Genomic DNA, 57,671 nt, shown 5'->3' on the forward strand with positions numbered 1-57,671 from the left:
AAGTTCTCGGAGGCGATCATCTCCAGGGTCGACTGCTGGCGGTGCAGCTCGGCGTCCACCGCGGCGGCGACCTCGGGGTCGAGGCTGTGCAGGGATTCGTTCAACAGGCTCATGGCGTGGCTTCCTCCGGTCAGGCGGGGCGGGGAAGGGCGACGACGGCGGGCGTGAGAGTACGGCGCAGGCGGCCGAAGGCCTTGGCCTGATCGACCGCCAGTACGGCGACGGGACGGCCCTCGCGCCGGTACACGGCCGCGAAGCGGCGGCCGGCCGGCTCGCCCTCGACGACCTGCGGCACGTCGCCGGGCCGGACGTGGCCGGCGAACTGGATGCGGGAGCCGTACTGGTCGGACCAGAAGTACGGCGCGCTGGCGGGGGCCGGCGCCGAGACGCCGGTCAGCAGGGTGCGGGCGGCGGTGCGGGGCTGCTCGGTGGCGCTGGTCCAGTGCTCGACGCGGGTGTGGCCGCCGGTGAACAGGTCCAGGCAGCGGGCGACGTCGCCCACGGCGACCACACCGGGGACCTCCGTGGCGCAGCCCGCGTCGCAGACGACGCCGTCCTCGACGCGCAGCCCGGAGCCGTCGAGCCAGTCGGTCGCGGGGCGGGCCCCGACGCCGACCAGGACGACGTCGGCGGGGACGAGCCGCCCGTCCGCCAGCCGCACGCCGGTGACCCGGCCGGCGCCCTTCGGCCCCGCGCCCTCCAGCCCTGCGACACCGACCCCGCTCAGCAACCGGACGCCGTGCTCGGCGTGGAACGAGGCGCAGACCCGGCCCATCTCCGGCCCGAGGACGCGCTCCAGCGGCACCTCGGCGGCCTCGATCACGGTGACGTCCAGCCCCATCGCCCGTGCGGTGGAGGCCACCTCCGCGCCGATGAAACCGGCGCCGACGACGGCGACCGCGGGCCGGCCGGTGGTGAGCCCGGCGCGCAGCGCCTCGGCGTCCTCCAGCGTGCGCAGGGTGTGCACGCCGGCGAGCTCCCGGACACCCGGCAGGGTGCGCGCGGCGGCCCCGGTCGCGATGACGACCGCGTCCGTGCGCAGCTCGTGGCCGTCGGACGTGGTGACCGTGCGCGCCCCCGGATCGAGCCGCACGGCGCGTGCGCCGAGCAGCCAGTCGGCGTCGAGGTCCTGGTACTCCTGCGCGTCGCCGAGCGCGAGGTCGTGCGCGTCGAGCTCCCCGGCCAGGAACTGCTTGGACAACGGCGGGCGGTCGTAGGGCAGTCGGCGCTCCTCCCCCACGACCGTGATCGCCCCTTCGAAACCCTCCTCGCGCAGCGCGCGGACGGTGCCGAGACCCGCCAGCGAGGCCCCGACGACCAGGACGCTCCTCACGCGGGTTCCCCCACGGTGTCGGTGGCGGTCACCTGGAGCAGCACCAGGCCGTCCACGACGTCGACCCGGTGGGTGCGCAGAGCGGCCTTCGCGGGCGGACAGGTGGGGCGACCGGTGCGCAGGTCGAAGGAGCTCGCGTGCAGCGGGCACTCGACCAGACAGCCCTCGAGCCAGCCGTCCGCCAGGGACGCGTCCTGGTGCGTGCAGGTGTCGTCGACGGCGTAGAGAACACCGTCGGCGTTGAAGACGGCGATGGGAACGGGGACGCCCTGCGTCACACGGAGCGCCTCACCGGGGGGCAGGTCGTCGATCCGGCAGACCGTGATCACTCGGAACCTCCAGAGTGTCGCGTATCACGCAACAGGATTCGGTATGCGCAACATGGTTTCCCTGACCTGAAGTACTGTCAAGAGGGTCCGCAGGCCGCTCGCGCAGGCATACTGTTGCGCCATGAGCAACGGTGTGCAGCCCGGCGAGTCCCCCGTGCAGTCGGTGGACCGCGCCGTCACGATCCTCGAACTCCTGGCCGCGCGCGGCGAAGCGGGCGTCACGGAGATCGCCGCCGAGCTCGGCGTGCACAAGTCCACGGCGTTCCGGCTGGTCGCGGCGCTGGAGCTGCGCGGTCTCGTCGAGCAGCCGGGCGAGCGCGGCAAGTACCGCCTCGGCCTGGGCCTGGTCCGCCTCGCGGGCGCGGCGACGGTGCGGCTGGACCTGTCGCAGCAGAGCCGGCCGGTCTGCGAGCGGCTCGCGGTCGAGGTCGCGGAGACCATCAACGTGGCGATCCTCGACGTCGACGCCGCGGTCAACATCGAGCAGGTGCTGGGTCCTTCGGCGATCACGACACACAACTGGGTCGGTCAGCGCACGCCGCTGCACGCCACCTCCAGCGGCAAGGTGCTGCTCGCACACCTGCCGGAGCAGGCGCTGGCCGCACGGCTCGCGGACCCGCTGGAACGCTTCACCACGCAGACCGTCACCGATCCGGCCCGCCTGCGGCGCCAGCTCGAGACCGCCCGCAAGGACGGCTACGCCTGCACGGTCGAGGAGCTGGAGACCGGCCTCAACGCCGTCGCCGCACCGGTCTTCGCCCACAACGGCCAGGTCGTGGCGGCGATCAGCGCCTCCGGCCCGTCCTTCCGCCTGGCCGAGCCGCGCCTCGCCGAGGTGGCGCAGGCGGTGCGGGAGGCGGCGGAGCAGGTCTCGACCCGCCTGGGGTACGTACGCACCCGCTGAAGGAAAACCGCTGAAGGAAAACCCCTTGGCTCGGCGCCCCTCCCGTTCCCAGGGTGGGAGCACCACGGAGGGGTGGCCGAGTGGTAAGGCAGCGGCTTGCTAAGCCGTCGTCAGGGGCGACCCTGCGCGCGTTCGATCCGCGCTCCCTCCGCTTGCCCGCGCGCGTCAGCGACGCCCTCGGCCTCCTCGTCCGAGGGCGTCGCCGGCGCGTGGGCGGTCAGGTCTCCGGGACCAGCTCCAGGGGCGCGGCAGACGCGGCTACGCCGCGGCGGTAGCGCAGGTAGAGACCCAGGCCCACCGCGGTGATGACCGCGGTGAAGACGATCGCCCCCCACTGGTAGTACCAGTGGTCGCTGCCGTACACCGCCGCGCGGGGCCACGCCAGGTTGACCGTCATGGCCGCGCCGTACAGGACTGCGAAGGCGTTCACGGGAGTGCCCCACCGGCCGAGGTTGAAGTAGGGGCCGTGGTCCGGGCGCGGCCACTCGCCGCGCAGGCGGCGCACCAGCATCGGGCCGGTGACCATCAGGTAGGGGATGTAGAAGAGGATGATCGCGACCGAGGTGAGGATGTAGAAGACCCGCTGGTTGCCGATGTTGACCAGCAGCAGCGCGATCGTCAGCACGCCCGTGATGAGCGCCGGCGCCACCGGCGTCTTGGAGCGCGGCGAGACCTTGGCGATGGCCTTGCCGAACGGCAGCCGCCCGTCCCGCGCCATGGCGAACAGAAGCCGGATCGCGGCCGTCTGGACGGCCAGGCAGCAGACCGTGATGGCGATCGCCGAGCAGACCAGGAAGGCGTCGCCGAGGCCCGTGCCCAGCGTCGACTTGATGAGGTACGGCATGCCGAGCGTGCCCAGCTCCTGGGCGTTGATGTTGCCGACGGCCATCATGCCGATCAGCATGAGCAGTCCGCCCGCAAGGAACGCGGCCGAGATCGCCCGGATGATGGCGCGCGGGGCGTGCCGACGCGGCTCCTTGGTCTCCTCCGCCAACGCGCCGGCCGTGTCGAAGCCGTAGAAGACGTAGGCGCTCATGATCGAGGCGACCAGGAACGCGCCGAGATAGCCCCAGGAGTGGCCGGTGCCGGTACCGGCCGTCTTCAGGACAACCTGCGGACCCCGGTGGATGTGGACCGCGAGCATGACGATCAGCAGGGTGACGCCGGTGAGTTCGACCGCGACGCCAAAGTTGTTGATCTTCGCCATCAGTCGCACGCCGACGAGGTTGACGATCGTGGTGAACACCACCAGGCCGAGCGCCAGCAGGATCGCGTTCCTGGCGCCGTTCGGCGTCGCGGTCTGCCCCGCGTCGGAGGCTCCGCCCACGATCTCGAAGGCGAGCGAGACCTGGGGCAGGATCACCTGGTAGGCGACGGCCACGGCTGCCGCGGTGACCACCGCGCCGATCGCCATGATCCAGCCGGACATCCACGAGGTGACCGGGCGGGCGATCTGCTTGGACCACTGGTAGACGCCGCCGGCCAGCGGGAACTGGCCGGCCATCTCCGCGAAGCAGAGCGCGACGGCGAGCTGGCCGAGGAAGACCAGCGGCCAGGACCAGATGAACGCCGGGCCGCCCGCGCCGAAGCCGAAGCCGAAGAGCTGGAAGACGCCGGTCATGATGGAGATGTAGCTGAATCCGGCGGCGAAGCTGGAGAAGGAGCCGAGCGAGCGCTCCAGCTCCTGCCGGTAACCGAAACGGGCCAGATCATGGGTGTCGTGGCCCGGTTCTCTGGGTGCGGCGGTCGTTTCCGATGTGCTCATGGGCGCTCCCGGTGCCGTGCGGCGAGTGCGAGTGGGTCAGTCGGCGAACCAGTACTGCGGTGCGGGGTCGATCGTGCGCCAGATGTGCTTGGCTTCCTGGTACTCGCGCAGGCCGGAGGGGCCGAGTTCACGGCCGGTGCCGGACTGCTTGAAACCGCCCCACTCGGCCTGCGGCACATAGGGGTGGTAGTCGTTGATCCACACGGTGCCGAGACGCAGGCGCTGTGCGACGCGTTCGGCCCGTCCGGCGTCCTTGGTCCACACGGCGCCGGCCAGACCGTAGGGGGTGTCGTTGGCCAGGGCGACGACCTCGTCCTCCGCGTCGAAGAGCTCGACGGTCAGCACCGGGCCGAAGACCTCCTCGCGGACCACCGCCATGCCGGGGTGGCAGCCGGAGAGGACGGTGGGGCGCAGGAAGTACCCTTGCTGGAGCTCCGGTTCGGTGGGGCGGGCGCCGCCCGCGCGCAGGACGGCGCCCTCGGCCAGGGCGCCCGCGAGATGGCGCTCCACCTTGGCGCGGTGCTCGGCGGAGACGAGCGGGCCGCACTCGGTGCCCTTGGCGAGGCCGTCGCCCAGCCGGATCCTCTCCGCGCGGCGGGCCAGCTCGGTGATGAACTCCTCGTGCTGCCCGCGTTGCAGCAGCAGCCGGGACCCCGCGGAGCAGACCTGGCCGGAGTGGAGGAAGGCGGCGGTGAGCGCGTAGTCGACGGCCGTGGTCAGGTCGGCGTCGGCGAAGACGATGTTGGGGTTCTTCCCGCCGAGTTCGAGGGCGACCTTCTTGACCGTCTCGGCGGCCGCGCGCATGACGGACCGTCCCGTGGCGAGACCGCCGGTGAAGGAGACCAGGTCCACCAGGGGATGCTCGGCCAGCGCCGCGCCGACCGCGCCGCCGCCGAGCACGAGGTTGGCCGTCCCGGCCGGTGCGCCGGCCTCGTCCAGCCGCTCCTGGAGCAGCTCGAAGAGGCGGACCGTGGTGAGCGGGGTGACCTCGCTGGGCTTGGCGACGACGGCGTTGCCCGCCGCGAGCGCCGGGGCCAGCTTCCAGGTGATCTGCAACAGCGGATAGTTCCACGGCGTGATCAACGCGCAGACGCCGACCGGCTCGTGGACGACGCGGCTGACCGCGTCCGCCCGGCCGGTGTCGACGGTTCGGCCGGCCTCGGTGGTGACCAGCGCGGCGTAGTAGCGCAGCACGGCGGTGGAGTCGTCGACGTCGTAGCGGCTCTCGGCGAGCGTCTTGCCCGTGTCGAGGGTCTCCAGCCGGGCCAGCTCCGCGCGGTGCTCCTGGAGCGCGTCGGCCGTAGCCGTCAGGACGGCGGCGCGGCGCGCGGCGGGCGCGTGGGCCCAGCCGCCCGCGTCGAACGCGGCGCGGGCGGCGCGCACCGCGCGGTCCACGTCGGCGGTCGACGCCTCCGCCACGGTGGCCAGTTCGGTCGCGTCATAGGGGTTGGTGACGATCCGTTCGCCGCCGCCCTCGGCAGCGGTCCAGGAGCCGTCGATGAACAGGGAGTTGGTGCGGACCTCGGGCCGCATGAGCAGCCGCCTCCTCGCATGTTGCGTGATGAGAAACATTGACCTTCATTCGCAACGTGTCGCCGAGTATGGAAGTGGCGCAAAGAGGGTGTCAAGGGGGCTGACGAGGGGCCGGCCACCGCCCGAAGTCTTGACAGGCACGCTCCGGGAACTGAGTCTGTTTCACATCACGCAATTCATTGCGCTATAGGCAACAGTCACAGTGGATCACCCAACTCCCCGAGGGGATGGATCACTTGACCGCTCATCCGAAAGTCGTGATCGTCGGCGCCGGGATCGTGGGCTGCGCACTGGCCGAGGAGCTCACGGCGCGCGGCTGGACCGACGTCACCGTGCTCGACCAGGGTCCCCTCTTCGCCACCGGCGGCTCCAGCTCCCACGCTCCCGGTCTCGTCTTCCAGACCAACGCGTCAAAGGCGATGGCAGAGTTCGCCCGCTACACCGTCGAGAAGTACACGGCGCTGACGCTCGACGGAGCGTGGTGCTTCCGCCAGGTCGGCGGCCTGGAGGTGGCGACCACACCGGAACGCGTCGAGGAACTGCGGCGCCGGCACGGCTACGCCGCCTCGTGGGGCATCCGCGCCGAACTGGTCGACGCCGACCGGTGCGTGGAGCTGCACCCGCTGCTGGACCGCGGGCAGGTGCTGGCCGGCCTGCACACCCCCGACGACGGACTGGCCAAGGCGCTGCGCGCGGCCGAGGCCCAGGCCCGTCTGGCGATCGGGCGCGGCGCGCGCTTCCTCGGGCACCACGCGGTGACCGGGGTCGAGTCGAGCGGCGGGCGGGTCACGGCCGTCACCACCGAACACGGATCCTTCCCCGCCGACGTGGTGGTCTCCTGCGCCGGGTTCTGGGGACCGAAGCTCGGCGCGATGGCCGGGCTCACCGTCCCGCTGGTGCCGCTGGCGCACCAGTACGCGCGGACCACTCCCCTCGCGGCGCTCGCCGGGCACAACTCCGAGCTCCTGGAAGCCTCCAGGCCGATCCTGCGGCACCAGGACCGCGACCTCTACTTCCGCGAGCACGTGGACCGCATCGGCATCGGCTCCTACGCACACCGCCCGCTGCCGGTCCCGCTCACGGACGTCGCGGCTCCCGGTGGCCCGGTGATGCCCTCGATGCTGCCCTTCACCGAGGAGGACTTCGAGCCGTCCTGGCTCGACGCCCGCACGCTGCTGCCCGCACTCGCCGCGACCAAGGTCGAGGAGGGCTTCAACGGCATCTTCTCCTTCACGCCCGACGGCTTCCCGCTCATGGGCGAGGCGCCCGAGCTGCGCGGTTTCTGGGTCGCGGAGGCCGTCTGGGTGACCCACTCCGCGGGCGTGGCCCGGGCGATGGCGCAGTGGCTGGTGGACGGCCGGTCGCAGACCGACCTGCACGAGTGCGACCTGAACCGCTTCGAGCAGGTGCAGCTGGCACCGGCGTACGTGCACCAGCGCAGTTGCCAGAACTTCGTCGAGGTCTACGACATCCTCCACCCGCTCCAGCCGATGGAGCAGCCCCGCCCGCTGCGGGTCAGCCCCTTCCACGCCCGGCAGCGGGAGTTGGGAGCGGTGTTCCTGGAGGGCGCCGGCTGGGAGCGGCCGCACTGGTTCGAGGCCAACGCCTCACTGCCGGAGGTGGCGCAGATCCCCGGGCGAGGCGCGTGGGCGTCGCGGTACTGGTCGCCGATCGCCGGAGCCGAGGCACTGGCGACCCGTTCCCGCGTCGCGCTCTTCGACATGACGCCGCTCAAGCGGCTGGAGGTCTCCGGCCCCGGAGCGCTGGAGCTCCTCCAGTACCTGACCACCAACCAGCTGGACAAGCCGGTCGGCGCGGTCACCTACACCCTGCTGCTCGACGAGTCGGGCGGCGTGCGCAGCGACCTGACGGTGGCGCGCCTCGGCCCGGAGCGCTTCCAGGTCGGCGCGAACGGCCCGCTCGACCTGGACTGGCTCACCCGCCACCGCCCGGACGGCTCCCCCGTCCAGATCCGGGACATCACCGGCGGCACCTGCTGCGTCGGCGTCTGGGGGCCGCTCGCCCGCGAGCTGGTCCAGCCGCTGACCGACGCGGACTTCTCGCACCGCGGCTTCGGCTACTTCAAGGCGAGGCAGGCCTGCGTCGGCGAGGTGCCGGTCACGGCCATGCGGCTGTCGTACGTCGGCGAGCTGGGCTGGGAGCTGTACACCACGGCCGACGCCGGACAGCGGCTGTGGGACACGCTGTGGCAGGCCGGACAGCGGCTGGGCGTCGTGGCGGCAGGACGCAGCGCGTTCAACAGCCTCCGGCTGGAGAAGGGCTACCGCTCCTGGGGCACCGACCTGACCGCGGAGCACACCCCCTACGAGGCGGGGCTGGGTTTCGCGGTCCGGATGGACAAGGGCGACTTCCTCGGCCGGGAGGCACTGGTCGGCCTCGGCGAGGAGACGGCGAAGCGGCGGTTGACGCCACTGTTGCTGGAGGACCCGCACGCCGTGGTCATGGGCAGGGAGCCGGTCCGCGCCGCGGACGGCGCGCCGGTCGGCTACGTCACGAGCGCGGCGTACGGGTACACGATCGGGAGGTCGATCGCGTACGCGTGGCTGCCCGTCTCGCTGGCCGCGCCCGGCACGCGGCTGGACGTCGAGTACTTCGGCGAGCTGCTGGCGGCGGTCGTCGCCGAGGAACCGCTGTTCGATCCAGGGATGGCCCGCATTCGTGTGTAGCCACTGACGCGGCACGGCCCTCGCTCAGCAGGGCCATCCGCTTCCGTGGTTTCCCGCGCAGGTCCTCGCGCCCCTGAGTGTCCTCCCACCGTTGAAAGGTGTCCCGACGTGACCGCGACCGAGCTGCCCGCCAGCCTCATCCCGACCCTGCCCGGCTCCGCGTACACCGACCCGCAGGTCTTCGCCCAGGAGCAGGAGAAGATCTTCGAGCGGATGTGGTTCTGCGCCGTCCGCGCCTCCGAGCTGGACGCGCCGGGGAAGTTCCGCACCGTGCAGGTCGGGCGGGAGAGCGTGCTGGTGACCCGGACCCGGGAGGGCGCGGTGAAGGCCTTCCTCAACATCTGCCGCCACCGCGGCGCCCGCCTGTGCACGCAGGAGGAGGGCGAGGTGAAGCGCGCCTTCCAGTGTCCGTACCACGCCTGGACCTACGGGCTGGACGGCAGGCTCGTCGCCGCGCCCAACCTCACCAGCATGCCGGACGTGGACCGGACCACCTACGGACTGGTCAACGTGCACGTGCGCGAGTGGCTCGGATACGTCTGGGTCTGCCTGGCCGAGGAACCGCCGTCCTTCGAGGAGGACGTGATGGGCGCCGCCACCGAGCGGCTGGGTGACCCGAAGGCGATCGACCACTACCAGACCGACGAACTCGCCGTGGGCCGGCGCGTCCGCTACGACGTGCGCGCCAACTGGAAGCTCATCGTCGAGAACTTCATGGAGTGCTACCACTGCGCCACCATCCACCCCGAACTCACCGACATGCTGCCGGAGTTCAAGGGCGGCTTCGCTGCGCAGTACTACGTGGGCCACGGCGCCGAGTTCGCCGAGGAGGCGGAGGGCTTCACCGTGGACGGCAGCGCCGGTGTCGCGAGGATCCCGGGCGTCACCGAGGAACAGGACCGCCGCTACTACGCGATCACGATCAAGCCCCAGGTGTTCGTCAACCTCGTGCCGGACCACGTGATCGTGCTGCGGATGATCCCGCTCGCCGCGGACCACACGGTCGTCGAGTGCGACTGGCTCTTCCTGAAGGACGTGGTGGACGCGGGAGTCGACCTGGACCGTTCCGTGGAGCTGTTCCACCGGGTGAACGTCCAGGACTTCGAGGCGTGCGAACGCTGCCAGCCGGCCATGGACTCGCGCGCCTACGCCCGTGGTGGTGTGTTGGTGCCCAGTGAGCACCACATCGGGGCCTTCCATGATTGGGTGGCGGGGAAGCTCAGCAACTGACCCCTCCTGTCCTCCCCGCAACGCTTCCCTCCACAACGCAGTACGAAAGGTGTCCCGTCATGCCGCAGCAGGTCCGAGGAGTCGTCGCGCCCGGCAAGGGCGAGCCGGTGCGCGTCGAGACGATCGTCGTGCCGGATCCCGGCCCCGGCGAGGCGGTGGTGGCCGTGCAGGCCTGCGGCGTCTGCCACACCGACCTGCACTACCGCGAGGGCGGCATCAACGACGACTTCCCGTTCCTGCTGGGCCACGAGGCCGCCGGGATCGTGGAGTCCGTCGGCGAGGGCGTGACCGAGGTCGCGCCCGGCGACTTCGTCATCCTGAACTGGCGCGCGGTGTGCGGCCAGTGCCGGGCCTGTCTGCGCGGCCGGCCCTGGTACTGCTTCAACACCCACAACGCGAAGCAGAAGATGACCCTCGCCGCCACCGGCCAGGAGCTCTCTCCCGCCCTCGGGATCGGCGCCTTCGCCGAGAAGACGCTGGTCGCCGCCGGGCAGTGCACCAAGGTCGACCCGGCGGCCTCCCCGGCCGTGGCCGGACTGCTCGGGTGCGGGGTGATGGCGGGGCTCGGCGCGGCGATCAACACGGGCAACGTCGGCCGGGGCGACACGGTCGCCGTGATCGGCTGCGGCGGCGTCGGCGGCGCGGCGATCATGGGCTCCCGGCTGGCCGGGGCCTCGAAGATCATCGCAGTCGACGTGGACGAGCGGAAGCTGGCGGCCGCCGAACGGCTCGGCGCCACGCACACCGTGCTCTCCGGGCCGGGCCAGGACGACGTGGTCGAGGCGATCCGGGAGCTGACCGGCGGCTTCGGGGCGGACGTCGTGGTCGAGGCCGTCGGCCGCCCGGAGACGTACCGGCAGGCCTTCCACGCCCGCGACCTGGCCGGCACCGTCGTGCTGGTGGGCGTGCCCACGCCCGAGATGCGGCTGGAACTGCCGCTGCTGGACGTGTTCGGCCGCGGCGGCGCGCTGAAGTCCTCCTGGTACGGCGACTGCCTGCCCTCGCGCGACTTCCCGATGCTGATCGACCTCTACCTCCAGGGCCGGCTGGACCTGGACGCGTTCGTCACCGAGACCATCGCGCTCGACCAGGTCGAGCAGGCCTTCACCCGGATGCACGACGGCGACGTGCTGCGCTCGGTGGTGGTCCTCTGATGGCGGCCCGCGTCGAGCACCTGGAGACCTCCGGCGTCTTCACCCTGGACGGCGGCAGCTGGGCGGTGGACAACAACGTGTGGCTGGTCGGGGACGACCACGCCGTCGTGGTCGTCGACCCGGCCCACGACGCCGAGGCGATCCTTCGCGCCGTGGGCGGCCGCGAGGTCACCGCGATCGTGTGCACGCACGCCCACAACGACCACGTGAACGCGGCCCCCGAGCTCGCCGACCGCACCGGCGCGCCGATCCTGCTCCACCCGGACGACCTGCCGCTGTGGCAGCAGACGCACCCGGAGCGGAAGCCCGACGGGGAGCTGGCGGACGGTGGGGTGCTCACCGTCGCGGGAACGGAGCTCCACGTCCTTCACACGCCGGGTCACGCGCCCGGCGCCATCTGCCTCCACGTGCCGGCGCTCACCACCGTGTTCACCGGGGACACGCTCTTCGCGGGTGGACCGGGAGCGACGGGGCGGTCGTTCTCCGACTTCCCCACCATCGTGCGCTCGATCGCCGACCGGCTGCTGACCCTTCCGCCGGAGACGGTGGTCCGCACCGGCCACGGCGGCACCACCACGATCGGCGCCGAGGCGCCGCACCTGGAGGAGTGGATCGCCCGAGGGCACTGACGCACCGTCGGCGGGGCCGCCCCTCGTGGCGGCCCCGCCGGTCTGCGCCCTACTCGGCCTCCACTCCCGCCACAGCCTCGGCCGCCGGCTGCCGGGCCGCCGGGAAGCGCGCCGACGCGTACTCCGGCCGGCGCTCGCGGTGGTCGCGGGCGAGGTGGTGCTGGAGACGGGCGTGGCGGAACTGGTAGACGGCGCCGCTCTGGCGCAGCACACCCCGGCGGTAGGCGTCGTCGAGGAAGCCCGCGGGATCGGCCGGGAGCCGCCCGGTCAGCGGGAGCCAGATCCGGCCGAGCACCAGCCACTGGCCCCAGGCCGTGAAGGCGAGCGCGTACGCGGGCGCTCCCCCGAGGCCGCCGACCGCGCCCAGGTACAGCCCGTCGGCGAGGTCCCAGGACATCGGGCCGAAGAGCGGGGAGAGCAGGTCGGCGACGAGGAAGCCGCCGAAGGCGATGGTGAGGGTGAGCAGCGGCGCCAGGATGGCGAGTTGGCGCACCACCGTCGCCCGGTTGGCCGCCAGCAGGGCCGCGGGGGTGGCGGCGGCCGCCGTGTCCAGCGGGGATTCCAGCGCCGCCATGAGGACGAGCCCGAGCCCGGTGGCGGAACCGAAGATCAGGCCGAAGGCGAGCATGTTGATCGCCGTGCCCTCCAGCACCTGCGGATCCGTCAGCGGCACGCCGTCGAACAGGGCGCGTTCCAGCGCGGTGGCGACCGCCACCCCGCCACCCAGCACGAACCCTCCGGCCAGGACCGCGCCGAGGCGCCTCATGGTCATCCGCCTCGCCGCGCGCCCGGCCCGCGCCACGAGCCCCGCCGACTCCGCGGGCCGCACCGGCTCTGCGGGCCGCACCGGCTCCGCGGGCCCCGGGCGGCCGACCCGTCCGGTCCGGACGGTCCGGTCGGTCCGGTCGCTGAGCCGCAGGCGCGGCAGCCGCAGGCCGACGCGCGCCGGGGCGATCGTCCGGCCGTGGATCCCGATCACCACCGCGTACATCGCGGCGAACCCGGCCCCGGTGACCGGCCCGATCAGGATGCCGTCGAGGAGGGCCTGTGCCAGGGTGCCGTCGGCGGCCACCACGTCGACCAGCCAGTCCGCGCAGGTGACCACGGCGGCGCAGACGACCGCGACGGCGAGGACGCGGGTGGCGGGCCGGGCGGTCGCGGCCAGCCGCCACCAGGCCAGGTCCTGCTGGTCGCGCTCGGCCACGACGAGGTGGTGGGCGAGGTGGCCGAGCCACCGCTCGGCACGGTCGGCGGCCCAGCGGTTCGCGGAGCCACGGCGGTTCGCGGAGCCACGGCGGCTCGCGGGGCTCCGGTCGTCAGCGGAGGAGCGTTCGGGCGCGCGTTCGCGGTAGAGCGAGGGCACGAACCCGGCCAGCAGGTGTTCCTCGATGGCGTGCCGGGTCGGGAAGCGGGTCGCGTCCAGCAGTTCGGTGGGCGCACGGTCGGTGGAGTCGCTGTAGATCGTGCGGGCGAGTGCCACCATCAACGGACTGGCGAGTACGGCCGCGAGGTTGCGGGCGGGCCCGTCGCCGCCACCGGCCTCGGCGCTGTCCTCGGCGTCGTCCAGCCTGTCCAGCACCCGCTGCCACGGCGATGGGCCGTCGACCGTGGAGCGGGCCGTCCGGGGCAGGTAGTGCCGTACGTCGGCGAGGCTCAGCTCGCACAGTTCGATCGTAGCCGCCCAGAGCAGCGGGGACCGCACCGCCTCAGCGGCCTCGGCGAACTCGTCGTGGCGGCTGGTCAGGACGAGCGGCTGCAACGCCTCGTTCAGCTCCGCCAGCGCCCGGCCGCGCAGCCGCTCCGCGATCTCGTCGAAGCCGTCCAGGATCGGCAGGACGGCGCGTCCGTGGACCAATTCGGCCGCCGCCGTGGAGCCGTTGCCGGCCCGCCGTGCCAGGTGCGGATGGTCCCGCTCCAGCAGGTCGGCCATCCAGTCGCGCAACGTGGTGGACTCCGGGTTCCAGGAGCCGAGGCTGAACACCACCGGCACCGGATCCGCAGGTGTCTGACGCTCCAACAGATCCAGGGCGAGCCGGATCGCGAGCACCGACTTGCCCGAACCTCCGGTACCCAGGACCACCAGGCGGCCCGACGACACCTTCCGGTAGACGTCGGCGACGGCGCGCAGGTCGCCCGTCAGGTCCAACTCCGGCACCTCGGCCCCGGGTGCGACGCGCTGGATGTTCTCCCGGTGGTCGCTCGGCACGCCGGACGCCGCCCGCCAGCGCACCGGCAGGGCGAACGGGTCGTGCACACGCCGGTGTTCCTCCTCGCGGCGCAGCCGACGGCGCACCTCGCGGGCCAACTCCTCGGCGGCGTCCGCGAGTGCCGCTCCCAGCCGGGAGGGTGCCGACCCCGGATCGGGCCCACGCGCCGGCACCGGCCGCGGCGTCGCGACGGGTTCGGGTTCCGCCTCGCCCCGCATGCCGGCGAGCGCGTCCGCCAGGACGCGGCGGTCCTCGGCGTTCGCATCCAGGGCGTCGGCAAGTTGGCCGACCGTGCGCATCCTCAGGTCGGCGGCCCGGCCGGTCTCGATCCTGCGGATGGTGCTGACGCTCACCCCGGACAGCTCCGCCAACTGCTCCTGCGTCAGCCGGGCGTCCTTGCGCATCCGACGCAGGAGCGGGCCGAGTTGATCCATCACTGCCGCGACTCCGACGGAACGGACGATTGACTGAGCACGGCTCACCATAGTTGAGCATGCCTCAGCAATCCAGGTCGCTCTGGCCGATCGACACGCGGGCCCGATCGACACGCGGGGCCGATCGAAACGGCGGGCGAAAAACGCGGGGCGGAGGCCCCGGCCGAGCACGACGGCCGGGGCGGCCCCCACCCACAGGACGCGGACGGGCGTTCCGGTGTCATCATTCCGGATCCGGGCGGCGGTCCGGTACCACCGCCTGGAGGGTGAGACACCTACGGTCGTCGGATTGAACGCGGCCGCCTCCTACGCCGCGCGCGCCGCCGTCTCGCGACCCTGCGGGAGGCCGTTGGCCAGGTCCTCCAGCAGCAGACGCTTGGCGATCACGTCGACCGCGGCCCGCAGCTCAGCGCCGCCCGGGCGGCCGATGTCCTCGGCGAGCCGGTCGCGCAGCCACTCGGACCAGGCGGTGGTGAGGACCTGCACCTGGCCGGTGCCGGCCGGGGTGTGGTCGAGGAAGTCGTGGCTGCGGGTGAGGTAGCCCTCGGCGACCATGCGGTCGAAGACGGGGTCGAGCACCTCGGGCGGGACGCGCTTGCGGGCCGCGATCAGGCCGACCCTGGCGTGGCCCACGCTGCGGGTGAAGCCCTCGACCTCCATCAGCGCCCAGGCGCCCGCGATGTCGACCTCGGCCCCGGAGCCGCGCACGACCTGGCGGGCGGTGTCCAGGTGGACTCTGGAGATGATCTTCCCCACCGCGTACTCCAGCTGCCGGCTCGAGTCCGCGCCGGTCGGCTGCGCGAAGCCCTCCCCGACGTCGGTCGAGTTCGACCGGGCGGTGTCGCGCAGCTTGACCTGTTTGAGGAAGAGCGAGACCACGAATCCCAGCAGCGCGACCGGCACCGTCCACAGGAACACCGTGTGCATACCGAGCACGATCGTGCCGAAGACGATGTTGCGCTGCCGTACGTCGAGCACGGGCGGGGCGGCAGCCTGCGGCGGATCGGCGACGGTGCTCATAGGCGGAGTCTCACACCGGGCTCAGGGGGCCGCGAGTGGGGTGGCCCGGAGTGGTGACGGGTGGTCGGCGGGGCTGAGTGTGAGCGCTCACAGTCGTTCCGGCGCGGCCCGGACGGACGGCAGTGGGCCGTCCACGCGGTAACGTTCCGCAGCGGAGCCGCACGCGGGGCGCGGCGGCCTGGCGAGGAGGACCCAGATGACGGCGCAGACCACGGCGGGCGGCGGACGCAAGCCGGTCATGTCCGACGTGGCGCGCCTGGCCGGGGTGTCGCACCAGACGGTCTCCCGGGTGCTCAACGACAGCCCCCACGTGAAGGAGGCGACGCGCGAGCGGGTGCTGACGGCCATCCGCGAGCTCGACTACCGGCCGAACTCGGCAGCCCGCGCGCTGGTCACCAACCGCACCCGGACCGTCGGCGTGGTCAGCTTCGACACCACCCTCTACGGCCCCGCCTCGATGCTGCACGGCATCGAGCAGGCGGCCCGCGGCCACGACTACTTCGTCAGCATCGTCAGTGTGCGGACGCTGGACTCCCGGTCCGTCCAGGACGCCGTGGACCGGCTGCACGGTCAGGCCGTCGAGGGCGTGCTGGTGATAGCGCCGCAGACCTCCGCGGCGGGCGCGCTCGCCGCGCTGGGCGCGGACCTGCCGATCGTCGCCGTCGGCAGCGGGCCGCGGGCCAAGGTGCCGGCCGTGGCCGTCGACAACGAGTCGGGCGCGCGGGCGGTCACCCGCCATCTGCTGGACCTCGGCCACCGGACGGTCCACCACCTCGCCGGCCCGGCGAACTGGCTCGACGCCAAGGCCCGCGTCGCCGGCTGGCGCGCCGCGCTCGCGGACGCGGGGGCGTCCGCACCGGAACCCCTGACGGGCGACTGGAGCGCCCGCTCGGGCTACGAGCTGGGCCTGCGGCTCGCCACGGACCGCTCGGTGACGGCGGTCTTCTGCGCGAACGACCACATGGCCCTGGGGCTGCTGCGCGCGCTGAGCGAGGCGGGGATCGCGGTTCCGGGCGACATCAGCGTGGCGGGGTTCGACGACATCCCGGAGGCCTCGTTCTTCACCCCGCCGCTGACGACGGTGCGTCAGGACTTCGGTGAGCTGGGCCGCCGGGGCCTGGAACTCCTCCTCGACCGCATCGAGTCCGGCCCCACCGACGGCAGGCCGCCGCGCGTGCTGGTGGCCCCGGAGCCGGTGGTGCGGAGCAGCACGGCCGCGCCGGGGCGCCGACCGGCCGGCTAGGACTCGTCCCCGGCCGGCTCGGCCCCGCACCGGTACTCCCGGCCGACGCCGCGCTGACGCGTTCGGCTGCGCGATGTCTTGACGCCAGCTCATTGTTAGCGCTAACAATGAGCCACGCACCCCGCCCCACCTTCCCGGAGCTCCCGCCGTCCGCCGAGAAATGTGAGCGCTCACATGACTGCAAGACCGCCGTGCGGCACCGTCGGCGTCGACTTCGGCACGCTGTCCGGACGCGCGGTCGTCGTCTCCGTCGAGGACGGCACGCTGCTCGGCGGGGCTGTGCACGCCTACCGGCACGGCGGACACGCGCCCCGAGGAGATCTACCGGGCGCTGCTGGAGGCGACCGCCTTCGGCACCCGCGTCATCGTCGAGGCCTTCGAGGCGGCCGGCGTCCCGGTGACCGAGTTCACCGTGGCGGGCGGGCTGGCCAAGAACCGGTTCCTGATGCAGCTCTACAGCGACGTGCTGCGCCGCCCGGTCAACCTGGTCGGCTCCGGGCAGGGCCCGGCCCTCGGCTCGGCGATCCACGCGGCCGTCGCCGCCGGGGCCCACCCCGACATCCGCGCCGCGTCCGCCGCCATGGGCCGCATCGAGCGCGCCGTCTTCACCCCCGAGGCCGCCCGCGCCGACACCTACGACCCGCTCTTCGCGGAGTACCGCGAGCTGCACGACCACTTCGGCCGGGGCGGGAGCGACACACTGCACCGCCTGCGCGCACGGCGCGACGCGGCGCGGGCCACCAGCCACACCGAGGAGGACCACGCGTGAGGGACATCGACACGATCAGGGCGGAGGTCTGCGCCCTGCACGCGGAACTTCTGCGCTGGGGGCTGGTCACCTGGACCAGCGGCAACGTCAGCGCCCGCGTCCCCGGTGCGGAGCTGCTGGTGATCAAACCCAGCGGTGTCTCCTACGACGAGCTCACGCCGGAGACGATGATCGTGACGGACCTGGACGGCAGGGTCGTCGCCGGTGACCACTCCCCCTCGTCCGACACCGCCGCGCACGCCTACGTCTACCGGGCGATGCCCGAGGTCGGCGGGGTCGTGCACACGCACTCCCCCTACGCCACCGCCTGGGCGGCGCGCGGGGAGGCGATCCCGTGCGCGATCACCGCGATGGGCGACGAGTTCGGTGACGACATCCCGGTCGGTCCGTTCGCGCTGATCGGGGACGACTCGATCGGGCAGGGCATCGTGGCGACGCTGCGCGGCCACCGCTCCCCGGCCGTGCTGATGCGGCAGCACGGCGTCTTCGCCATCGGCGGCAGCGCCAAGGACGCCGTGAAGGCCGCAGTGATGTGCGAGGACGTGGCCCGCACGATGCACCTGGCCCGGCAGCTCGGGCCCGTCGACCGTCTGCCGCAGCCGGACATCGACCGGCTCCACGACCGCTACCAGCACGTGTACGGGCAGCATCCCGCCGCCGACAGCCCCGAGGGAGCCAAAGGATGACCGACCCAGCCGCCCGTGAGGTCTGGTTCCTCACCGGAACCCAGGATCTGTACGGCGAGGAGACGCTGCGTCAGGTCGCCGCGCAGTCACGAGCCGTCGCGGCCGAGTTGGGCGCGCGGCTCGGCGCGCCCGTCGCGCTGGTGTGGAAGCCGCTGCTGCGGGACGCCGCCGCGATCCGCCGGGCGATGCTGGACGCGAACGGCGACGACGCGTGCGTCGGGGTGATCGCGTGGATGCACACCTTCTCCCCCGCCAAGATGTGGATCGCCGGCCTGGACGCGCTGCGCAAGCCGCTGCTGCACCTGCACACCCAGAGCCAGGTCGAACTGCCCTGGGCCACCATCGACATGGACTTCATGAACCTCAACCAGGCCGCCCACGGCGACCGCGAGTTCGGCTTCGTGCAGACCCGGCTCGGGGTGGCGCGCAAGACCGTGGCCGGGCATGTGAGCGCGCCGGCGGTGGCGGCCCGCGTCGACAGCTGGGCCCGCGCGGCGCTCGGGAAGGCGGAGCTGACCGAGCTCAGAGTGGTCCGGTTCGGCGACAACATGCGCGACGTGGCCGTGACCGAGGGAGACAAGGTCGAGGCACAGCTGCGATTCGGTGTCTCGGTCAACACCCACGGCGTGAACGACCTGGTCGCCGCCGTCGACGCCGCCTCGGACGCGGAGGTCGGCGCGCTGGTCAAGGAGTACCAGGAGCGCTACGAGGTCGCCGCGGAACTGCGCCAGGGCGGCGAGCGGCACGACGCGCTGCGCTACGGCGCCCGGATCGAGCTGGGCCTGCGCCACCTCCTGGAGAGCGGCGGCTACGGCGCCTTCACCACCAACTTCGAGGACCTGGGCGGCCTGCGCCAACTACCGGGCCTGGCTGTGCAGCGCCTGATGGGCGACGGCTACGGGTTCGGCGGCGAGGGCGACTGGAAGACCGCCGTCCTGGTGCGCACGCTGAAGACGATGGCGTCCGGCCTGCCCGGGGGCACCTCGTTCATGGAGGACTACACCTACGACCTCACCCCCGGCAGCGAACTGGTGCTCGGCGCGCACATGCTGGAGGTCTGCCCGTCGATCGCGGCCGGCACCCCGCGCCTGGAGATCCACCCGCTCGGCATCGGCGGCCGGGAGGACCCGGTACGCCTGGTCTTCGACGCCGCCCCGGGCGCGGCCATGGTGCTCGGCATGGCCGATCTCGGCGACCGCTTCCGCCTGGTCGCCAACGAGATCGACACCGTCGTCCCGCCGCAGCCGCTGCCCGCGCTGCCCGTCGCCCGCGCCGTCTGGCGGCCGCGACCTGATCTGGCCTCCTCCGCCGAGGCGTGGATCACCGCGGGCGGGCCGCACCACACCGTGTACTCCAGCGCGCTCCGGGCGGAACACCTCGACGACCTCGCCGAGATGACCCGCACCGAGCTGGTCCTCATCGACGCCGCCACGACCCCCCGGGGCCTCGCCCGCGAGCTTCGCTGGAACCAGGCCTACCACCGTCTGGCCCTGGGGTTCTGATCCGGGCGACGCGACGGGAGGACACCGGGAGCGCGAGCGGACCGGCCCCGCCCGCCGAGGCCGTCCCGCGCGTCGCGAGTTCGGCTCTGGCGCGGGAGTCCGACCCGAAGAGAAGTTCCGCAACGGCCGGATCGACGACCGGCTTCCCGCCCACCCGTAATGCCATGACCTCGACAAATGATCGCGAGAGCTTCATCTGTCTGTCCAATGACATTTCTTGACCGTTCGTCGGCGCTCGACCGATCGAACCGGCGTAGGGTTGTTCCCGGGGATGCACGACCCACCGCCGGACTCGGCGGTGGAGACGGGGACGGGGGACTCCGCAATGGAACGACGACGGGCCATATGGCCATCGGACGACGCGAAGGCGGCGCCGTCGGCCTCGCTCGACCTGGACCGGCCGCACCCGGCCCGGATCTACAACTACCTGATCGGCGGCAAGGACCACTTCGCCGCCGACCGCGAGGCCGCGCACACCCTTCAGCGGCTCATCCCGGAGAGCCGGGACGCGATGCGGCTCAACCGCGCCTTCCTGACCCGCGCCGTCCGCCGGGCCGCCGAGGCCGGGGTCTCCCGTTTCCTCGACATCGGCACCGGCATCCCGGCGCCCGGCAACACCCACGAGATCGCCGTGCAGAGCCGTCCGGACGCCCGGGTCGTGTACGTCGACCGCGATCCGCTGGTGGTCACCCACGCCCGGGCGCTGGTCGCGCACCCCGGCATGCCGGCCACCGCCGTGCTCCAGGCCGACCTGCGCGACCCGGAGGCCCTGCTCGCCGCGGCACCGGTCGCGAACCTGCTGGGCGACGGCGAGCCGGTGGCCCTGGTGCTCGGCGCGGTCCTGCACTTCGTCGACGACGCCGACGAGCCGCACGCCGCCGTCCGCCGGCTGCTGGAACCGCTCGCGCCCGGCAGCATGCTGATCGTCAGTCATGTCTGCCACATCTCCCAGTGGGTGGACACCGCCGACCAGGCCCGCGCGGACCAGGTCACGGCGTTGTACCGGGAGACGGTGGACCGCCTGACCCCCCGCCGCGCCGAGCGGATCGAGGCCTTCTTCGCCGGCCTGGACCTCCTCCCGCCCGGGCTGGTGCCCTGCGCCGCGTGGGACGCGGAGGCGACGGTCAGCGAACTGCGTGCCACGCGCGGCTTCCTGGGCGGCGTCGGGGTCAAACGCTGACCGTCACCAGCAGCACCGCTCCCAACAGGGCGACGTAGGCGACGGAATGGACCCGGTCGGGCACACGCCCGGCGATCCGCCGGACCAGTGCGATCGTCGGCAGCGAGCCGAGGAGCAGAGCGCCGCAGGCCGTCAGGTCGATGTAACCCAACTGTCCAGGGTGCGCGGGCAGTTGGGCCGCCGAGGCGGCGGGCGCGAGCGCGTAGACGAGGCTCGCGGCGAGGGCGACGGGCACGCTGAGCGGGTTGGCCATGGCCGTCGCCTCCGCCATCGGCAGACCCCGGCGGCGCAGCAGCGGCACGGTCATCACGCTGCCGCCCACGCCCAGCCCCGCGGCCACCAGGCCGATCCCGGTACCACCGAAGGTCGCCGTGCCGCGCCCGAGCGGCCGGGGCGGCTGCCCGTCGGCGACCCGGAGGAAGCCCTTGCGCAGCAGCGTGTCGGCGATCGTCACCAACAGGTAGAGCGCGAACAGCAACCGCAGCTCGGTCCCGCCGACCAAGGTGGCCGCGAACGACCCGACGGCCGCGCCGACCGCGATCCAGCCCGCCAGCGGCCACAGGTACGCCCGACGCAGGCGGTCCTGCCGCCACTGCCCGAGCGCCGCCGTCGCCGCGTTCACCACCATCACCGCCGCCGAGGTCGCCACGGCCACGTGCATCGCGTCCGCGCCACCGGGCGCGGCGAGGGTGAGGTACGCGTAGACCACCGGGACGGTGACGAAGCCGCCGCCGAAGCCGAACAGCACGGTCAGCACGCCCGTCAGGCAGCCGAAGAGAAGGAGGGTGGAGAAGGAGGTCAGCACGGCGTCGACGCTACGGAGCCGCGCCGGTGTCGGGCAATCGACAGATGGCCAAATTCCTACGTGGATCGGACAGGCCCTAGGCTCAGCCCGTGCACAACATCCCGATCACGCGGGTGGAGGACCTCGACCGGGCCGTCGTGGCGATCGGCACCGACTACCCCGACGACCACCTGCTCCCCTGGCACGAACACCGCCGCGCCCAGGTCCTGTACGCCGCCACCGGCCTCATGCACGTCGAGACCGCGGACGGCAGTTGGACGGTACCGACGGCGCGTGCCGTGCTGATCCCGCCCACGGTCCGCCACCAGGTGGCGATGCGCGGCGTCAGCACCCGCAGCCTGTACCTGGAACCGGCAGCGGTGCCATGGTTTCCCGCGCGCTGCCAGGTCGTCGACGTCTCCGGCCTGCTGCGCGCGCTGATCCTGGCCGCCGTGGAGATGGAACCGCGCTACCCCGAGCACAGCCGTGACGAGGCCGTCGCCGCACTGCTGCTGCACGAGCTGCGCAGCCTCACTCCCCTGCCACTCGACGTGCCGCTGCCGCGGGAGCCGCGCCTGCGGGACCTGTGCGAGGCGTTCCTGCGCCGCCCCGACGTGCACGACCCGCCCGCGCGCTGGTGCGGGGAGCTCAGTGTCAGCGAGCGCACCCTGGCCCGCCTCTTCCGGCGCGACACCGGACTGTCCTTCTCCCAGTGGCGGCAGCGGGCCTGCATCCTGCACGCGCTGCCGCTGCTGGCGGCGGACGTCCCGGTCACCCGGATCGCGGCCGGCCTCGGCTACGACAACCCCGCGGCGTTCACGGCCGCGTTCGGCCGCCTCCTCGGCAGGCCGCCGTCGGCGTTCCGGGGCTCGCTCGGCCGAGGCGTCAGCTGAGACGGAGCCGGGTCTCGAACTCGTGCTCTCCGGAGACCCACCCCAGGTCCTCGACCGTGAAAACGCCGGCGAGGGCCTGACGGGCCTGCTGGACCGCGTCGGACGGCCCGAGGATGTCCACGTCGACGGAGTGGGCGAGGTGGGGTGCGGTCACGGCGGCGCCCATCGGCGTCGACTCCGGATCCATGAGGAACGACCGCGCCCTGCACATCGCGGGCCCGATGGCCCCGGCGGGTGCGGTGGCCGCCGGCATCGGCGGGATGTCACCTGTGGCCTGGAACATCTGCGCGAGCACGGCGAGCACGGTGTCGCCGTCGTGCGCGTCGTTCTCGACGACTTCGACAGTGATCTCTGCGGTGGTGGACATGAGGCCTCCTCGTCCCTGCCGCCCGCCCGGGAGGCACGCCGGGCGGCCAGGCTCACCACCAGTGAACTCCCGTTTCCGCCACCCCGCCTCCCGGCTCGGGCGGAGGCGGGAGGCGGGAGGCGAGAGGCGAGAGGCGGGGCGACGGCCGGGACCCCACGGGCGGCGGAGGCGTGGCAGGCCGACCGGCCCGAGCCCGGCGCCCCCCGGCGTCAGCGCTCCGGCTCCGCCGGCGGCCGGGCCCCGGGCTGCCCGGGAGGCGGCGCGAACTCCGTCGGACGGTACGACTCCGCCTCCTGCGCCGACATCGGCCCCTGCCCCCACCCCGCCTGCGGCACCGCACCCGCCTGCGGCGCGTAACCACCCTGCGGGGTCTGGCCCTGCGGCGGCGGACCCTGCGGCGGCTGGCCCTGCGGCACCGGCGGCTGCCCCGGACCCGCCTGCGGCGCGTAACCACCCTGCGGGGTCTGGCCCTGCGGCGGCTGGCCCTGCGGCACCGCACCCGCCTGCGGCGCGTAACCACCCTGCGGCGGCTGGCCCTGCGGCGGCTGGCCCTGCGGCACCGGCGGCTGTCCCGGACCCGCCTGCGGCGCGTAACCACCCTGCGGCGGCTGGCCCTGCGGCACCGGACCCGCCTGCGGCGCGTAACCACCCTGCGGCGGCTGGCCCTGCGGCGGCTGGCCCTGCGGCACCGGCGGCTGTCCCGGACCCGCCTGCGGCGCATAGCCGCCCTGCGGCGACTGGCCCTGCGGCACCGGACCCGCCTGCGGCGCGTAACCACCCTGCGGGGTCTGGCCCTGCGGCGCCGGCGGCTGTCCCGGACCCGCCTGCGGCGCATAGCCGCCCTGGGGCGACTGGCCCTGCGGCGGCACGGGACCCTGCGGCGTGTAGCCGCCCTGGGGCTGGGCGCCCGGCTGACCGGGCGGGGCTGCGAATTCCGTGGGACGGTAGGAGGCCGCCTCCTGCGGCGGCATCGGCGGCTGCCCCCAGGCGGCCTGCGGCTGCGGCGCGTAGCCGCCCTGCGGGGGCTGGGGCTGGGGCGGGAAGCCACCGACGTGGGGCTGACCCTGCGGCGGGTAACCGCCCTGCGGGAGCGGGCCCGCGGCCGGGAGGCCGGCCGGGGACGGCTGGAGAGCCGGGCCCGCGCTCTTCCGGGAGGCGGCGGCCGACACGAGCACCGCCACGAGCGTGGCCACGGCGACCAGTACCTCGATGATGACGATCGAGTCGTACCAGATGTACTGCCCGTGCCCGAAGCCGGAACGTCCGGAGGACGTCCGCAGGGTGTCCAGCAGCATGGTGCCGTCGGGGTAGGCGATCAGCACCATCGCCGCCAGGACCGCCGAGCGGCCCCAGTCGCGGCCGCCCAGGCAGCCGAGCGCGCCCGCCGCCAGCACGACGCACAGGGCGACGTCCCAGCTGCTGAACCAGAACGGGTCGGTGGGCGACACGTCGCCCAGACCGAACAGGCTGGCCAGGAAGGAGCCGACGCTGTGCGATACCAGCACCTGGGCCAGCAGCAGCGCGAGTTCCAGCAGCAGCGCCACCACGCCGCCGACCCCCGCGACGACGCTCGCCCGCTCGCTGCGCCGTGGCGGACCGCCCGCCGGTCCGGTCGGGTTGAACGACATCTGTGGCCTCCCCCGTCTCCGCGCGCGACCGCCCGCGTGCGTCACCGCACGAGGGTAGCGGTGCGGCACCCGGCTGTCTCAGCTCCGGGGCGACGCGGCCTGCCACGCCTCGGCCAGCACGCCGCGCAGCATCGCCGGGGTCAACCGCCCTGTGAAGGTGTTCTGCTGGCTCACGTGGTAGCAACCGAACAACGTCAACGGGCTGCCGTCACCCGCTGGTTCGAGCACCACCCGGGCCCCGTGCCCGAAGGCCGGGCGCGGGCGTGGGACCGTCCAGCCCGCCGCCGCGAGGGCCGGGAACAGCGCCTGCCAGCCGAAGGCCCCGAGGGCGACGACAGCACGCAACGTCGGTCGGAGCAACTGGAGTTCCCGCACGAGCCAGGGGCGGCAGGTGTCGCGCTCGGCCGGGGTCGGGCGGTTGTCCGGCGGGGCGCAGTGCACCGGGGCGGTGAAACGGACGCCGTGCAGCCGCAGCCCGTCGTCGAGGCGCTCCGAGGTGGGCTGCGACGCGAGGCCGACCGCGTGGAGCGCCGCGACCAGGACATCGCCGGAGCGGTCGCCGGTGAACATCCGGCCGGTCCGGTTGCCGCCGTGCGCGGCCGGCGCCAGACCCACCAACAGCAGTGACGCGTCGTCAGGCCCGAAGCCGGGCACGGGACGCGCCCAGTACTCCTCGTCGGCGAAGGAGCGCCGCCGGGTCCGGCCGGCCTCCTCCCGCCAGGCGACCAGCCGCGGGCAGGCGTGGCAGCGGCTCACCGCGGCGTCGAGCCCCGCGAGGTGCGCCGCTTCCGGCGCCGCCTCGTGGGGCTCGGTCACCCGTCCCGCCGGGGTCAACTCTCTCCGTTGTCGGCCGCCGCACCCTCGGGCTTCTTCACCCGGCAGACCAGGGCGTCGCCCAGCACGTCCGCCACGATCGTGTCGCCCGGCGAGACCTCGCCGCCCAGCAGCAGCGAGGCGATCCGGTTGTCCAGCTCGGTCTGGATCGTCCGGCGCAACGGGCGCGCCCCGAACTCGGGCTGGTGGCCGTGGGCGACGAGCAGGTCCCGGGCGGCCTGGGTGACCTCCAGCTCCATGCCCTGCGACTTCACCCGCCGCTCGCTGCCCTTGAGCAGCAGGTCGACAATCCGGTTGAGGTCCTCCTTGGTGAGCGCGTGGAAGATGATCGTGGCGTCGATCCGGTTCAGGAACTCGGGCGGGAAGTGGCCCTGCAGGTCGCCCATCAGCTGCTCGCGGATGCTGTCGGTGTCGCCCGCGTTGGCCAGGATCCGGTGGGCGCCGATGTTGCTGGTCAGGATCACCACGGTGTGCCGGAAGTCGACGGTGCGACCCTGCGCGTCGGTCAGCCGGCCGTCGTCGAGCACCTGGAGCAGCGCGTTGAAGACGTCGGGGTGGGCCTTCTCGACCTCGTCGAAGAGCAGCACGCTGTAGGGCTTGCGGCGGACCTTCTCGGTCAGCTGCCCCGCCTCCTCGTAGCCGACGTAGCCGGGAGGCGCGCCGACCAGCCGGGAGACCGTGTGCTTCTCCTGGAACTCGCTCATGTCGAACCGGATCAGCCGGTCCTCGTCCCCGAACAGCAGCTCGGCCAGGGCCTTGGCCAGTTCCGTCTTGCCGACGCCCGTGGGCCCGAGGAAGAGGAACGAGCCGACGGGACGGTTCGGGTCGCCCATCCCGGCGCGGTTGCGACGCACCGCCTCGGAGATGGCGACGACCGCCTCGTCCTGGCCGACCACGCGCGCGTGCAGCTCCTGCTCCAGCTGGAGCAGCTTCGCTTTCTCGTCCTGGGTCAGCTGGGCGACGGGGATGCCGGTGCGGCGGGCGACGACGTCGGCGATGTCGTCCACGGTCACCGCCATCACGCCCTCGCGGCGCTCGGCGATACCGGCCAACTCGCCCTCGGCCTCCGCGATCTGCTCCTTCAGACGCTTGGCCGCCTCGAAGTCCTCAGCGGCGACGGCCTGGTCCTTCTCCCGGTTCAGCTTGGCGAGGCGGTCCTCGCGTTCGGTCGCCTCGCTGGACTTGCCCAGCGACTTGAGCCGCACCCGGGCACCGGCCTGGTCCATCAGGTCGATCGCCTTGTCCGGCAGGAACCGGTCGGAGATGTAGCGGTCGGACAGCTCGGCCGCCGCCCGCAGCGCCTCGTCGGAGAACCGCACCTGGTGGTGGGCCTCGTAGGCGTCGCGCAGGCCCTCCAGGATCTGGACGGTCTCCTCGACGTTCGGCTCGGGGATCAGCACCGGCTGGAACCGCCGCTCCAGCGCGGCGTCCTTCTCGATGTACTTGCGGTACTCGTCGATCGTGGTGGCGCCGATGACGTGCAGCTCGCCGCGCGAGAGCGCCGGCTTCAGCATGTTGCCCGCGTCCATGGCCCCCTCACCGCCCGCTCCCGCGCCGACGACGGTGTGCAGCTCGTCGATGAACAGCACGAGGGAGTCGGTGGACTCCTGCACCTCGTTGATGACGTTCTTCAGCCGCTCCTCGAACTCGCCGCGGTACTTGGCCCCGGCCACCATGCCCGCCAGGTCGAGCGAGACGACGCGCTTGCCGCGCAGGGTCTCCGGCACCTCGTCCGCGACGATCCGCTGGGCCAGGCCCTCCACGATCGCGGTCTTGCCGACGCCCGGCTCGCCGATCAGCACCGGGTTGTTCTTCGAGCGGCGCGAGAGGATCTCGATGGTCTGCTCGATCTCCTCGCCGCGCCCGACGACCGGGTCGAGCTTGCCCGCCTTCGCGTCCGCGGTGAGGTCGCGCCCGTACTCGTCGAGCGTCGGGGTGCCGCTCGCCGGCTTCGACGCCGCGTTCTCCGCGCCGCCCGCCGCGGCCCGCTCGGAGTCGCCGCGCAGCCGCTCCACGTCCACGCCGCCGGACCCGAGCACCCGGCCCGCGCCGGAGTCCGGGTCGTCGAGCAGCGCGCCGAGGATGTGCTCGGGCCCGATGTACGAGCGGCCGCTCGCCTGCGAGCGCGCGTGCGCGTTGGTGAGCACACGCTTGGCGGCGGGCGTGAGGCTCGGCTCGGCGGAAGGCGTGCCGGCGACGCCCGGCAGCATCTTCTCGATCGCCTGCGCGAGGGTGTCGGGATCGACGCCGGCCTGGGCCAGCAGCGAGCGCGAAGGGTCGACGAGAGCGGCGGCCCAGAGCAGGTGCTCGGTGTCGAGGTCCTCGCTGCCGTCCTGCGCGGCCTTCTGCTGGGCGCGGCCGATGAGCTCCCGCGCGGACTCGGTCAGCAGCTTGCCGATGGGCACGCGCTGGACGGCCGGCGGGGAGGAGGCCGGGGACATCCCGAAGAAGCGGTTGAGCAGGTCGGAGAACGGGTCTTGACCACCGTAGGAACCGAAGGTGGACATCGACATGGAAGAACAGCCTCCTCACCCCCGAGTCGGCATGAACAGTCCCCATTCAACTCCGGACTGCCGCGGGACACACGCCCGGTTGCACCTTCCAGGCGGCGCGGCCGCCAGGGGCGCGAGGAACTGCGCGGGCGACCACCCTGGGCGGGATGCCCCTGTGCGTTCGGTGCCTGACTGCCCAGGGTGGCTTGTCGCGCAGTCCTCGCGCCCCTGGAGGGCTCAGGTCAGCAGCGCGTTCAGCGCGCTCCAGTCCAGGTCGGACACCAGCTCCCGTGCCGTTCCCGTGGCCAGCAGCTCCCGTGCCGACCGCGCGGCGAGCGCGTACGCCGCCTCGGCGATCGAGGCGCCCGCGCTGACGCGGGACGCGCCCGCCGCGGCCAGCTCGGGCACGGGGAGGGTCCCGGGGCCGACCGCCACGTTGAGCGGGAGGGTGATCTCCGCGGCCAGGGCCGCCAGCTCCTGCGCGTCCAGCTCGTCCAGGACGAAGACGCCGCTCGCACCCGCCGCGGCGTACGCGGCCGCGCGGGTGACGGTCTCCTCGTGGCGGCGGCCGCGCTCCGCCGCGGGGAGGCGGTGGGTGTCGATGCGGGCGTTGATGTACAGCGGGACGCCCAGCGACTCCGCCGCCTCCCGCGCGGCGGCGATCCGGGCCGCGTTCTCGGGGACGGGCCCGAGCGCGTCCTCCAGGTTGACGCCGACCGCACCGGCGGCGATCACGCCGCGGATGGTCTCGGCGACCCCGGCCGGGTCCTCGGCGTAGCCGCGCTCGATGTCGGCCGTGACCGGGACGGACACGGCGCGGACGATCCGGGCGACGGCCGCGAGGCCAGCCTGGCGGGTCAGCCGGCCGCCGTCCGCGTAGCCGAGCGACCAGGCGACGCCGGCACTGGTCGTCGCGACCGCGAGCGCGCCGGCCGCCTCGACGACGCGTGCGGAGGCGACGTCCCAGGCGTTGGGCAGCACCAGGGGCTTGCCGGGGCGGTGGAGGGAGTGGAAGTACCGGGCCTTCTCCACGAGTTCGGCACCGGGTTCGGCATGCGGTTCGAGGTCAGCGGTGGTCATGCGGCCATCCCACCACACGGCACCGACAAGGGGCGGAAAACCGTACCGGCCCGGCCGCGCGGGGCGCGGTCGGGCCGGCAGGCAGGTCACGCGGCCCCCGGACGAATCCGGAGCCGTCGCGGGTCAGTTGTGGCCGTAGCGCTTCTCCTTCTTGCGCGGGGCGCGCATCGCCGTCTCACCGGAGGCCGCCATCGGCTCCATGCCCGGCGTGTGCTGACCGGCCTTCATCTCCGCGAGCATCGCCTTGTCGTGCGCCTGCGCACGGGTCGGCGTGCGATCCGCCGACTGCTTCTGCTTGCGGGGCTGGTTCTTGACCTTCGTCATGGTGTTCTCTCCCGAAGGGGGTGAGGCGCCGTGCCCGGGGAACCGGGCAAGAATTCTCGGCGCACGCCCTCACCCTGACAGCGCCCGTCCACGATCGCATCTCGAACGGTCACGGACCGTGACCGCAGCCGTCGGGAGGCCCGCTGCCGGGAGGTTCACCGACCGCTGAGAGCCGAGTGCGACTCCGCGCCGCGGTGACGGTGGCCCGGGACGAGGTCGTGGGCGGCGGCCATCCGCGAACCGGACCACTGTCCGCGCGGGTCGCCCCCGGAGTGGTGGGCGAAGGCGGCGCTCATCGGGCCGTTGGAGGTGGTGCCGGGGCCGCCCGGCATCGACATGGGCATCCACTGGGCGCCCTCGGCGGGCGACTTGGCCATTCCGGTGCGGCGCAGCAGGTCCTCCGCACTCCGGCGCAGCTTCTTGGACTGGTGAGCGGCCATCGCGGCGCTCCTCTCCGCGCGTCTGCCGCGCGTGTCGTGCTGGTCCTCGCGGTGCCGCGACGCCGGCCTGCGGTGACGGAGGCCGGCTGGTCTGCCGGGACTCGGGCGGGGTATCTGCCCAAGTGTAGTGACGTATGTGCCGTTTCGTCCCCGCGAATCCGCGGCTCCCCGGGCGCGGCCACCCGCCATACTCGGCAGGGACGCGACACGACGAAGGGGGAGCACGTGCGGGGGCAGCGGGTTGCGGTCGTCGGGGGGAGCATCGCGGGCTGCGCGGCGGCACGGGCGTTGCACCGGGCCGGGGCGGGCGAGGTCGTCGTCCTGGAGCGGGCACGCGGACGCCTCGAGGACCGCGGTGTCGGGCTCGGTCTCCAGAAGGAGCGCTACGCGGAGCTGGAGGCGGCCGGCTACCTGGACGCCGGGATGCCGTGGATCGATCTCGCCCGGCGCCCGTGGGTGGTCCGCGACGGGGACCGCCGCGAGGGCCGGACGATCGCGACCATGCCGTTCCCCTACCGGTCCTACAGCTGGGGCTCGCTCTGGCAGGAGCTGCGCCGCCGCGTCCCGGACGCGGTGGACTACCGCGGCGGCGCCGCCGTCACCGCCGTCGCGGACGGCCCCGACGGCGCGCTGCTGACCCTCACGGACGGGACGCAGGAGCGGTTCGACCTGGTCGTGGGCGCCGACGGCCACCGCTCGCTGGTGCGGGCCGCGGTCCTGCCGCCGGGCCGTTCGGCGGCGGCCTGGAGCGGTTACCTGGCCTGGCGCGGCACGCTCGCGGCCGAGGCGCTGCCGGAGCCGGAGCACGCCTTCCCCGCGGACTCGGCGACGACGGTGGCCTTCCCCGGCGGCCACCTGATCGCCTACCGGATCCCCGGCTCCCCGGGCGGGCCGGGCGGAACCGGCGCGACGGAGGTCAACTGGGTCTTCTACGCGACCCCGCCCGCGCACCTCGCGGACCTGCTCGCCGACCCGGACGCGGAGCCGTCCGCCGCGCTGACCGCCGAGTTGACGGAGTTCCAGCACGACCTGGCGGCCCGCCGGCTGCCGGGCTTCTGGCAGGACGTGGTGCACGGCACGCCCAAGGAACGCCGCCTGCTCCAGCCGATCCACGACATCGCGGCGCCGCACTACACCCGCGGCCGCCTGGTCCTGGTGGGCGACGCGGCGGCGATCGCCCGTCCCCACACAGGCAGCGGCGCACTCAAGGCGCTGCAGGACGCGACCGTGCTCGGCCGCGCGCTCGCCGGGTCGGCGTCCGTCCCGGCCGCGCTCGCCGCCTACGACGCGGAACGCGCGCCGGTGGGCCGGGCCATCCTGGACCTCGGCCGCGCCGTCGGCCACGCCCACGTCCAGCACACGCCCGACTGGGCCGCCATGGACCAACCCGCCTTCGACGCCTGGTGGCACGCCAACAGCGGCGCCGGCGTCGGCGGCCGGCCGCTGGGCCGCGGCTGAGGGTCCCCGGACCGGCCGGTCCCTCTCCCCTGCGCGAGCAGCGCCTCCCCGTCCCGGGGTGGGCCCGTGCGGGGGACGGGCCCACCCCGCAGGCCGCGCGGCGGCCCCGCGTCCTGTTGAATCGGGCCATGATCTACCACGTCGTGCCGCTCGCCGAGTGGGCCGCCGCTCCCGAGCTCCCCTATGCGCCCGCCTCGCTCGATGCCGAGGGCTTCGTCCACTGCTCCCCCGACGAGGCGACGACGCTCGCCGTCGTCAACGCCTTCTACCGGGACGCACCGCGTCCGCTGCTGGCCCTGCTGATCGACGAGCGGCGGCTCAGCGCGGAGTGCGTCTTCGAGGAGGCCCTCCCGGCACCGCCGCCGGGGGTCGCCGCCGAGGTCCGCTTCCCGCACGTATTCGGCCCGTTGAACCGCGACGCGGTCACCGAGGTGCTGCGGGTCGCCTGGGACGCCGAGGGCCGGGCCACCGGCCTGACCGAGGGCGACTGAAAGGCTTATCACACCTGCCGGTTCGAGCGAGCGTCGTCCGGGACAGCCGATCTGACGGAGTATCGTCTCCCCCATGCCTCAGCTGATCAGGATCGTGACGCGCTCCTCCCCCATGGCCCTCGCCCAGGTGGAGCGGGTCCGCGCGCTGCTCGCCGCAGCGCATCCGCGGGTGGTCACCGAGGTCGTGCCGGTCACCACCTCCGGCGACCGCTGGCTCGGCGCACTCTCCGCGCTCGGCGGCAAGGGTGCGTTCACCAAGGAGGTCGACGCCGCGCTGCTCGCGGGCGAGGCGCACCTGGCCGTCCACTGCCTCAAGGACATGCCCGGCGACCGCCCGCTGCCGGAGGGCACGGCGGTGGCCGCCTACCTGCCGCGTGACGACATCCGCGACGCGGTGGTGCAGCCGGCCGGGCTGCGGCTGGACCAGCTGCCCGCCGGCTCCAGGATCGGCACCAGCTCGGTCCGCCGGGTGGCCCAACTCGCGGCCTCCTACCCCGAGCTGGAGTGCGTGCCGATCCGCGGCAACGCCAACTCGCGTCTGGCCAGGCTCGACGCCGGCGAGTACGACGCGCTGCTGCTGGCCGTCTCCGGCCTGGAGCGGATCGGGCACCAGGAGCGGATCACCGAGGTGCTCGACGCCGACGCGATGTGCCCGCCGATCGGCGCCGGAATCCTGGCCCTGCAGTGCCGCGCGGACGACGCTGCGACCGTCGACGCGGTCACGGCGCTCAACCACGCCGCGACCTGGCGTGAGGCGGCGGCGGAGCGGATGATGCTGCACGCACTCCAGGGCCACTGCAACTCCCCGATCGCGGGCTACGCCCAGGCCGAGGAGGACGGTCGGCTCTCGCTGCGGGCCCGCGTCTTCACCCCGGACGGCAAGCGGGTTCTCGACGCCCACGAGTGGGCGGGCGCGCTCTCCCCGGAGGAGCTCGGCATGGCGACGGCGCTGGCGCTGCTGCGCCAGGGCGCGCGCGAGCTGATCGACGCCATCGAGCACTGAGGCCGGGCGCTCCCCGCGCTCCTCTCGTTCCTCCCGCTCAGGCGGACGCCACCTCGTGCTCGTGCTGGTGCACGTGCGCGCCACGGACCACGAGCGAGTCCAGCAGCGCCTCGGTGGCCTCGGCGATCGCGTCGACCGCCGCGTCGAAGGCCTCCCGGTTGTGGGCGGCGGGAGCGCGGAACCCGGACACCTTGCGGACGTACTGGAGCGCGGCCGCCCGGATGTCGGCCTCCTGCGGGTCGGGCGTGACCGGGGCCCGGAGCGTCTTGATCGATCGGCACATGGAACCAGCGTAGGCCGACGTGGCGCGGTGCGGCCGGGGATCGGCGGGTCTACAGTGCAGGGAAGAGCAGAAGTGTTCGTTCTGGGCAGGAGGTACCAGATGTCACAGTCCGAGGCCGACGACGAGCGACCCACGCCGGACCGGCTGCTGCACACCGGAGCCGAGCACCCGGTCGACCCCGAGGACCTGGTGATGGCCAGCGGGCGGGAACCGACCCCCGAGCTGATCGAGAAGGCCCGCCAGGCACTGGAGAAGGAAGGCGCCGCCGCCGTCGAGCGCCTGCTGCCCTGAGACTGCCCCGATCGCGCAAGCCCGGTCCGACCGCCCCCCGAGGCCGTCGGGCCGGGCTTGCGCGCGTGCGGCACCTCTGCCGCGTCAGACGCCGAAGGTGCCGAGGTCCGCGATGTGCCGGCTGCCCTGCTGGTGGCCCGCGTCGACGGCGACACCGTCGCAAGGCGACCCAGTCCTGCTACACCCTCCTCGGCGACCTCGACCAGCCCCACCCCACCCCGCAGTACTGACGCCCCGTCCGCCTCACCAGGTCCTGCCGGCCTGTTCGCGGATCGTGTGGTTGATCCGGTTGAAGAAGTTGGCCATGGCGACCTCCAGGATGATCGCGTTCAACTGCTCCCCGGTGAAGTGGGCGGCGGCGGCCTGCCAGATCTCGTCGGTCACACCGCAGGCGCCGTCCTGGATGCGGGTGGCGGCCTCGGCCAGCGCGAGGGCCGCCCGCTCCTCGTCGGTGAAGAACGGCGTCTCGCGCCACGCGACCACGTGGTGCAGTCGCTCGTCCGTCTCGCCGGCCTTCCTCGCACCCGAGACCGTGGCGAAGACGCACGGCGCACAGCCGTTGATCTGGCTGGCGCGCAGGTGGACCAGCGACAGCAGGCGCCGGTCGACACCTCCGGCGGCTATCGACTTGTTGAGGTGCTGGATCGCGGTCATCAGATCGGGGCTCATCGCACCCTTGAGGCGTGGTTCCATCGTTTCGGCTCCTCCAGCGGTTACCCGGACCCGTGCGGGCCCGTCATCACCCATGACGGAGCGGATTCGGGAGAGGTAACACCATGTTCGAGACCGGTTCGACGAACCCGATGGCCGAGGCGTTCGAGTCCCAGCGCGGCCGGCTGCGCGCTGTCGCCTACCGCGTGCTCGGCTCGCACGCCGACGCCGAGGACGTGGTCCAGGAGGCCTGGCTGCGGCTCTGCCGCCAGGAGGCCGCAGCCATCGAGAACCTCCCCGGCTGGCTGACCACCGTGGTCGGCCGGATCAGCCTCGATGTCCTGCGCTCACGCCGGAGTCGCCCCCAGGAGTCCTATGACGACCGGCTGCCCGAGCTCGTGGTGACGCTCGACGACGCTCCCGCCCCGGACGACGACGCGGTGCTCGCCGACTCGGTCGGGCTCGCGCTCCTCGTCGTCCTTGATTCGCTCCGGCCCAGCGAGCGGCTGGCGTTCGTGCTGCACGACCTGTTCGGGGTGCCGTTCGACGAGATCGGTCGCATCGTCGGCAAGTCCACGGACGCCACCAAGATGCTCGCCAGCCGCGCCCGCAGGAAGGTGCAGGCGACCCAGCGGCCGACCCGCGCCGGCCGGGAACAGCGCGAGGTGGTCGACGCCTTCCTCGCGGCGGCCCGTGGTGGCGACTTCGAGGGACTGCTGCGCGTGCTCGACCCCGAGGTGAGGCTCACCGTCGACACCCCCGGCGGCGTGGTCGTCACCCTCGGCGCCACCAAGGTCGCGGCCGGCGCGCAACTGGCCGCCGGCGCGGCCACCCTGGGCCGGGCGGCGCTCGTGGGCGGCCTCCCCGGAGTCGTCTCCTGGCGCGAGGACGGCACTCCGCTCTCGGTCCTCGCGTTCACCGTCACCGACGGCCGGATCACCGCCATCACCGCCGTGGTCGACCCGGCCGGACTCGCACGGATGAACCTGCCCGCCCCTGCGTGAACGGCCCCGTCGCGCCCGCTTCGTGACCGCCCGCGAGGGTGGCCGCTCGGCGTCGGCGCTCAGTGCCGCGCGCAGGTGGGGCAGAGGCCGCGGTAGGTGACCTCGACGCCCGAGACGGTGAAGCCGAAGCGTTCGGATGCGGAGAGGCCGGACATGAGGTCACCGGAGGGGTGGACGTCGCGGATGGTGCCGCAGGAGTCGCAGACGAGGTGCTGGTGGGCGTCGTGGGTGTTGGGGTCGTAGCGCTTGGCGCGGCCGTCGGTGCTGACCTCCAGCACCTCACCCAGGGTGACCAGCTCGCCGAGCGTGTTGTAGACGGTGGCCCGGCTGATCTCGGGCAGGAGCGCCGCGGCGCGGGCGTGGATCTCGTCGGCCGTGTAGTGGACGTGGTCGCCGTCCAGGACCTGGGCGACGACGCGGCGCTGCGCAGTGAGGCGCCAGCCGCGCTCTCTCAGTCGTGCCAGCAGGTCGCTCATGACAGGAGCGTAGCAGCCAGACCGGACCAAGTTCGAGATTGGTTCATCTGTTGAATTGGACTCTGTCTAAGGTAGGGTCGGGTCCGGTGCTGAACCCTCACTCCCCTACTCGCAAGGATTGTCATGTCTGAGAACCTTGACGCCCATGTCGACGGCAGTGCGCAGGGGGCGGGTGGCTGCCCCGTCGCGCACGGCCGGGCGCCCCACCCGACGCAGGGCGGTGGCAACCGCCAGTGGTGGCCGAACCAGCTGAACCTGAAGATCCTCGCGAAGAACCCGGCCGTGGCGAACCCGCTGGGCGAGGACTTCGACTACGCGGCCGCCTTCTCCGCGCTTGACCTGGACGCCGTCAAGGCGGACATCGCCGAGGTGCTCACCTCCTCCCAGGAGTGGTGGCCGGCGGACTTCGGTCACTACGGCCCGTTCATGATCCGTATGGCCTGGCACAGCGCCGGTACCTACCGCATCAGCGACGGCCGCGGCGGCGCCGGGGCCGGCCAGCAGCGCTTCGCGCCGCTCAACTCCTGGCCGGACAACGGCAACCTGGACAAGGCCCGCCGTCTGCTGTGGCCGGTGAAGAAGAAGTACGGCAAGGCGCTGTCCTGGGCCGACCTCATGATCCTCACCGGCAACGTGGCCCTGGAGAACATGGGCTTCGACACCTTCGGCTTCGCCGGCGGCCGCGCCGACGTGTGGGAGCCGGACGAGGACGTGTACTGGGGCCCGGAGACCACCTGGCTGGGCGACGAGCGCTACACCGGCGACCGTGAGCTCGAGGACCCGCTCGGCGCGGTCCAGATGGGCCTCATCTACGTCAACCCCGAGGGCCCCAACGGCAACCCGGACCCGATCGCCGCCGCCCGCGACATCCGCGAGACCTTCCGTCGCATGGCGATGAACGACGAGGAGACCGTCGCGCTGATCGCCGGTGGTCACACCTTCGGCAAGACCCACGGCGCCGGCCCGGCGGAGAACGTCGGCGCGGACCCCGAGGGCGCGCCGATCGAGGAGCAGGGCCTCGGCTGGAAGAACAGCTTCGGCACCGGCAAGGGCGGCGACACCATCACCTCCGGACTGGAGGGCATCTGGACCAACACGCCCACCACCTGGGACAACAGCTTCTTCGAGATCCTCTTCGGCTACGACTGGGAGCTGTTCAAGAGCCCCGCCGGTGCCAACCAGTGGCGGCCCAAGGACGGCGCGGGCGCCGACACCGTGCCCGACGCCCACGTCGCGGGCAAGCGCGTCGCGCCGACGATGCTCACGACCGACCTGTCGCTGCGCTTCGACCCGGCCTACGAGGAGATCTCGCGCCGTTTCCTGGCCGACCCGGCCGCCTTCGCGGACGCGTTCGCCCGTGCCTGGTTCAAGCTGACCCACCGCGACATGGGCCCCATCGCCCGCTACCTCGGCACCGAGGTGCCTGCCGAGCAGCTGCTGTGGCAGGACCCGATCCCGGCCGGCAGCCGCTCGCAGATCGACGCCTCCGACGTCACCAAGCTCAAGGCGGCCATCGCCGAGACGGGCCTGACCGTCTCGCAGCTGGTCTCCACCGCCTGGGCCTCGGCCGCCTCGTTCCGCGGCAGCGACAAGCGCGGCGGCGCCAACGGCGCCCGCCTGCGCCTCCAGCCGCAGGCCGGCTGGGAGGTCAACGAGCCCGACCAGCTCGCCCAGGTGCTGCGCACCCTGGAGGGTGTCGCCGACGCGTTCAACGCGGCCGCCCAGGGCGGCAAGAAGGTCTCCGTCGCCGACGTGGTCGTCCTCGCGGGCGGCGTCGGCGTCGAGCAGGCCGCGCAGGCGGCCGGCCACAGCGTCGAGGTGCCGTTCACCCCGGGCCGCGGCGACGCGACCCAGGAGCAGACCGACGTCGAGTCCTTCGCGCCGCTGGAGCCGACCGCGGACGGCTTCCGCAACTACCTCGGCAAGGGCAACCGCCTCCCCGCCGAGTACCTGCTGCTGGACAAGGCCAACCTGCTGACGCTCTCCGCGCCGGAGCTGACCGTCCTGGTCGGCGGCCTGCGCGTGCTGGGCGCCAACCACCAGCAGTCCACGGTCGGTGTGCTGACCGACCGCCCCGGCACGCTGAGCAACGACTTCTACGTCAACCTGCTGGAGCTCGGCACCACCTGGACCCCGACCTCCGCCGACGCGACCACCTTCGAGGGCCGCGACGAGTCCGGCGCGGTCAAGTGGACCGGCAGCCGCGTCGACCTGGTCTTCGGCTCCAACTCCGAGCTGCGCGCCGTCGCCGAGGTCTACGCGGCCGACGACGCCAAGGAGAAGTTCGTCCACGACTTCGTCGCCGCCTGGGCCAAGGTCATGGACCTCGACCGCTACGACGTCGCCTGATCCCACCCGGGACACGCGTGAGGGCCGGCCCACCAGGGCCGGCCCTCACGGCGTTTCCGTTCGGACGCGTTTCCGTTCGGACCGCGTTCCCGTTCGGACCGCGTTCCCGCCGCGCCCGCTCAGTCGACGCGGGCCACCGCCGCCAGCGGCGTGCCCAGACCGCCCGCCTCGGGCTCGTCGGCGCGCCACTTGAAGTAGGTCACCAGGCCCGGCTCCAGCAGGCTGTAGGGGGTCAGCCAGTCGGCGACCGACGCGGGCGTGTGCATCACCAGCGGCGAGGAGGCGTTGGCGTAGACGGCCTCGGCCCGGTCGATCTCCTCCTGCTGCATGTCACCGCTGCTGGCGATCGACAGCGCCAGGTGGCTGCCCGGGGCCAGGCGCTCGGTGTAGGCGCGGATGACGGCCGCCGGGTCCTCCTCGCGGCGCACGAAGTGCATCACCGAGATCAGCAGCAGCCCGACCGGCTGGGAGAAGTCGATGGCCCCGCTCGCCTCGACCCGGTCCAGCACCTCCTTGGGGCGGCGCAGGTCGCCCTCCAGGGCGGTCACACCGGTCTCGGCGCGCAGGGCGCGGGTGTGCGCGAGCACGACGGGGTCGTTGTCGACGTAGACGATCCGGGCGTCCGGCTGGTGGCCGCGCACGATCTCGTGCACGTTCGGGCTGGTCGGGATGCCGGCACCGACGTCGACGAACTGGCGGATCCCACTCTCGGCCAGCAGCGAGACGGCACGGACCAGAAAACGCCGGTTGGCCTGGGCGATGTCCCTGGTCATCGGCTGCACCTTGAGCAGCCCCTCCGCCGCGACCCGGTCGGCGGCGAAGTTGTCCTTGCCCCCGAGGAGGTAGTCGTAGACCCGCGCGGTGCTCGGGACGTTGGGATCGAATCCCATGCTGCCACCCTCGCCGACGCTCTCCTCGGACATGCCTTGCCGCCCCTCGTCATGACAGTGGATCAATTCCGCTGCGCAGTCTAGAGGACGGGGGCGGCGACGAGACGATCAGGTGAGCCGGTCAGGAGCAGGGGCGCTTGCCGTGGTTCGCGCCCTTCCTGCGGGCCTTCTTCTTCCGACGACGCCTGGACGACATGGCGGCTCCTCTCGCTGGGACGGCCCCTGTTCCACGCTCGCACAGGACCTGGTCCGCGGCATCTCGGGCCGGTCCACAGGACTGGACCACCACGGCGGGGCGAACAGACGCGGAAGTCGGCGCTCCGCTCGGCCAACTGACCGGCGCCTCCGGTTCACCTGCGTCCCCCGCCCACGCTCCGCTCAGGCACCACCAGGCCCCCTGCGCCCGCCATGCACCGATCAAACCGAGACAATTCCGGACGCACCCACCAACTCCTGTACCGAGCAGCCCCGTTCCGCACATTCGTGCCCGCTCCCCCTGACGTTCTCATCCGCTTCGCCTGGCCCCGGCACAGTCCCAACAGGTCACCGGTCACAAGGAGCCAGGTCATGCGGATTCGCACCATGAGCCGACGGGCAGTGGTCCTCACCTCCACCGCGACCGTGCTCGCGCTGGGCGCGGGGGCGACGTTCGCCGTCGGCGGCTTCGGCAACACCCCCCTGGGCACCAAGCGGGTCGGGCGCCAGGCCGACGGGTCGTACCTGACCCAGACCGGCCAGTTCGTCACGCCCGTCGGCGACGTCATCAAGGAGAACGGCCGCCCCTTCGGCCTGGCGCTGCGCCCCGACGGGAAGACGGCGGCGGCCCTGGACTCCGGCGGCCTCACCCCGAGCCTCGTGACGGTCTTCGACCTGGTCCACCACAAGGTCCTGCAGCAGGCCGGCTACGGCCTGATCTCCGACGGCGGCATCGCGTACTCCCCCGACGGAAAGCACCTGTGGGCGGCCCAGCCGGGCAACCTGCTGCGCTGGTCCGTCAACGCCAACGGCACGCTCGCCCCCCATCCGCTGCGGGTGCCGATGCCGGGCTCGGGCGGGCGCCAGGCCGTCCCCGCCGGCCTGGCCTGGGCGCCGGACGGCAGCCTGCTGGTGACGCTGAGCGGCGACAACACCCTCGCCGTGGTGGACCCCGTCCACGCCCGGGTGCTGCGGCAGATCCGCGTCGGCAACGACCCGAACAGCGTCGTGGTGGCCGGCGGCAAGGCCTACGTGAGCAACCAGGGCGGACGCCCCGCGCGTCCCGGGGACAGCACGGACACCTCGTACGGAACCGCGATCGTCACCGACGGCAACGCCGCGCCCGGCACCGGAACGGTCTCCGAGGTCGACCTGCACGCCGGGCGCGAGGTGCGGACCTTCGCCGTGGGTCTGGAGCCGAGCGCGCTGCTGACCGTCGGGGCGGACGTGGTCGTGGCCGACACCGACGACGACAGCGTGACCACCATCGACACCGCCGCGCAGCGGCTCGGCCGCACCTTCAGCGCCGACCCGGCACCCGGGGCGCCCTACGGGGCGCAGCCCAACGGCCTGGCCATGCTGGACGCGACGCATCTCGCGGTCAGCCTGGGCAGGGACAACGCGGTGGCCGTCTACACCTACCACGACGCCTACACGCAGCCCGCCTTCGAGGGGCTCATCCCGACCGGCTCGTTCCCCACCGGGATCGCCGAGGACCGGCAGCTGGGGCGGCTGGTCGTGGCGAGCGAGCAGGGCCTGGGCTCGGTCGGGCCGAGCAGCACGGTCCTCGAGGGCCCCGGCACCAAGCCGGCGACGGGACAGCTGGGTTACAACTTCGTCGGCACGGTGCAGAGCGTCGCGACTCCGACGGCCCGTCAGATGGCCACCTACACGCAGCAGGTGTTCAAGAACAACCAGTGGAACGGCCTCCAGCAGCGCAACCAGCCCGGGGACGGCAGCGCCGCCCCGGTCGCCGTGCCCCTGCGGGTCGGTGACCCGTCGACGATCAAGCACGTCTTCTTCATCGTCAGGGAGAACCGCACCTACGACCAGGAGCTGGGCGACGTCAAGCGCGGCAACGGCGATCCGGCGCTGGCGCAGTTCGGCCGCCAGGTCACACCCAACGCCCACGCGCTGGTGGCCCGGTTCCCGCTGATCGACAACCTCTACTCGGACGGCACCGACTCCGCCGAGGGCCACCACTGGCTGGACCAGGCGTTCGTCAACAACTACCTGCAGCAGATGTACGGCAACTACACCCGCTCCTACCAGACCGTCGACCCGCTCAGCGACGTGAAGACCGGCTGGATCTGGGACGACGCACTGGCGCACGGCAAGTCGGTGGTCAACTGGGGCGAGCAGATGGACAGTTACGTCGACGCCGCCGGAAAGCTCACTCCGTCCGGGAGTTGGCCCTCCTGGTACCACGACGCGCAGGTGCTGGAGGGCAAGGCCGCCGGTCCGCTGGACCACCCGCTGGGCAGCTACACCGTCAAAACGGACATCCCCTCGCTGGCGCGGATCACCCGGCCCGACTTCCCCAACTTCGACCTGAACATCCCCGACCAGTACCGGGCCGACCTGTTCCAGCAGGACTTCGCCCAGTACGTGAAGAACGGCGACCTGCCGGACCTGAACATGATGTGGCTGATGAACGACCACACGGAGGGCACCAACCCCGGCGGCCTGACGCCGCGCGCACACGTGGCCGACAACGACCTGGCGCTGGGCCGGATCGTGGACACGATCTCGCACAGCCCGTACTGGAAGGACTCGGCGATCTTCGTGATCGAGGACGACTCCCAGTTCGGCGTGGACCACGTGGACGGCCACCGCAACATCGCCATGGTCATCAGCCCCTACGCCAAGCCCGGCGCGGTCGTCGACGACTACTACAGCCAGCTGAACTTCATGCGCACGATCGAGCAGATCCTCGGCCTGCCGCCGATGAACCAGGAGGACCTCACGGCGGAGCCGATGTTCGACGCGTTCACGAACACGCCCGACCTCACGCCCTACACCCACCTGCCCAACGCCGTTCCGCTCACCGAGAAGAACCCCAGGCCCGCGGCCGCGGGCAACGCCGCGGCGCAGGCCTGGGCCCAGTGGTCGGCGAAGCAGGACTACGCCCACGAGGACATGATCAACATGGCCCAGGAGAACCGGGACATCTGGTACTCCACCAACGGGTTCGCGGCGCCCTACCCGGGCGACTCCTCGGTCCTCCTCCCGGACCAGGTCCCCGGCGCCGGCCCGGCGCCCACCGGCGACACCGACGGCTGAGCTGCCAGCTCCCGAAGAACCGGCCGTCAGCCGCGCAGGGCGGTGACGGTCCTCCCGGAGGCCAGGTACGAGCCGAGCGTGTGGAAGTCCAGCCGCCCGATCGAGGTCTCGTCGTGCTCGTCCACGGGAAACCGGTCACCGAGACGGCGCGGCACGGCGACCAGGTCGCCGCGGTCCGCGAGGTTGACCCAGCGCCCGACGCCGGGCGGACGGGAGCCGCGGCCCTGCCGTGGGGCCGGGTCGAGCGCCTCGAAGAGGCCCCCGGAGAGGCCGAGCGGCGAACCGAGCGTGATCAGCAACGGCACCTCGAGGTCCGGATGGGCGTGCAGCGCCTCGTAGGTGACGACCGAGCCGAGGGAGTGCGCCAGCACGACACGGGGGCGGACGCGCCGGATCGTCTCGGCGACGCGGTCACGGGCGGCCCGGCGACGGGGCGGGTGGGTCAGGTAGACGGAGACCTCGCGGGCCAGGGCGACGCCGACGCGCCCGAGGAGCTCCGCGGCGACACCGTGCCGCGCGGAGAGCCAGTGCAAGGCCTGGCGGAACGGCATAGTCGCCCGGCCCTGGGCGTCGGTGCCCTCCGGCGCGCCCAGGGCCCGCAGCCACGCGGCGCAGAGCTCCGCCTCCGGCTCGCTGAGCCGTTCCGGGTCCTCGTCCCCGGGCCCCTGGGCCTCCAGATCGGCGGCGGTGAGCAGGTGGGCGTAGTAGGCGACGGTCAGTGCGGGGACCGGCTCCGCGCCCAGGCCGGCGGCCCGGTACCCGTCGGCGAGCCGGGTCTGCCAGTCGGCGGCGAGGACGGCGGCGGCCTGCTCCGGCGTGCAGCCGCGCTGCAGGTTGCCAATGCCGTGCACGGCCACCAGGGCGTTCGGCTCCATCAGCTCCCACTCCCTTCCGGGTGATCGCGCCAGGCGAGGAAGGCGACTTCGGGACCGAAGCCGGCCAGGACACCCTCGGGGCAGAGCACCAGGGGCCCGAGGGCCAACGGGAAGGCGAGCAGGCCGTCGACCGCCGGCTCGGCGGCGGCAAGGCGCAGCAGGCGAACGTCCCCGTCCGCGCCGACGGCGGCCACCCGCGCGGGAGCGTCGCCCTCGGCGTCGAGCGTGTGCAGGGCGGTGACCGGTGCGTCGAGCACGCCGAGGACGACCCGGTCCGGCGCGTCCGTCAGCCGCCACAGGCGCACCACACCGTCCCGGCCGCCGGTCACGGCGTGCGGCGTCCCGGCGGTGTGCACCAGGGCGACCGCGGTGACCGGCCCGTCGTGCCCGGCCAGGCGGTGACGCGGCGAGCCGCTGCCGAGGTCCCAGACGCGGGCCTCGCCGGAGCCGCCCGCGAGCACGGCCCAGCGGCCCGCCGCCGCCAGGGCGACCGGACCCGCGCCGCCTGGGGCGCCGAGCACGTGGCGGAGGGCTCCGTCGTTCGGCGCGCCGAGGTCCCACACGACCGCGCGTCCGTCCCGGTCGGCGGTGACGGCATGGGAGCGGCCGTCGATCAGGGTGGTCGCCGCGGCCGTGACCGGCGCGCGGTGGCGGTTCAGGGTGCGGCGCAGTGTGCCGTCGCTCAGGTCCCACAGGCGCACGATCCCGCCGGGCCCCGCAGTCAGGGCGCAGGGCCACCCGTCCACCGCCACCGTGCACAGGACGGGTTCGCGCGAGCCTGCCAGAGTGGCGCCGGGGCGTCCGTCGGTGAGGTCCCACAGCCGGCCCCCGCCACCCGCCCCGAGCACGACGGCGTGCGGGCGCCCGTGGACGGTGGTGACGCGGAGCGCAGCCGGCTGGTCCCCGCCCGGACCGGCCAGGGTGCGACGGAGCGTGCCGTCGCTCAGGTCGCGCAGGTGCAGCAGGCCGTCGGCGTCCGCGGTGACGGCGTGCGCCCGGCCGTCGAGGTCGCACACGGCGGCGGCCACCACCGTCGCCCGGTGCCCGGGGAGCGGCGGGGCGGCCGGGTCCCCCGCCCGGGCACCGGCCGGGAGGGACCACGCGCGGGCGACGCCGTCCGCACCGGCCGTCAGCACCTGCGTCGCGCCCTCGCCGGTCCAGGCGGCGAGGGAGGTCACGGCGCCCTCGTGACAGCGGTGCGTGGCGGCGAGCGCTCCCTCGGGCAGTGTCCAGAGCCGGACCGTGCCGTCCTCGCCCGCCGAGACGAGCCGCGACCCGTCGTCGCTCTCCGGCACCGTCAGCGCGGTCACCGGACCCTCATGACCGGACAGCACCGCGCCGGGCCTGCCGTCGGCGAGCGACAGGAGCCGGATCCGCCCCTCGTCGTCGCAGACGGCCACCTGTGTCTCTCCGTCGACCCGCAGCGTGGTCAGCACCGTGTCCGGGCCGACGGCGCCGGGCAGACGGAACCTCGGGGCTCCCCCCGGCAGCTCCCAGGCCCGGACCGCGCCGTCCTGACACGCGGCGGCCGCCACGGCGGTCCCGTCCGCCAGGACGCCGACGGCCAGCGCGGTCATCCGGCCCGACCCCCGGCAGACGGCCCGGGTCCGGCCGTCGTCGAGGTCCCAGCACCGCACCGTCCCGTCCGACCCCGCACTCACCACCTGCGGACGCCCCGCCACAGCCACCACCGCAAGGGCCCTCACCGCGCCCTGATGGCCCACCAGGGCCCGCACCAACCGCCCGCTCGCCAGATCCCGGACCCCGACCGCACCGTCCCGGTCGGCCACCAGTGCCACGGCGGTCCCGTCCGCGAGGGTGCCGACACACAGCGCCGTCACGCCCCCACGGCCCCGGTGGACGACCCGCATCCGGCCGTCGCCGAGGTCCCAGCACCGCACCGTCCCGTCCGACCCCGCACTCACCACCTGCGGACGCCCCGCCACAGCCACCACCGCAAGGGCCCTCACCGCACCCTGATGGCCCACCAGGGCCCGCACCAACCGCCCGTCCGCCGGATCCCAGACCCGGACGGTGCCCGACAGGTCGGCCGTCAGGGCGCTGCGGACGCCGTCGAGCACGGCCGTCGCCGACGCCGTGACGCGGCCCTCGTGCCCGGCCATGGTCTGCCGCAGCGCCGCGTCGGTCATGCCGTTGGTGGCCCAGCGCGGCAACGCGACCGGCAGGGCGCCGTTGACCGGTTCGTCGCCGAGCGCCCGGAGCAGGTCGGTCCGGCCCCAGCGGGCGGCGTCGACGGCGAGCACCGCACGCGTGGTCTCCGGTCCCGCCGGTCGTCGGTCCGCCGACGTCCGCAGCACCGCCGCGCAGGCCCGTGCCTGCGGGGAGGAGGCGTGGTGCAGGTGGCCGGCGAGAGCGCCCGGGCCGGCGTGGACGAGGTAGCCGGGGTCGGTGATCAGCGCGTCCAGGGCTCCGTCCCGCTGTCCCCCGGCGGTGGCGTGGTCCGCCGCGTGGCGCAGCAGGTACGGCGGCGCCAACTCCCAGCCGTCGGCTGCGAAGACCGTGCGCAGCCGCTGGTGGACCACCGCCTCCGCGCCGGCGGCGGCCTGCCTGAGCTGCTCGGCGAGCCGCTGGTGGAAGAACCGGTACAGCCGGCGGCCGTCCGTGTCCGTGCCGCCGCGCAGGTAGAAGGCGGCGGCGTTGAGCGCCGCGCGGACCTCCTTCTGGTCGGGTCCGGTGGCGGTGCCCTCCGGGGCGAAGACCGGCGCCAGGGTGCGGATCACGTCGAAGGGCATGCCCTCGCCGAAGCCGTGGGCCACGGCCGACAGCACCGGACGCAGCCAGGGCTGGTCCCGCTCGGCCGGGCCCAGGTGCAGGTCGAGCATGCCGGCGAGGTCCGTCGGCAGGGCCGCCTCGACCTCCTTCGGCGTCAGCGGCTGCTCCAGGGAACAGAGATGGGCCGCCATGAGCCCGGCCGTCAGGAACCCGCCGCTCTCGCGGGAACGGGCCAGCCGCGCGGCCAGCCCGACGCAGACGGCTCGGCGCAGGTCCTGCCGGGCACGGTACCCGGGCGCGTGCCAGAGCAGTTCCTCCAGGTAGTCCGTCAGCTCCTGCTCCAGGCGGGCGGTCGGCACCTGGTCCAGGTCCACCAGGACGCCCTCGCGCGCCGCGGTGGCGAGCAGCGCGTCGAACCCGTCCGGCCGAACCGCCACCGCCACCCGGCAGAGCGGTGCCGCCGCCACCAGCGGCAGCAGCACCTCGGCGACCACGCGCTCGGGCTGCTCCGCCTCGTCGAGCGCGTCGACCACCACCACGGCCGCCCGCCCGAGCCGCTCGACGAGCGCCGCGGCGGTCCATCCCCAGACCGGCTCGGCGCCGAGCCCGAGCTGTGCGGCGACCGAGGCCAGCACCTGACGCGCACTCAGCCCGCGTGCGTGCACGGCCGCCAGCCGCGGCTGGGGCTGCGGCCGCCGCGCGACCCGGATGCGGTTGTGCACGGGCGTGCTGACGGCGCTGCGGCTCAGCTCCGGGTGGGCGAGGCAGACGGTCACCCCCAGCAGCGCCGACTTGCCCGCCCCGGGTCCGCCGCCGAGCACCAGCAAGGGCGGCGCGTCGCCCCCGGCGTCGTCGAGCCAGCCCACGATCCGGGCCAACTCGGCCTCGCGTCCGGTGAACAGACAGCCGGAGACGGGCTGCCCGCCCGAGGCGCGGGAGAAGAAGTGCACCGGATCCAGGCCGCGGTCCGTCTCCGCCGCGATCTGCCACAGGGCGTGCTCGACCTGGCGGTTCAGCAGGGCCGCGGGATCGCCCGAGTGGTTCGGATTGGCGAAGAAGGGCGGTATCTCGGCCACCGCCTGGGTGCGCGCGGTGCGCAGCACCGTCTGGGTGAACCCGTCGCCGTCCGGCGGGGCGAGCCGGAGCAGCTCGCGGTGGATCTCCTCGGCCAAGGTCTCCACCGGTACGTGGGGCAGGAAGGGGGACACGTCCAGCCAGCCCTCGCGCAGCCGGTCCAGCACGGTCGCGGTCGCCCGGGTGAACCGCGCGCCGTAGGACCGCTCGTCCTCGGCGCAGGCGGCGATGACCCAGGCCCGACGGTGCACCGAGACCTGCTGCACCAACTGGTGCACGACCGCGCGCCCGGCCCCGCAGACGTCCAGCAGCACCAGGGTGTACGGGGCCGCCTCGGTGTTCTCGACCTCGTCGAGCCACTGGTGCACAGCGAGGGCGGTCTCCGGAAGCCGCCGCGGATCGGTGTCCCTGACCGGCACATAGAGGGTCGCGGCCGTCCCGCCGGGCACCCCGTGCCCGGCGAGGTGGACGACCAGGGGCGACCGCGCCGCTGCGGCTCCGTTCAGGGAACGTCGCCAGGCCGCCTCGACGGGGCGCCGCCCCTGGTCGATCAGCAGACCCCCGGGCGGCAGCAGCACCCCGGGCAACCGGCCCAGAGCCCGCTCCAGCCGGCCCATCTCCTCGCGCACGGAGGGCAGGCCCGGATAGGCCGCGGCAGGGCGCGACGGGTCCCACTCCCCGGTCGGAGCGGCCCCGAAGTCGGCAAAGCCCACCAGCAACGCGTGCGTCAACTGCACCCCCCACACCCGCCGGTGAGTCTAGGCGAGTCGCGCGGGCCCGCGGAACAGCGCACGCCCGCAGCAATCCGGCCCTTTTCGTCGCGGACGCGGCAACGTTCTGCGGGCGATCTGTTCGGACTTCCGACGATGTGCTTCTCTGGTCGCGGAGCCGTGTGCCGCACGGCCCACCGGACGGCAACGTGGGGGACGACGCTGATGCAGGGGCCCGGGCCGCAACTCGACATCGTGACGGACATCCCCGACGTGGCCGGGATCGGTTGGGAGGCGCTGGAGCGCCTGCCCCTGTCCGCTCTCACCGAGTCCGCGCGAAGGATCCTGCGGGATGCGGAAGGCGGATCCGCTCCCCTCGTCTCCTTCCAGTCGGGGCTCGACGACTGACCCGGGGGCGACCATGCCGGACGGCTCGATCCCCTTGCGCCAGTTCGTCGTCAAGGTGCACGGGCTGTGCAACCTGGCCTGCGACCACTGCTACGTCTACGAGTTGCGCGACACGCGCTGGCGTGCCCGGCCCGCGGTGATGGCGGAGCCGACGATGCGCCGGCTGGTCGCACGGATCGCCGAACACGCGCACCGCCACCGGCTTCCCGAGGTCTCGGTCCTGCTGCACGGCGGCGAGCCGTTCCTGGCCGGCCGCACGCGCGTCGACCTGCTCTGCCGTCTGCTGCGCGAGGCGCTCGCGGACGGGCCGCGCCTGCGGCTGTCCGTCCAGACCAACGGCACACTGCTGAACGAGCCGTGGCTGGAGCTGTGCCACCGGCACGACATCAGGGTGGGCGTCAGCCTCGACGGCGCGGCCGCCCACAACGACCTGCACCGCCGCCGCCGCAACGGCACCAGCACCCACGCGGCGGTGGAGCGCGGCCTGCGCCTGCTGCGACAGCCCGAACACCGGGACCGTTACGCGGGGTTGCTGTGCACGGTCGATCTGCGCAACCCGCCGGCCGAGACCTACCGGGCGCTGCTGGAGCACGAACCGCCGGTGATCGACCTCCTCCTGCCGCACGCCACCTGGCAGTTCCCGCCCCCTGGTCACGACCCGGCCCAGCGCCCTTATGCCGCCTGGCTGCTGGCCGTCTTCGCGGAGTGGTACCGGACGGACGCCGCACCACCCACCCGAATCCGGTTCTTCGAGGACCTGCTGGACCTCTCACTGGGCGGCGCCCCCCGCACGGAGGTCGTGGGCGGCGGCCCGGCCGGCTTCGCGGTCGTCGAGACGGACGGCTCGATCCATCTGGGAGACGCCTACCGTGCCGTGTTTGACGGAGCATCAGAGAGCGGGCTCGACATCCGGACGGCCGACTTCGACCGCGTCGTCGACGACCCCGGCTTCGCCGAAGCACGCCTCGGACGTGCCGGGCTCGCCCCCGAATGTCAGGCATGTCCGGTCATGGATCTGTGCGGGGGCGGCATGCGGGCGCATCGTTACCGGCCCTCAACCGGTTATCGCAATCGGAGTGTGTACTGTGCCGATCTGATGGAGACGGTCACCGTGGTGCGGGACCGGGTTCGGTCCGATCTCGCACCGCTGTTGGAGGGGCTGCGGTGAAGGGGGTCGCGCTGCATGCGATACGGCCGGAGGCGATCGACGATCTGGCGGTCGGCAGGCTGCCCGCCGACCTGGTCGAGGCACTGCGCACGGCCGAGCTCAGCAGACGCCTGATCAGCCTGCGCTGCATCCAGGACCTGGCCCGGCGCCGGGCCCCCGGGCCCTGGCGCGCGGCGCGGGCCGACCTCGCCTGGGAACTGTTCCGGGCCGCGGACCAGGCCGACCGCTCCGCCCTGCACGACACGCTGCGCCACCCCCCGACGGGTGCGCTGCTCGGCCGGCTGCTCCGCACCCTGAACCGGCTGCCCGACCGGCCCGCCGACGAGCCCCCACCCGACCTGCGGGCGGACCTGGACGGCCTGCTCCGGCTGGCCGTGGCCGCGTCCTTACGCGCCGGCCTGCCGGTGAACGCCGAGCTGCCGGCCCGGCGGGGCACCGTCCCACTGCCGACCTGGGGCGTGGCCGTCCTCCCCGGGCCCACCGACCGCCTCCGGGTGGACGCCGGCCGACTGCGGCTGCCCGGACACCCCGGCTCGCTCGGGCTGGACGCGGAGGACCACCTGCCCGAACCCGCCCACCCCGGCTTCACCTGGTCCCCGGTCCGCCGGATCGACCTCGGCCCGAGCCGACGCCCCGACGCCGACCCCGACAGCCGGGACGGCGCCCACGCGCGGCTCTCGCTCCTCATCGAGGACGGCGATCCCGACCGGGACGTCTACGGCTTCGCCGTCACCGACCGCCTGACGCGGGACGAGCTCGCCTCCTGGGCGTACTCGCTCGGTCGCGCCTGGAAGCTGCTCGGCACCCACCACCCGGCGCGCGCCGCCGTCTGCGGCGCACTCCTGCACGCCCTGGTCCCGCTGGTCCAGGCCGGCCCACGGTCCAGCTCCACCGCGCGCGAGCTGCTCGGGGCGGTCGCGCTCTCCTGGACCGACGACCCGCTGCTGCTCGCCGACTCGCTCGTGCACGAGGTCAGCCATCTGGCCCTGGGTGGGCTGACCGGCCTGGTCGACCTGCACGATCCCGAGGACGAGGGCCGCTATCAGGTCGGCTGGCGCCCCGACCCGCGTCCGATCGGCGCGGTGCTGCAGGGCCTGTACGCACACGTCCAAGTGGTCGACTTCTGGCAGCGGCAGCGCGGGCTGCTGCCGCCCGGCGAGGCCGCCCGCGCCGACCTCGCGTACGCCCGGCTGTACCCCCAAGTCATCGGCGCACTGCGGATGCTGGCCGACTGTCCGGCGCTCACGACGACCGGACGGCGGCTCTGCGCGGGCATGGCGGACCTCGCGGCCGAGTGGCCGGCACCCGCCGGCGCAATCGACCAGGGTACCGGCAGACCGCCGGCATCACGGAACGTATCAGCACATCCGGGTGAATCCCGGACATCCCCGGCCAAGTCCACGCAGGCCGCAGCCGAGCGGGTGGTTTACTCGGGCCGCAATCGATCGTGGGGTCCGTCGGAGGTTCGGACGTCCCCGAGTTGGGAGTCCTCGTGAAGCGCCGCCTGTTCTTCCTGAGCCACGTCAGAGGCGCGGACGACGGATGGGTCGCGCAGTTCTTCCACGACCTCTCCACGGCCGTCTCCGGGCTGACCGGACTTCCTCCCGACACGATGGGCCTGCGGGCCGACCCGACCTCGCGCGAGGCTCCGCTGGAACTGATGCGGCAGGCGGTGACCCTCGTCGCCCTGGAGACGCCGCAGTACCACCTGCGCAGCTACTGCCGGGCCGAGTGGGACTACTTCCGGCAGCGCGCCGAGGTCCAGCGCTCCCGCACCGGTCGGGCCACCGACGCCATCGTTCCGGTCAACTGGGTTCCAGTCACGGCGGGTTCGGGCGGAACGGAGGTGGCGGCGGCGCCTCCCGGCAGCGCCGGTGAGCGCTCCTGGCCGCCTCCGTTGACCGTCGCGCACCCCGCCTACGCCAAGGACGGGCTGCTGCACCTGCTCCGGCTCGGCGCCAGGTTCCAGCCGGTCTACGAGGACGTGGTGGCGACCCTGGCCGCCAGGCTCGCCCGCAGACGGCACGAGACCCTGCCCGACCTGGACGGCTTCTCCGTCGTCCCCGCCACCCGCCCGGCCCAGCGGGTCGGCGCCGCCCCGGGGGTGAGCGTGGTCGTGGCGGCCCCCGACCGCGCCGGCCTGCCCGAGGACCGCCGCTCCCACCAGTACTACGGCGCCTCGCCGCTCGACTGGTCGCCGTACCACCCCGAACAGCCGCGCTCCCTGGTCACCCTCGTCGAGGAGACGGCGGCCGACCTGGAGCTGAACTCCGAGGTGGTGCCGCTGGACGCACCCGCCGCCCAGGACCTGGGCGAGACGGACGAGGACGAGCGGTTCGTCGTGCTGCTGATCGACGCCTGGGCGGCCACGCTGGGACGGCAGCGGCAGCTGCTCGCGCCCCTGGACGCGCGGGCCCCCGGGTCCACCGCGGTGCTGGAGCCGCGCAGCGACCTGGACGCCGAGTCCGCCGCGCACGGCACCGACCTGGACCGGGCGCTCGACCAGGCGCTCCCGCGGCTCCGTGAGGCCGGCAGCGCCGACCTGCTGCGCCGCTGGGGCCTGCCCGACCCCGACGAGTTCATCGTGGCTCTGCGCCGGGCCCTGGTGTCCGCGCAGAACGACGCCCTCAAGACCACCGCGAACCGCGTCGACCCCGGCGTCCTCCCGGCCGCCCGCTTCGGCTCGCTTCCCCAGCTCGGAAAGTTCACCTCATGACGCAGCGCGAGGACACCGCGGGCAAGACCCGGCGGGGCACGGTGGTCACGTTCTACTCGTTCAAGGGCGGGACCGGCCGCACCATGGCCCTGGCCAACGTGGCCTGGATCCTGGCCAGCGCCGGCCGGCGGGTCCTGACCATGGACTGGGACCTGGAGGCGCCCGGCCTCCATCGCTACTTCTTCCCGCTGCTGGGCGACCCCGGCCTGGACTCCACCCCCGGCCTGATCGACCTGGTGCGCGACTTCGACCAACTGGCCGTCAAACCGCAGTCCTACACCGAACTGCGCGAACTGGCCCGGGTGGACCGCTACGCCTCCTCGCTGCGCCACGAGTTCCCCGCCGGCGGCTACATCGACTACGTCTCGCCGGGCCGGCAGACGCCGGAGTACTCGCGCACCGTCAACACCTACGACTGGCGCGGGTTCTACGAGGCGCGCGGCGGAAGCCAGTTCCTCGACGCCCTGCGCGACGACATGCGCGAGCGCTACGACTACGCGCTGATCGACAGCCGCACCGGCTTCAGCGACACCTCCGGCATCACCACCGTCCAGCTGCCGGACGTCCTGGTCAACTGCTTCACCTTCAACACCCAGGCGATCAACGGCGCCGCCGCGATCGCCAAGGACGTGCGCCGGCAGGCGTCGCAGGTCCGCATCCTGCCGGTGCCGATGCGCGCCGAGGACGCGGAGCAGCGCAAGCTGGAGATCAGCCGGGACTTCGCCCGCAGCCAGTTCCGGGACATCATGCCCGAGTTGAGCGACGCCGAGGTGGAACGGTACTGGGGCGACGTGGAGGTCCCCTATCGGACCTTCTACGCCTACGAGGAGACCCTGGCCACCATCAACGACCGGTCCCACCAGGCGGGCAGCCTGCTCTCCGCCTACGAGCGGCTCACCTCCCTGATCACCGGCGGAGACGTCACCGCCCTGCGCCAGCTCCCGGAGGACCAGCGGGACCGGCTGCAGAAGCGCTTCGAGCGGGACCGGCCCGCCGCCTCGAAGCAGGTCACCAGCGTCCGGATCGACTTCGCCGTGCACGACCAGATGTGGGCGGAGTGGATCAAGGCCCAGCTGGAGGCCGAGGGGGTCGCCGTCCACCTCCAGGCGAGCAGCCCCAGCCCCGCGTTCGCCGCGACGACCGGCGCCGGGCAGCCGGACGCGGCCGACACCGTGATCGCCCTGCTCTCCCCCTCCTTCCGCAGCACCTCGGGCTTCGAGAACCTGCTGAAGCTGATCACCGACGGCGACCGCCGCGTGCTCGCGGTCCGGCCCGGCGAGTACGTGCCCGACCGGGATCTGAACCTGCGCAACGTCACCTTCGCCGGGTACGACGCCGAGGCCGCACGGGAGCAGCTGTACGCGCTGCTCAACCTGGGCACTCCCACCGGGCCCGTGGTGGAGACGGTGCGCTACCCGGCATCCCGGCAGAAGGCCAACAACACCCGGCACCGCAACAACGCCTTCACCGGCCGCGACGACGTGCTGGAGCGGGTGCGGACCGCGCTCGGGGCCGAGGCGCTGCAACCGGAGGGACCGGTCGGCACCGCGAACCTGTACGGCATCAGCGGCATGGGCAAGACCCAGATCGCCCTGGAGTACTCGCACCGCTTCGGCGCGCAGTACGACGTGATCTGGTGGGTGTCGTCCGACGAGCTGACGGGCGTGCCGGCCGCCGTGGCCGGGCTCGGCGAGCGCCTCGGCATCCCCGGGGCGACCGTGGCCGAACGGGTGCAGAACACCCTGGAGCAGCTCCACAGCGGCGCGCACGGCCGGTTCCTGCTGGTGTACGACAACGTCACCGAGACCGACCTGGACCTCGTGGAGGGTGCGGGCCCGCTGCACCTGCGCGACCACCTGCCGAGCCGCGGACCCGGCCACGTGCTGGTCACCTCCCGGCAGTCGGACGCACTGGCCCTGCGGCACAACTTCCATGTGGAGACCTTCGCCCGCGAGGAGAGCATCGCCCTGCTCAAGCGCCGGGCCCCCTCGCTCACCCGCGAGGACGCCTCCCGGGTCGCGGACGCGCTCGGCGACCTGCCGATGGCGGTCTCCCTGGCCGGCGCCTGGTTCCGGGCGGCGGCGATCTCGGTCGACGACTACCTCGACGAGCTCGCCGCACAGGTCAGCGCGGCGCTGTCGACGGTGGAGGTGCCTGAGCGGTCCAGTCTGATCGCCGCCTGGCTGCTCTCCTTCGAGGGCCTCCAGGCCAGGTTCCCCGCGGCTGCCCGGGTGCTGGAGGTGTGCGCGTTCATGGCGCCGGAGCCGGTGGCGGCCACGCTGCTCTACAACTCGGCGATGTGGGAGTACGCGGCGGAGGCCGACCCCAACGTCAGCGGCAACCGGATGATCTTCGCCCGGCAGATCGCCGCCCTGGGCAGCTATGCGATGGCCCGCACCGACCAGGGCAACTCCTCGATCCAGGTGCACCGCCTGCTCCAGGCGGCGGTGCGGGAGCGGCTGGCGACGGACCCCGAGCGGTTCGAGCAGACCCGCCGTCAGGCGCACCGGGTGCTGGCCACCGCGCACACCGCGCTGATCACCAACTTCGACGAGAACAGCCCGGACGCACGACGCCGCTACGCCGAACTGGCGCCGCACCTGCTGCCCTCGGGGGCCGCCGACAGCCCCGACGAGGCGGTGCGCCGGTGGATCATCGCCCAGGTGCGCAACGCCTGGCTGATCAACGACCACATCGGCGCGGTGGCGCTCGGCAGCCGGGTGCACGACGCCTGGGTCCACCGCTTCGGCGACGACCCGCTCACGCTCAAGATCGCGGCGCAGCTGGCCAACCCGCTGCGCTCGCTGGCGGAGTACGAACGCGCCCTGGAACTGGACCAGAGCACCCTGCGGCGACAGCGGGCCCACGATCTGCTCGGGCCCGACCACGAGGACACCCTGGTCAGCGCCCGGAACACGGCGGCCGACCTGCGGGGTCTGGGCCGCTACCAGGAGGCGTACGAGCTGGACCGGGAGACCTACGAGCGCTGCGTCGCGGTCTTCGGCGAGAACGACCCGGCCACGCTGTTCGCGGGGAACAACCTGGGGCTCTCGCTCAACGCGATCGGGCGGCCGCGCGAGGGCCTGCGCCAGCACCGCGACACCTACCAGCGGCGTCGTCAGTACAACGGCCTGCTCTCCCCGCTGACCTGGGGAACCGCCACCAACCTGGCCCAGGGCATGCGGGACAACGGGGAGTACGCCGCGTCCCAGCAACTGCTGCTGGAAACCCGCCGGCAGCTGATCCCGCTGGAGGGCGAGAACTCGCCCATGGTGCTGCGGGTCGACCGGTCGCTCGCGGTCACGCTGCGACGCCTGGGCGAGTACGACCAGGCCCTGGCCCTGAGCGACACCACGCACATGGCGTACCGGCAGCGCTTCGGCGCCGACCACCCGGACACCCTGGCCTCCCTGACCAACCTGGCCTGCGACCTCTACTACAGCAACGGCGGCGCCGAGGCGTCCGCCGAAGCGCGCCGCCGCGGCGAGCAGGCCTACCGCAGCTACCAGGAGTCGCTGGGCGCCGCGCACCCCTTCACCCTGGCCGCCGCGGCCAACCTCTCGCTCTTCCTGCGGGCAAACCAGGAGCCGTCGGCCGCACTGGAGTTGAGCACGCGGGCGCTGGGCGAACTGGAACTCGCGCTGTCGGCCCACCACCCCGCGACGGTCGTCTGCCGCTCCGGCCGGGCCGGAGCGCTGGCAGCCCTGGGCCGGCACGAGGAGGCGCTGGAGGAGGATGTGCGGGTCCTCCAGGGCTTCCGTCAGATCTTCGGCGACGAGCACCCGCGCTCCCTGGCGGCCGAGTACAACGTCGCACTGCAGCAGGGACTCGCGGGGGCGCCCGGCGCGGAGCAGGCGCTGGAGGGGGCGCTGGCACACCTGCACGCGCTGCTGGCGCCCACGTCGCCCACGCTGCGCGACGCGGAGGAGGGCCACCGGGTCGACTTCGACCTGGAGATGCCTCCGTGACCGACCCCGCTCCCCCGTCCGGGCGTCCCGGCAGCCTTCACGGCTGCTGCTGGGGCGCCCGCGGCGCGTAGCGGCGCACGAAGGAACGGATGGTCCGGTGCAGCTCGTCCTCCCGCTCCGGGGCCAACCCGGCCAGCCGTCGCTCGGACTCCGCCAGGGGCGGCCAGGCCTCACCAGGACCTGCACCCGCGGAGACGACGAAGAGGAAGAACAGGCCGACCGGGAACCGGGTGGTGAGCTCCGCGATCAGGCCGTGGTCGGGGAACTGCGGCACGATCGCCACGACCGGACCGAAGTCCCGCTCGTGCTCCCGCAGTTCCACCGGGTCGTCAAGACCGCGTTCGGCGAGCTGGTCGGCCACACCGTCCGCCAGATCCGCCGCGGGACCGACCGCCGCGGAGACGGGGACGACGAAGTGGTCCCAGGGCAGCGGGTCGTCGCTGGCCCGGTGGACGTAGCGGCGCGCCGTCTCGGTGCCGGCCGCGACCAGGACCGCGTAGCGCGGGCCGTGACTCGCCACGATCGACTGGATCCGCCGGGCGTCGGCGGTGGGGATCCGGGCGTGCACCAGGCTGAGCTCGATCACCTCGCGGGAGGGCTCGGCGGCGGGCAGCGGGAGCAGGTGCACCAGCGCGCTGCGCAGCGGATCCCCCTCGGGGGCGCTGGGCCGCTCGGCGAGCAGCCCGTCGGCCACGCGGGTGCGCAGCAGCGCCGGCAGCGGCGCCGGTGGCAGGGCCAGCGCGTCGGCGGCCCGGCCGAGCCGGATCTGGTCGACCCCCTCCAGCTGGTGGGCCACGTGCTGCTGCACCTTGGGCCCGCTCACCGCGGCCCGTAACAGTTCCAGCTGCGGCCCGAGCTCACGGCGCATGGCGTCCGGTGGATCACCGGTGCTCCACGAGACCAGCTGGCGTCGGGTCGGGCTGAGGGAGCCCAGGGGCCCGCGCACCAGCTCCTCGGTGGGCGCCTCGGGCAGCGTCACGATCATGATCGGGAAGGTGCCGTTGCGGTGCCGCAGTTCCGCCATCGCCAGCTCGTTCTGGACGTGCGGGGACGCCAGCGCGTGCGCGGAGAGGATCAGCAGGAACCCGTGCGCGGAGGCGACCCCGTCCGTGATGGCCTGCATCCACTCCTCGCCGGCGACGAGCGTCTGCTTGTCGACGATGACGGGCTGGCACCCCTGGCTCTCCAGCAGCTCCACCACGGCCCGGCGGGCGGGCCAGCAGGTGCAGCCGCACCCCTCGCGCTCACTGCGACTCAGGAATATCCGCGGCCCGGCCATCGAGGACTCACACCTCCGTTTCCCGTGAGTCCGCCACCGCCAGGCCGTGCGCGAGTGCCTCCGCCCGGCCGAGCACCCGGAACCAGCGGGCCCGGCCGGGACGCAGCGACACCTCGAAGACATCGCTCCTGGGATGCAGCACCGCCGGCTGGGTCAGCTCGCCCCCGGAACGGTGCGAGGCGACCTCCAGCAGCACGGCCTGCCCCGGCCGCCGCCCGATCCTGGTGGCGGTGGCCCGGCTCTGGGTGTTCGTCAGACAGAGCACCTCCTCGCCGTGGTAGCTCCGGCGGACCGCGACCACTCCCCTGGCCACCGTGTCCACGGCCGCGGCCTCACCCCGCGCGAGGGCCAACTGCTGCTCCCTGACCTCCAGCAGGCCGCGCAGCCAGCGCGCGTCGTCGTCCTCCCCGAGCAGTTCGGCGGGGACCTCCAGGCAGCCCGGCAGGGCCAGCAGCAGCGCGCCGTCGGCGGTGCCGCTGCGGCGGTCACGCGAGCGCGGGGGCAGCGCCCAGCCGAGACCGGGCCCGGTGGCCCGCAGGGCCGCCTCCGGCTCGGGGGCCGGCGCAGGCCCGACCACCAGATGGAAGCAGTCGCGCAGGCCCTCCCAGTCGCCGCCCTCGGGTTCGCGCTCCACCCGGGCGAGCAACGCCCCGTCCGGGTGGGCCGCGACCAGATGGCCCAGGTCCCGGACCAGGGCCGGCGGCCACTGGTCGGCGCGGATCAGCCGCAACGCGGACACCGTCTCGAGCAGCGCGGCGGCCTGCTCCAGCGCCCGCAGCTCCTGCGCGAACGTCCACCCGTGGGCAGGCGGCCGCAGGTCGGCCACCAGCCGCACCCCGGCTGCCGCCGCCAGCGCGGGCAGCTCGCCCCGGGGGCCGCCCGGGCCCTGGGCGGTCTCGCGGGCGTCGCGGACGTGACCCCGGCGGCCCTGGCCGCCGCCACGGACGTCGCGACCCTCGGAGCCCTGCGGGCCCCACCCGCCCTCGCGGGCGTCACGGCCCTCGCGGGCGTCGCGGCCCTGGTGGCCGTCACGGATGTCGCGGCCCTGCGGGCCCTCGCGACCCTCGGAGCCCTGGGGGCCCCAGCCGCCCTCGCGGCCGTGGCGGGCGTCGCCGCCCTGGTGGCCGTCACCGACGTCG

The 57,671-nt window shown here is 73.5% G+C and carries 44 protein-coding genes, 1 tRNA gene and 1 pseudogene (1 of these 46 running past the window's edge); 24 read left to right on the forward strand and 22 right to left on the reverse strand.

Translation table 11 applies throughout. The features are described from left to right. Positions 1 to 130: 130 nt before the first annotated feature. Both ABH931_RS18130 and ABH931_RS18135 read right to left on the reverse strand, forming a co-directional pair. Entirely contained in the window at positions 131 to 1,333 is a 1,203-nt protein-coding gene (locus tag ABH931_RS18130; protein WP_370114441.1) for an NAD(P)/FAD-dependent oxidoreductase, read from the reverse strand. Next, positions 1,330 to 1,662 carry a bifunctional 3-phenylpropionate/cinnamic acid dioxygenase ferredoxin subunit gene (locus ABH931_RS18135; RefSeq protein ID WP_370114443.1) on the reverse strand — a complete coding sequence of 111 codons (333 nt, stop codon included), beginning with the start codon at positions 1,660 to 1,662 and terminating at the stop codon, positions 1,330 to 1,332. Before ABH931_RS18135 ends, ABH931_RS18130 begins: the two co-directional genes overlap by 4 nt. A gap of 154 nt (positions 1,663 to 1,816) precedes the next feature. Between ABH931_RS18135 and ABH931_RS18140 the strand changes: the two genes are divergently transcribed. Both ABH931_RS18140 and ABH931_RS18145 read left to right on the forward strand, forming a co-directional pair. Beyond that, positions 1,817 to 2,566 carry an IclR family transcriptional regulator gene (locus tag ABH931_RS18140; protein ID WP_370114668.1) on the forward strand — a complete coding sequence of 250 codons (750 nt, stop codon included), beginning with the start codon at positions 1,817 to 1,819 and terminating at the stop codon, positions 2,564 to 2,566. Positions 2,567 to 2,632: 66 nt separating this feature from the next. Next, positions 2,633 to 2,717, forward strand: a tRNA-Ser gene (locus tag ABH931_RS18145). A gap of 66 nt (positions 2,718 to 2,783) precedes the next feature. On the opposite strand, the gene ABH931_RS18150 is transcribed toward ABH931_RS18145, so the two are convergent. After that, on the reverse strand, positions 2,784 to 4,331 hold the full coding sequence (locus ABH931_RS18150; RefSeq protein ID WP_370114445.1) for an APC family permease: 1,548 nt from the start codon (positions 4,329 to 4,331) through the stop codon (positions 2,784 to 2,786). A gap of 36 nt (positions 4,332 to 4,367) precedes the next feature. Further along, positions 4,368 to 5,864, reverse strand: a complete 1,497-nt coding sequence (locus tag ABH931_RS18155; RefSeq protein WP_370114446.1) for an aldehyde dehydrogenase family protein — start codon at positions 5,862 to 5,864, stop codon at positions 4,368 to 4,370. Between the two features lie 227 nt (positions 5,865 to 6,091). On the opposite strand from ABH931_RS18155, the gene ABH931_RS18160 reads away from it, so the two are divergent. From ABH931_RS18160 to ABH931_RS18175, 4 genes are all read left to right on the forward strand, one after another. Continuing rightward, on the forward strand, positions 6,092 to 8,551 hold the full coding sequence (locus ABH931_RS18160) for an FAD-dependent oxidoreductase (RefSeq protein WP_370114448.1): 2,460 nt from the start codon (positions 6,092 to 6,094) through the stop codon (positions 8,549 to 8,551). Positions 8,552 to 8,659: 108 nt separating this feature from the next. After that, positions 8,660 to 9,781, forward strand: a complete 1,122-nt coding sequence (locus ABH931_RS18165) for an aromatic ring-hydroxylating dioxygenase subunit alpha (protein ID WP_370114449.1) — start codon at positions 8,660 to 8,662, stop codon at positions 9,779 to 9,781. Between the two features lie 59 nt (positions 9,782 to 9,840). Beyond that, positions 9,841 to 10,935, forward strand: coding sequence for an S-(hydroxymethyl)mycothiol dehydrogenase (locus ABH931_RS18170; protein WP_370114451.1), 1,095 nt, complete (start codon positions 9,841 to 9,843; stop codon positions 10,933 to 10,935). Beyond that, positions 10,935 to 11,564 (forward strand): MBL fold metallo-hydrolase, encoded by a 630-nt coding sequence (locus tag ABH931_RS18175; protein WP_370114453.1) that lies wholly within the window; start codon positions 10,935 to 10,937, stop codon positions 11,562 to 11,564. The genes ABH931_RS18170 and ABH931_RS18175 overlap by 1 nt, the downstream gene beginning before the upstream one ends. Before the next feature lie 49 nt (positions 11,565 to 11,613). Here the strand turns inward: ABH931_RS18175 and ABH931_RS18180 are convergent, their stop codons facing one another. After that, a complete protein-coding gene (locus tag ABH931_RS18180; protein ID WP_370114670.1) occupies positions 11,614 to 14,205 on the reverse strand; it encodes a helix-turn-helix domain-containing protein in 2,592 nt (863 codons plus the stop codon). A gap of 306 nt (positions 14,206 to 14,511) precedes the next feature. Continuing rightward, a complete protein-coding gene (locus tag ABH931_RS18185) occupies positions 14,512 to 15,225 on the reverse strand; it encodes a hypothetical protein (RefSeq protein ID WP_370114455.1) in 714 nt (237 codons plus the stop codon). Between the two features lie 196 nt (positions 15,226 to 15,421). On the opposite strand from ABH931_RS18185, the gene ABH931_RS18190 reads away from it, so the two are divergent. The 5 genes and pseudogenes from ABH931_RS18190 to ABH931_RS18210 all read left to right on the forward strand — a co-directional run bounded on the left by ABH931_RS18190 (position 15,422) and on the right by ABH931_RS18210 (position 20,605). Continuing rightward, positions 15,422 to 16,468, forward strand: coding sequence for a LacI family DNA-binding transcriptional regulator (locus ABH931_RS18190; RefSeq protein ID WP_370114457.1), 1,047 nt, complete (start codon positions 15,422 to 15,424; stop codon positions 16,466 to 16,468). A 295-nt stretch (positions 16,469 to 16,763) separates the two neighbouring features. After that, positions 16,764 to 17,237: pseudogene (locus ABH931_RS18195) on the forward strand (FGGY-family carbohydrate kinase); the annotation flags it as partial. Continuing rightward, the gene (locus ABH931_RS18200) at positions 17,234 to 17,923 is read left to right on the forward strand and encodes an L-ribulose-5-phosphate 4-epimerase (RefSeq protein WP_370114459.1); all 690 of its coding nucleotides are present in this window, start codon (positions 17,234 to 17,236) and stop codon (positions 17,921 to 17,923) included. The pseudogene ABH931_RS18195 and the gene ABH931_RS18200, both read left to right, overlap by 4 nt. Further along, a complete protein-coding gene (araA, locus tag ABH931_RS18205; RefSeq protein ID WP_370114461.1) occupies positions 17,920 to 19,425 on the forward strand; it encodes an L-arabinose isomerase in 1,506 nt (501 codons plus the stop codon). The genes ABH931_RS18200 and araA overlap by 4 nt, the downstream gene beginning before the upstream one ends. Before the next feature lie 325 nt (positions 19,426 to 19,750). Further along, the gene (locus ABH931_RS18210; RefSeq protein ID WP_370114463.1) at positions 19,751 to 20,605 is read left to right on the forward strand and encodes an SAM-dependent methyltransferase; all 855 of its coding nucleotides are present in this window, start codon (positions 19,751 to 19,753) and stop codon (positions 20,603 to 20,605) included. Here ABH931_RS18210 and ABH931_RS18215 read toward each other — a convergent pair. Next, entirely contained in the window at positions 20,595 to 21,410 is an 816-nt protein-coding gene (locus ABH931_RS18215; RefSeq protein ID WP_370114465.1) for a sulfite exporter TauE/SafE family protein, read from the reverse strand. The two genes, ABH931_RS18210 and ABH931_RS18215, sit on opposite strands and share 11 nt — an antisense overlap. 89 nt (positions 21,411 to 21,499) lie before the next feature. On the opposite strand from ABH931_RS18215, the gene ABH931_RS18220 reads away from it, so the two are divergent. Next, positions 21,500 to 22,282, forward strand: a complete 783-nt coding sequence (locus ABH931_RS18220; RefSeq protein WP_370114467.1) for a helix-turn-helix transcriptional regulator — start codon at positions 21,500 to 21,502, stop codon at positions 22,280 to 22,282. Here the strand turns inward: ABH931_RS18220 and ABH931_RS18225 are convergent. From ABH931_RS18225 to ABH931_RS18255, 7 genes are all read right to left on the reverse strand, one after another. Then, positions 22,275 to 22,649 (reverse strand): hypothetical protein, encoded by a 375-nt coding sequence (locus tag ABH931_RS18225; protein WP_370114469.1) that lies wholly within the window; start codon positions 22,647 to 22,649, stop codon positions 22,275 to 22,277. The genes ABH931_RS18220 and ABH931_RS18225 overlap by 8 nt on opposite strands. A gap of 209 nt (positions 22,650 to 22,858) precedes the next feature. Continuing rightward, entirely contained in the window at positions 22,859 to 24,277 is a 1,419-nt protein-coding gene (locus tag ABH931_RS18230) for a hypothetical protein (protein ID WP_370114471.1), read from the reverse strand. 78 nt (positions 24,278 to 24,355) lie between these two features. Beyond that, on the reverse strand, positions 24,356 to 25,093 hold the full coding sequence (locus ABH931_RS18235; RefSeq protein WP_370114473.1) for a uracil-DNA glycosylase: 738 nt from the start codon (positions 25,091 to 25,093) through the stop codon (positions 24,356 to 24,358). 14 nt (positions 25,094 to 25,107) lie between these two features. After that, entirely contained in the window at positions 25,108 to 27,624 is a 2,517-nt protein-coding gene (locus tag ABH931_RS18240; protein ID WP_370114474.1) for an ATP-dependent Clp protease ATP-binding subunit, read from the reverse strand. A 216-nt stretch (positions 27,625 to 27,840) separates the two neighbouring features. Then, positions 27,841 to 28,683: an isocitrate lyase/phosphoenolpyruvate mutase family protein gene (locus ABH931_RS18245; protein ID WP_370114476.1), complete on the reverse strand. Its 843-nt coding sequence runs from the start codon at positions 28,681 to 28,683 to the stop codon at positions 27,841 to 27,843. 123 nt (positions 28,684 to 28,806) lie between these two features. Then, entirely contained in the window at positions 28,807 to 29,007 is a 201-nt protein-coding gene (locus tag ABH931_RS18250; RefSeq protein ID WP_370114478.1) for a hypothetical protein, read from the reverse strand. Positions 29,008 to 29,162: 155 nt separating this feature from the next. Beyond that, a complete protein-coding gene (locus ABH931_RS18255) occupies positions 29,163 to 29,447 on the reverse strand; it encodes a hypothetical protein (protein ID WP_370114480.1) in 285 nt (94 codons plus the stop codon). Between the two features lie 225 nt (positions 29,448 to 29,672). Between ABH931_RS18255 and ABH931_RS18260 the strand changes: the two genes are divergently transcribed. The 3 genes from ABH931_RS18260 (at position 29,673) to hemC (ending at position 32,399) form a co-directional block, all read left to right on the forward strand. Beyond that, the gene (locus ABH931_RS18260) at positions 29,673 to 30,905 is read left to right on the forward strand and encodes an FAD-dependent monooxygenase (RefSeq protein ID WP_370114482.1); all 1,233 of its coding nucleotides are present in this window, start codon (positions 29,673 to 29,675) and stop codon (positions 30,903 to 30,905) included. 128 nt (positions 30,906 to 31,033) lie between these two features. Continuing rightward, positions 31,034 to 31,396 carry a DUF952 domain-containing protein gene (locus ABH931_RS18265; RefSeq protein ID WP_370114485.1) on the forward strand — a complete coding sequence of 121 codons (363 nt, stop codon included), beginning with the start codon at positions 31,034 to 31,036 and terminating at the stop codon, positions 31,394 to 31,396. Positions 31,397 to 31,469: 73 nt separating this feature from the next. Continuing rightward, positions 31,470 to 32,399 (forward strand): hydroxymethylbilane synthase, encoded by a 930-nt coding sequence (hemC, locus tag ABH931_RS18270; protein ID WP_370114487.1) that lies wholly within the window; start codon positions 31,470 to 31,472, stop codon positions 32,397 to 32,399. Positions 32,400 to 32,436: 37 nt separating this feature from the next. Here hemC and ABH931_RS18275 read toward each other — a convergent pair whose 3' ends face one another. After that, positions 32,437 to 32,682: a DUF2277 domain-containing protein gene (locus ABH931_RS18275; RefSeq protein ID WP_370114489.1), complete on the reverse strand. Its 246-nt coding sequence runs from the start codon at positions 32,680 to 32,682 to the stop codon at positions 32,437 to 32,439. A gap of 99 nt (positions 32,683 to 32,781) precedes the next feature. On the opposite strand from ABH931_RS18275, the gene ABH931_RS18280 reads away from it, so the two are divergent. Next, complete coding sequence (locus tag ABH931_RS18280) at positions 32,782 to 32,973, forward strand: hypothetical protein (protein WP_370114491.1); 192 nt, start codon at positions 32,782 to 32,784, stop codon at positions 32,971 to 32,973. 243 nt (positions 32,974 to 33,216) lie between these two features. Here the strand turns inward: ABH931_RS18280 and ABH931_RS18285 are convergent, their stop codons facing one another. Next, the gene (locus ABH931_RS18285) at positions 33,217 to 33,666 is read right to left on the reverse strand and encodes a carboxymuconolactone decarboxylase family protein (RefSeq protein WP_370114493.1); all 450 of its coding nucleotides are present in this window, start codon (positions 33,664 to 33,666) and stop codon (positions 33,217 to 33,219) included. Between the two features lie 83 nt (positions 33,667 to 33,749). On the opposite strand from ABH931_RS18285, the gene ABH931_RS18290 reads away from it, so the two are divergent. Beyond that, positions 33,750 to 34,628 carry a sigma-70 family RNA polymerase sigma factor gene (locus tag ABH931_RS18290; protein ID WP_370114495.1) on the forward strand — a complete coding sequence of 293 codons (879 nt, stop codon included), beginning with the start codon at positions 33,750 to 33,752 and terminating at the stop codon, positions 34,626 to 34,628. A gap of 59 nt (positions 34,629 to 34,687) precedes the next feature. Here the strand turns inward: ABH931_RS18290 and ABH931_RS18295 are convergent, their stop codons facing one another. Next, entirely contained in the window at positions 34,688 to 35,104 is a 417-nt protein-coding gene (locus ABH931_RS18295; protein WP_370114497.1) for a Fur family transcriptional regulator, read from the reverse strand. 123 nt (positions 35,105 to 35,227) lie between these two features. On the opposite strand from ABH931_RS18295, the gene katG reads away from it, so the two are divergent. After that, positions 35,228 to 37,453: a catalase/peroxidase HPI gene (katG, locus tag ABH931_RS18300; RefSeq protein WP_370114499.1), complete on the forward strand. Its 2,226-nt coding sequence runs from the start codon at positions 35,228 to 35,230 to the stop codon at positions 37,451 to 37,453. A gap of 119 nt (positions 37,454 to 37,572) precedes the next feature. Here katG and ABH931_RS18305 read toward each other — a convergent pair whose 3' ends face one another. Beyond that, positions 37,573 to 38,376, reverse strand: a complete 804-nt coding sequence (locus ABH931_RS18305; protein ID WP_370114501.1) for an SAM-dependent methyltransferase — start codon at positions 38,374 to 38,376, stop codon at positions 37,573 to 37,575. Positions 38,377 to 38,910: 534 nt separating this feature from the next. On the opposite strand from ABH931_RS18305, the gene ABH931_RS18310 reads away from it, so the two are divergent. Beyond that, the gene (locus tag ABH931_RS18310; protein WP_370114503.1) at positions 38,911 to 41,601 is read left to right on the forward strand and encodes an alkaline phosphatase family protein; all 2,691 of its coding nucleotides are present in this window, start codon (positions 38,911 to 38,913) and stop codon (positions 41,599 to 41,601) included. Positions 41,602 to 41,627: 26 nt separating this feature from the next. Here ABH931_RS18310 and ABH931_RS18315 read toward each other — a convergent pair whose 3' ends face one another. Together ABH931_RS18315 and ABH931_RS18320 are read right to left on the reverse strand one after the other, a co-directional pair. Then, positions 41,628 to 42,476 carry a serine peptidase gene (locus ABH931_RS18315; protein ID WP_370114505.1) on the reverse strand — a complete coding sequence of 283 codons (849 nt, stop codon included), beginning with the start codon at positions 42,474 to 42,476 and terminating at the stop codon, positions 41,628 to 41,630. After that, positions 42,476 to 47,020, reverse strand: coding sequence for a hypothetical protein (locus tag ABH931_RS18320; RefSeq protein WP_370114507.1), 4,545 nt, complete (start codon positions 47,018 to 47,020; stop codon positions 42,476 to 42,478). The genes ABH931_RS18315 and ABH931_RS18320 overlap by 1 nt, the downstream gene beginning before the upstream one ends. A gap of 198 nt (positions 47,021 to 47,218) precedes the next feature. Here ABH931_RS18320 and ABH931_RS18325 point away from each other — a divergent pair, with 198 nt between their 5' ends. The 5 genes from ABH931_RS18325 to fxsT are packed head-to-tail and all read left to right on the forward strand — an operon-like array spanning position 47,219 to position 55,253. Next, positions 47,219 to 47,401: a hypothetical protein gene (locus ABH931_RS18325; protein WP_370114509.1), complete on the forward strand. Its 183-nt coding sequence runs from the start codon at positions 47,219 to 47,221 to the stop codon at positions 47,399 to 47,401. A 13-nt stretch (positions 47,402 to 47,414) separates the two neighbouring features. Continuing rightward, positions 47,415 to 48,569 (forward strand): FxsB family cyclophane-forming radical SAM/SPASM peptide maturase, encoded by a 1,155-nt coding sequence (locus ABH931_RS18330; protein WP_370114511.1) that lies wholly within the window; start codon positions 47,415 to 47,417, stop codon positions 48,567 to 48,569. After that, positions 48,566 to 50,065, forward strand: a complete 1,500-nt coding sequence (locus tag ABH931_RS18335; RefSeq protein WP_370114513.1) for an HEXXH motif domain-containing protein — start codon at positions 48,566 to 48,568, stop codon at positions 50,063 to 50,065. Before ABH931_RS18330 ends, ABH931_RS18335 begins: the two co-directional genes overlap by 4 nt. Next, the gene (fsxC, locus tag ABH931_RS18340) at positions 50,062 to 51,285 is read left to right on the forward strand and encodes an FxsC protein (protein WP_370114515.1); all 1,224 of its coding nucleotides are present in this window, start codon (positions 50,062 to 50,064) and stop codon (positions 51,283 to 51,285) included. Before ABH931_RS18335 ends, fsxC begins: the two co-directional genes overlap by 4 nt. After that, positions 51,282 to 55,253, forward strand: a complete 3,972-nt coding sequence (fxsT, locus tag ABH931_RS18345; protein WP_370114517.1) for an FxSxx-COOH system tetratricopeptide repeat protein — start codon at positions 51,282 to 51,284, stop codon at positions 55,251 to 55,253. The genes fsxC and fxsT overlap by 4 nt, the downstream gene beginning before the upstream one ends. Positions 55,254 to 55,290: 37 nt before the next feature. Here fxsT and ABH931_RS18350 read toward each other — a convergent pair whose 3' ends face one another. Together ABH931_RS18350 and ABH931_RS18355 are read right to left on the reverse strand one after the other, a co-directional pair. Next, positions 55,291 to 56,532: a toll/interleukin-1 receptor domain-containing protein gene (locus tag ABH931_RS18350; RefSeq protein ID WP_370114519.1), complete on the reverse strand. Its 1,242-nt coding sequence runs from the start codon at positions 56,530 to 56,532 to the stop codon at positions 55,291 to 55,293. A 7-nt stretch (positions 56,533 to 56,539) separates the two neighbouring features. Next, positions 56,540 to 57,671: the 3' portion of a hypothetical protein gene (locus ABH931_RS18355; protein ID WP_370114521.1), read on the reverse strand. The gene runs 2,123 nt beyond the window's last position; the window shows 1,132 of its 3,255 coding nt (coding positions 2,124–3,255); its start codon lies beyond the right edge, outside the window; it ends in the stop codon at positions 56,540 to 56,542.

The sequence above is a fragment of the Streptacidiphilus sp. MAP12-33 genome, assembly GCF_041261265.1.
GTDB lineage: Bacteria > Actinomycetota > Actinomycetes > Streptomycetales > Streptomycetaceae > Streptacidiphilus.

What these genes read in the sequence shown, in the direction of transcription:
- ABH931_RS18150 (WP_370114445.1), bottom strand. Translation starts at nt 4,331, where the DNA reads ATGAGCACATCGGAAACGACCGCCGCACCCAGAGAACCGGGCCACGAC.
- ABH931_RS18155 (WP_370114446.1), bottom strand. Translation starts at nt 5,864, where the DNA reads ATGCGGCCCGAGGTCCGCACCAACTCCCTGTTCATCGACGGCTCCTGG.
- ABH931_RS18160 (WP_370114448.1), top strand. Translation starts at nt 6,092, where the DNA reads ATGGATCACTTGACCGCTCATCCGAAAGTCGTGATCGTCGGCGCCGGG.
- ABH931_RS18170 (WP_370114451.1), top strand. Translation starts at nt 9,841, where the DNA reads ATGCCGCAGCAGGTCCGAGGAGTCGTCGCGCCCGGCAAGGGCGAGCCG.
- ABH931_RS18175 (WP_370114453.1), top strand. Translation starts at nt 10,935, where the DNA reads ATGGCGGCCCGCGTCGAGCACCTGGAGACCTCCGGCGTCTTCACCCTG.
- ABH931_RS18180 (WP_370114670.1), bottom strand. Translation starts at nt 14,205, where the DNA reads ATGGATCAACTCGGCCCGCTCCTGCGTCGGATGCGCAAGGACGCCCGG.
- ABH931_RS18185 (WP_370114455.1), bottom strand. Translation starts at nt 15,225, where the DNA reads ATGAGCACCGTCGCCGATCCGCCGCAGGCTGCCGCCCCGCCCGTGCTC.
- ABH931_RS18190 (WP_370114457.1), top strand. Translation starts at nt 15,422, where the DNA reads ATGACGGCGCAGACCACGGCGGGCGGCGGACGCAAGCCGGTCATGTCC.
- araA (WP_370114461.1), top strand. Translation starts at nt 17,920, where the DNA reads ATGACCGACCCAGCCGCCCGTGAGGTCTGGTTCCTCACCGGAACCCAG.
- ABH931_RS18210 (WP_370114463.1), top strand. Translation starts at nt 19,751, where the DNA reads ATGGAACGACGACGGGCCATATGGCCATCGGACGACGCGAAGGCGGCG.
- ABH931_RS18225 (WP_370114469.1), bottom strand. Translation starts at nt 22,649, where the DNA reads ATGTCCACCACCGCAGAGATCACTGTCGAAGTCGTCGAGAACGACGCG.
- ABH931_RS18230 (WP_370114471.1), bottom strand. Translation starts at nt 24,277, where the DNA reads ATGTCGTTCAACCCGACCGGACCGGCGGGCGGTCCGCCACGGCGCAGC.
- ABH931_RS18240 (WP_370114474.1), bottom strand. Translation starts at nt 27,624, where the DNA reads ATGTCGATGTCCACCTTCGGTTCCTACGGTGGTCAAGACCCGTTCTCC.
- ABH931_RS18245 (WP_370114476.1), bottom strand. Translation starts at nt 28,683, where the DNA reads ATGACCACCGCTGACCTCGAACCGCATGCCGAACCCGGTGCCGAACTC.
- ABH931_RS18250 (WP_370114478.1), bottom strand. Translation starts at nt 29,007, where the DNA reads ATGACGAAGGTCAAGAACCAGCCCCGCAAGCAGAAGCAGTCGGCGGAT.
- ABH931_RS18255 (WP_370114480.1), bottom strand. Translation starts at nt 29,447, where the DNA reads ATGGCCGCTCACCAGTCCAAGAAGCTGCGCCGGAGTGCGGAGGACCTG.
- ABH931_RS18265 (WP_370114485.1), top strand. Translation starts at nt 31,034, where the DNA reads ATGATCTACCACGTCGTGCCGCTCGCCGAGTGGGCCGCCGCTCCCGAG.
- hemC (WP_370114487.1), top strand. Translation starts at nt 31,470, where the DNA reads ATGCCTCAGCTGATCAGGATCGTGACGCGCTCCTCCCCCATGGCCCTC.
- ABH931_RS18275 (WP_370114489.1), bottom strand. Translation starts at nt 32,682, where the DNA reads ATGTGCCGATCGATCAAGACGCTCCGGGCCCCGGTCACGCCCGACCCG.
- ABH931_RS18280 (WP_370114491.1), top strand. Translation starts at nt 32,782, where the DNA reads ATGTCACAGTCCGAGGCCGACGACGAGCGACCCACGCCGGACCGGCTG.
- ABH931_RS18285 (WP_370114493.1), bottom strand. Translation starts at nt 33,666, where the DNA reads ATGGAACCACGCCTCAAGGGTGCGATGAGCCCCGATCTGATGACCGCG.
- ABH931_RS18290 (WP_370114495.1), top strand. Translation starts at nt 33,750, where the DNA reads ATGTTCGAGACCGGTTCGACGAACCCGATGGCCGAGGCGTTCGAGTCC.
- ABH931_RS18295 (WP_370114497.1), bottom strand. Translation starts at nt 35,104, where the DNA reads ATGAGCGACCTGCTGGCACGACTGAGAGAGCGCGGCTGGCGCCTCACT.
- katG (WP_370114499.1), top strand. Translation starts at nt 35,228, where the DNA reads ATGTCTGAGAACCTTGACGCCCATGTCGACGGCAGTGCGCAGGGGGCG.
- ABH931_RS18305 (WP_370114501.1), bottom strand. Translation starts at nt 38,376, where the DNA reads ATGTCCGAGGAGAGCGTCGGCGAGGGTGGCAGCATGGGATTCGATCCC.
- ABH931_RS18310 (WP_370114503.1), top strand. Translation starts at nt 38,911, where the DNA reads ATGCGGATTCGCACCATGAGCCGACGGGCAGTGGTCCTCACCTCCACC.
- ABH931_RS18315 (WP_370114505.1), bottom strand. Translation starts at nt 42,476, where the DNA reads ATGGAGCCGAACGCCCTGGTGGCCGTGCACGGCATTGGCAACCTGCAG.
- ABH931_RS18325 (WP_370114509.1), top strand. Translation starts at nt 47,219, where the DNA reads ATGCAGGGGCCCGGGCCGCAACTCGACATCGTGACGGACATCCCCGAC.
- ABH931_RS18330 (WP_370114511.1), top strand. Translation starts at nt 47,415, where the DNA reads ATGCCGGACGGCTCGATCCCCTTGCGCCAGTTCGTCGTCAAGGTGCAC.
- fxsT (WP_370114517.1), top strand. Translation starts at nt 51,282, where the DNA reads ATGACGCAGCGCGAGGACACCGCGGGCAAGACCCGGCGGGGCACGGTG.
- ABH931_RS18350 (WP_370114519.1), bottom strand. Translation starts at nt 56,532, where the DNA reads ATGGCCGGGCCGCGGATATTCCTGAGTCGCAGTGAGCGCGAGGGGTGC.